The organism is Metabacillus lacus, from assembly GCF_009674805.1.
Lineage (GTDB): Bacteria > Bacillota > Bacilli > Bacillales > Bacillaceae > Metabacillus_C > Metabacillus_C lacus.
This window is the reverse complement of record NZ_WKKI01000033.1, coordinates 1-44573: the sequence shown is the minus strand read 5'-3', so window position 1 is coordinate 44573 and position 44573 is coordinate 1. Positions and strand designations below refer to the sequence as shown.

At 39.2% G+C, this 44573-nt stretch carries 34 protein-coding genes and 1 pseudogene; 22 read left to right on the top strand and 13 right to left on the bottom strand.

The features are described 5' to 3' along the window. Together GJU40_RS20850 and GJU40_RS14830 are read right to left on the bottom strand one after the other, a co-directional pair. The coding region (locus tag GJU40_RS20850) for a hypothetical protein (protein ID WP_212029859.1) at positions 1-215 on the bottom strand (215 nt) is incomplete at its 3' end. A 139-nt stretch (positions 216-354) separates the two neighbouring features. Then, the gene (locus tag GJU40_RS14830; RefSeq protein WP_154308853.1) at positions 355-2187 is read right to left on the bottom strand and encodes a solute:sodium symporter family transporter; all 1833 of its coding nucleotides are present in this window, start codon (positions 2185-2187) and stop codon (positions 355-357) included. Positions 2188-2563: 376 nt separating this feature from the next. Between GJU40_RS14830 and GJU40_RS14825 the strand changes: the two genes are divergently transcribed. The 10 genes and pseudogenes from GJU40_RS14825 to GJU40_RS21560 all read left to right on the top strand — a co-directional run. Beyond that, entirely contained in the window at positions 2564-3661 is a 1098-nt protein-coding gene (locus tag GJU40_RS14825; protein WP_154308852.1) for a DUF5105 domain-containing protein, read from the top strand. A gap of 16 nt (positions 3662-3677) precedes the next feature. After that, positions 3678-4805 (top strand): TcaA second domain-containing protein, encoded by a 1128-nt coding sequence (locus GJU40_RS14820; protein WP_154308851.1) that lies wholly within the window; start codon positions 3678-3680, stop codon positions 4803-4805. A gap of 341 nt (positions 4806-5146) precedes the next feature. Next, on the top strand, positions 5147-5485 hold the full coding sequence (locus tag GJU40_RS14815; protein ID WP_154308850.1) for a hypothetical protein: 339 nt from the start codon (positions 5147-5149) through the stop codon (positions 5483-5485). 27 nt (positions 5486-5512) lie between these two features. Beyond that, positions 5513-5878 carry a DnaJ family domain-containing protein gene (locus GJU40_RS14810; RefSeq protein WP_154308856.1) on the top strand — a complete coding sequence of 122 codons (366 nt, stop codon included), beginning with the start codon at positions 5513-5515 and terminating at the stop codon, positions 5876-5878. Between the two features lie 108 nt (positions 5879-5986). After that, positions 5987-7378: an FAD-binding domain-containing protein gene (locus GJU40_RS14805; RefSeq protein ID WP_154308849.1), complete on the top strand. Its 1392-nt coding sequence runs from the start codon at positions 5987-5989 to the stop codon at positions 7376-7378. Positions 7379-7465: 87 nt separating this feature from the next. Next, positions 7466-8845: an alanine/glycine:cation symporter family protein gene (locus tag GJU40_RS14800; RefSeq protein WP_154308855.1), complete on the top strand. Its 1380-nt coding sequence runs from the start codon at positions 7466-7468 to the stop codon at positions 8843-8845. Positions 8846-9100: 255 nt separating this feature from the next. Next, positions 9101-12250: a DEAD/DEAH box helicase gene (locus GJU40_RS14795; protein WP_154308848.1), complete on the top strand. Its 3150-nt coding sequence runs from the start codon at positions 9101-9103 to the stop codon at positions 12248-12250. 76 nt (positions 12251-12326) lie between these two features. Further along, complete coding sequence (locus tag GJU40_RS14790; RefSeq protein ID WP_170289423.1) at positions 12327-13631, top strand: reverse transcriptase domain-containing protein; 1305 nt, start codon at positions 12327-12329, stop codon at positions 13629-13631. Between the two features lie 245 nt (positions 13632-13876). Then, complete coding sequence (locus GJU40_RS14785; RefSeq protein ID WP_154308846.1) at positions 13877-15832, top strand: RNA-directed DNA polymerase; 1956 nt, start codon at positions 13877-13879, stop codon at positions 15830-15832. A gap of 417 nt (positions 15833-16249) precedes the next feature. Then, positions 16250-16598, top strand: a pseudogene (locus tag GJU40_RS21560) (GIY-YIG nuclease family protein); the annotation flags it as partial. 298 nt (positions 16599-16896) lie between these two features. Here the strand turns inward: GJU40_RS21560 and GJU40_RS14780 are convergent. Next, positions 16897-20025, bottom strand: a complete 3129-nt coding sequence (locus tag GJU40_RS14780) for a Helicase associated domain protein (protein ID WP_154308845.1) — start codon at positions 20023-20025, stop codon at positions 16897-16899. A gap of 531 nt (positions 20026-20556) precedes the next feature. Here GJU40_RS14780 and GJU40_RS14775 point away from each other — a divergent pair. Then, positions 20557-24318: an AAA domain-containing protein gene (locus tag GJU40_RS14775; RefSeq protein WP_154308844.1), complete on the top strand. Its 3762-nt coding sequence runs from the start codon at positions 20557-20559 to the stop codon at positions 24316-24318. A 78-nt stretch (positions 24319-24396) separates the two neighbouring features. Here GJU40_RS14775 and GJU40_RS14770 read toward each other — a convergent pair whose 3' ends face one another. The 4 genes from GJU40_RS14770 to GJU40_RS14755 form a co-directional block, all read right to left on the bottom strand. Beyond that, entirely contained in the window at positions 24397-24645 is a 249-nt protein-coding gene (locus GJU40_RS14770) for a hypothetical protein (RefSeq protein ID WP_154308843.1), read from the bottom strand. Between the two features lie 143 nt (positions 24646-24788). Beyond that, entirely contained in the window at positions 24789-25070 is a 282-nt protein-coding gene (locus GJU40_RS14765; protein WP_154308842.1) for a YkgJ family cysteine cluster protein, read from the bottom strand. Further along, positions 25067-26425 carry a hypothetical protein gene (locus tag GJU40_RS14760; protein WP_154308841.1) on the bottom strand — a complete coding sequence of 453 codons (1359 nt, stop codon included), beginning with the start codon at positions 26423-26425 and terminating at the stop codon, positions 25067-25069. Before GJU40_RS14760 ends, GJU40_RS14765 begins: the two co-directional genes overlap by 4 nt. 1 nt (position 26426) lies before the next feature. Further along, positions 26427-27446, bottom strand: coding sequence for a hypothetical protein (locus GJU40_RS14755; RefSeq protein ID WP_154308840.1), 1020 nt, complete (start codon positions 27444-27446; stop codon positions 26427-26429). 227 nt (positions 27447-27673) lie between these two features. Between GJU40_RS14755 and GJU40_RS14750 the strand changes: the two genes are divergently transcribed. The 3 genes from GJU40_RS14750 to GJU40_RS14740 all read left to right on the top strand — a co-directional run bounded on the left by GJU40_RS14750 (position 27674) and on the right by GJU40_RS14740 (position 29287). After that, positions 27674-27880: a hypothetical protein gene (locus GJU40_RS14750; RefSeq protein WP_154308839.1), complete on the top strand. Its 207-nt coding sequence runs from the start codon at positions 27674-27676 to the stop codon at positions 27878-27880. Between the two features lie 164 nt (positions 27881-28044). Continuing rightward, the gene (locus GJU40_RS14745) at positions 28045-28350 is read left to right on the top strand and encodes a hypothetical protein (protein WP_212029854.1); all 306 of its coding nucleotides are present in this window, start codon (positions 28045-28047) and stop codon (positions 28348-28350) included. A 175-nt stretch (positions 28351-28525) separates the two neighbouring features. Next, positions 28526-29287, top strand: a complete 762-nt coding sequence (locus GJU40_RS14740; RefSeq protein WP_170289422.1) for a CPBP family intramembrane glutamic endopeptidase — start codon at positions 28526-28528, stop codon at positions 29285-29287. 388 nt (positions 29288-29675) lie between these two features. Here the strand turns inward: GJU40_RS14740 and GJU40_RS14735 are convergent, their stop codons facing one another. Beyond that, positions 29676-30620: an exonuclease domain-containing protein gene (locus GJU40_RS14735; RefSeq protein ID WP_154308836.1), complete on the bottom strand. Its 945-nt coding sequence runs from the start codon at positions 30618-30620 to the stop codon at positions 29676-29678. 311 nt (positions 30621-30931) lie between these two features. Beyond that, a complete protein-coding gene (locus tag GJU40_RS14730; RefSeq protein ID WP_154308835.1) occupies positions 30932-32884 on the bottom strand; it encodes a DUF4910 domain-containing protein in 1953 nt (650 codons plus the stop codon). A 324-nt stretch (positions 32885-33208) separates the two neighbouring features. Between GJU40_RS14730 and treP the strand changes: the two genes are divergently transcribed. The 3 genes from treP to treR all read left to right on the top strand — a co-directional run bounded on the left by treP (position 33209) and on the right by treR (position 37139). Further along, entirely contained in the window at positions 33209-34621 is a 1413-nt protein-coding gene (treP, locus tag GJU40_RS14725; protein WP_343031569.1) for a PTS system trehalose-specific EIIBC component, read from the top strand. Positions 34622-34710: 89 nt separating this feature from the next. After that, entirely contained in the window at positions 34711-36396 is a 1686-nt protein-coding gene (treC, locus tag GJU40_RS14720; protein ID WP_343031568.1) for an alpha,alpha-phosphotrehalase, read from the top strand. Positions 36397-36422: 26 nt separating this feature from the next. Then, positions 36423-37139, top strand: coding sequence for a trehalose operon repressor (treR, locus tag GJU40_RS14715; RefSeq protein ID WP_154308833.1), 717 nt, complete (start codon positions 36423-36425; stop codon positions 37137-37139). A 100-nt stretch (positions 37140-37239) separates the two neighbouring features. Here the strand turns inward: treR and GJU40_RS14710 are convergent, their stop codons facing one another. Then, entirely contained in the window at positions 37240-38715 is a 1476-nt protein-coding gene (locus GJU40_RS14710; protein ID WP_154308832.1) for an FAD-dependent oxidoreductase, read from the bottom strand. A gap of 133 nt (positions 38716-38848) precedes the next feature. On the opposite strand from GJU40_RS14710, the gene GJU40_RS14705 reads away from it, so the two are divergent. Both GJU40_RS14705 and GJU40_RS14700 read left to right on the top strand, forming a co-directional pair. Continuing rightward, a complete protein-coding gene (locus GJU40_RS14705) occupies positions 38849-39787 on the top strand; it encodes an alpha/beta hydrolase (RefSeq protein ID WP_170289421.1) in 939 nt (312 codons plus the stop codon). Between the two features lie 88 nt (positions 39788-39875). Next, complete coding sequence (locus GJU40_RS14700; protein ID WP_154308830.1) at positions 39876-40391, top strand: type 1 glutamine amidotransferase domain-containing protein; 516 nt, start codon at positions 39876-39878, stop codon at positions 40389-40391. Between the two features lie 24 nt (positions 40392-40415). On the opposite strand, the gene GJU40_RS14695 is transcribed toward GJU40_RS14700, so the two are convergent. The 3 genes from GJU40_RS14695 to GJU40_RS14685 all read right to left on the bottom strand — a co-directional run bounded on the left by GJU40_RS14695 (position 40416) and on the right by GJU40_RS14685 (position 42340). After that, positions 40416-40574 carry a hypothetical protein gene (locus tag GJU40_RS14695; RefSeq protein ID WP_154308829.1) on the bottom strand — a complete coding sequence of 53 codons (159 nt, stop codon included), beginning with the start codon at positions 40572-40574 and terminating at the stop codon, positions 40416-40418. A 74-nt stretch (positions 40575-40648) separates the two neighbouring features. Beyond that, a complete protein-coding gene (locus GJU40_RS14690; protein ID WP_425481227.1) occupies positions 40649-40879 on the bottom strand; it encodes a DUF1128 domain-containing protein in 231 nt (76 codons plus the stop codon). 108 nt (positions 40880-40987) lie between these two features. Beyond that, complete coding sequence (locus tag GJU40_RS14685; protein WP_154308828.1) at positions 40988-42340, bottom strand: alanine/glycine:cation symporter family protein; 1353 nt, start codon at positions 42338-42340, stop codon at positions 40988-40990. A 175-nt stretch (positions 42341-42515) separates the two neighbouring features. Between GJU40_RS14685 and GJU40_RS14680 the strand changes: the two genes are divergently transcribed. The 3 genes from GJU40_RS14680 to GJU40_RS14670 are packed head-to-tail and all read left to right on the top strand — an operon-like array spanning position 42516 to position 44172. After that, complete coding sequence (locus GJU40_RS14680) at positions 42516-42986, top strand: low molecular weight protein-tyrosine-phosphatase (protein ID WP_154308827.1); 471 nt, start codon at positions 42516-42518, stop codon at positions 42984-42986. 18 nt (positions 42987-43004) lie between these two features. Beyond that, positions 43005-43328, top strand: a complete 324-nt coding sequence (locus GJU40_RS14675) for a YtxH domain-containing protein (protein WP_154308826.1) — start codon at positions 43005-43007, stop codon at positions 43326-43328. A gap of 16 nt (positions 43329-43344) precedes the next feature. After that, positions 43345-44172, top strand: coding sequence for a YihY/virulence factor BrkB family protein (locus GJU40_RS14670; RefSeq protein ID WP_154308825.1), 828 nt, complete (start codon positions 43345-43347; stop codon positions 44170-44172). The last annotated feature ends 401 nt before the right edge of the window (positions 44173-44573 follow it).

The window sequence follows — 44573 nt, the reverse complement described above, 5'->3', positions numbered from 1 at the left end:
AAGTCTTCAATAAAAACAAATTCCGCTTCATTTTGTGATTCTCTTTTTGGTTTAAACATCCCATTCACCATCCTAGAATTATTACCTATATTATACCAAATTAACGCGGTGAATCGGGAAAGTGATAGAAAAAAATAAAAGACTGCCGAGAGTTTCTCGACAGCCTGAGCTTGGGATATCCCAAGCTTTTTTGTTGCGTTAATTTTATTGTTCATTCACTTGCTATATACGTTGTGGGAACTTATGTTTTTTGGGCTGTGATTTTAAGTTTTCTCCACGTTATCTGAACTACTTACCTGAAATGGGCGATGCTTTCTTTACGTTGGCGTGAGCATGATTGCTGTCTGCCGTTTATTATTGTTCCGCTTCTACCCTCTGATACTTAGTAAATGAAGGACTCAGCCTCTTGCCAAGCTTTCTTTTGCGAGTCGTCTTAACAACCATGGATCTCTCAAGATAGCCTGCATATTTTTTATTCCAAAATTTAATTGACATAAAGATCAGAAGTGCTGTTAAGACAGCAAGTCCGATGTTGGCAGGCCAGAAATAGTCTGAGACGATGCCGTTTGTATACGCAAGCCCGATCGGCGAGAACGCGATATAAGTGGCAACAACTAGTGAAAGGAGGAAAATGCTTGTAGCCAAAGCATATTTCCAAGGAACCATATCCACTTCCGGGTTAGCTTTGTATTGATAAGGAACTTCCCTTGGTTTAATCATTCCAATTACAATCATCATAAATACTTCGATAAAGAACAGGATGGCATAGATATGGATAAAGTGAATATCAACTGTAAATCCGAACAGATGGTCTGTTCCCCATACCAGCATGTAGTACGTAATGACGTGGAATATAATGACCACTTTTGCAGCGATGGCAGGAATATACTTTGATAGTACACCTACTAGTACAATCGCGATGATTGGAATATTAAAGAAACCAGTGAATCTTCTGATCAAATCCCACAATCCATCAGGTGCATACATGAGCAATGGTGATACAAACAGTGCGATGATTGCCAGGAACGTACCGAAAATCTGGCTCATTTTAATCAATTTGCGGTCATCCGCATGTTTGTTGATTCTTGTTTTGTAAATATCCAGTGCAAACATAGTGGAAGCACTGTTCAAAAGTGAGTTGAATGAGCTGAATACCGCACCCAGAAGCACCGCAAGGAAAAAGCCGGACATATAAGTCGGCAGAACGCTTGTGATTAAAGTAGGGTACGCAAGGTCAACTGACTGAAGAGAGTCGCCATGCTGATGATACACAACAATTCCGGGAATCATCATGAAGAAAGGAATCAGCAGCTTATAAAAACCTGAGAAAATAACCCCTTTTTGTCCCTCTGCAAGGTTTTTAGCCCCAAGTGTACGCTGAATCACGTATTGATTGGAAGCCCAGTAAAATAAATTTGCAAATATCATTCCAGTAAAAATTGTTCCGAATGGAACGGAATCTTCAGAGGAACCAATGGCATTTAATTTTTCTGAATCTGTAGTGGCAATTTCTTTCATTCCATCGATCATGCTGCCGCCGCCCAATGCGATCAGCCCTAATACAGGCACCAGGATTCCTATAAACATAAGTCCGATCCCATTTAATGTGTCAGATACAGCAACAGCCTTTAACCCGCCGAAGATTGCGTAAATGGCACCGATAATGCCAATAATCCAAATGACCACCCACAGCGATTCAACATATCCCAATCCCAGCAAAGCCGGAATATCAAAAAGCTGAAGCACTGCAATTCCGCCTGAGTAAAGCATGGAAGGAATCGTCACCAGAATATAACCTAGCATAAATAAGATAACAGTATACTGACGAACTCCTTCATCAAATCGCTTGCTCAAAAATTCAGGCAGTGTTGTAAAGCTTCCGCCCAGATATTTGGGAAGCAGGTAGATAGCCATAATAATGATGGCAAAAGCAGATGTAACCTCCCACGCCATATTCGACATATTCGTTCTGTAAGCCTGACCGTTTAATCCGATCAGCTGCTCAGCTGAAAGGTTGGTTAACAGGAGAGAACCGGCAATAAAAGTTCCCGTTAATCCTCTTCCTGCCAGGAAATAGCCGCGGGAGTCATTATTTCCGCCTTTCGTTTTTTTATAAGAAACCCAAGCTACAAGCCCCATGAAGAAAGCACAAGTAACCAGAGTAAACCATACACTTCCTGTATTCATTGTTTTCTCCCCTTATGAAAAATTATCTTAATATGTACAGATATATATCCACATTCCAAGTTAGTAAAACCTAAACACTTAGTAAGGAGAAGAAGTTAGGAAAAAAGAACTATGTAGTGAAGTAAAAAATTTAGTATTTTAGGAAAGTTATTCCACTTCTTTTCTAAGCTGGACTGTTATAAAAAATAGGAGATGATCACACTCTCACAAGAGACCGGCGGATAGTGTTAGTTGAATAAAAACATAGAGTTGAATCTTATCACCTAAAGAATAAAAAGTATATTTTCCTAAATAATGGTTTTAATTTACAAATAGCAGGGAAAATGGAACCGGGAAATGTTTTGGAAGACATTGGTTGAAAAAGGAGGAGCGGAAAGTGAAAAAAGGAAGTTTACTAGTAGTATGGGTAATGTTCATTCTTATGGCAGCAGGCTGCAGCGGAAGTGATGGTGCAGACAAGGCATCCGCAGACAGCAGCAAAAATGATTCAGGAGGCAAAGCAGCCACCAGCGGCGAGAGCGATTTCTTAGAAGTAACGGTGAAAGACGGCTCTTATGTAATGGTCAACAATAAAGACGGAATCTCCGAGAACGAAAATGCAGGATTGCTGCTGGTCAATTTATCATTGAAAAACAAAACAGATTCTTCTCTTACGGTTTCTCCTTTAGATGGGATCAAATTATATAAAGGTGAAGAGGAGAAGAAGGTCAGGCGTGATGTTTTTAGTTCGGAATTGGGACTGGAGACAGACTACAGCGGCAGTATTGGTCCTGAAAAAGTGAAAACAATGTCTGTATTGTTTGATGTGGAAAAGGACCAGACATATGAAATAGCTATTATCCCCATAACAAATGGTTATGAAGAGCAGGAGGAAGTTACCCTGGAACTTCATACAAAAGATTTTTCGGAAAGCTTTGAAACATTGCAGGACCCGGCAAAAGCTCTTGCAGCCTATATTGAAACAGTCTATTTTGATAAGGAAAACCCTGATTATGAAAGATATGTAACAGCGGATAAACAAGCACTTCAAGCAAATGCGAAAGATGCTTTTATAAATGGTTTAAAACGCGTAGCATATGAAGCCATCCCTGACACAGATATTGACAAGCATTATTCCAGCTATAAATCTGTTTTAAGTGAAAAAGCAGAAATCACTGCGGAGACCATTGCTAACGCAAATGGCAGAGCTGTGGTGAAAGTACAATATGCCACGATTCCCCTGGGAGATTCTAATGAGAAAATATCCGAACTGAAAAGCGAGTATAAGGACAGGACAGAAGACTATGATTCGAAAAAGGCCCAGGATTATGCGATGAGTAAATTTGATGCTGTTCTTCATTCTCTGGATCTGCAAACAGGGCGATATCCTATGGAAATTATCATGCTGAATAAGGACGGCAAGTGGACAGTTGACACTTCTGATTATGCTTCTGATAGTCTGGTGGAAGTCTTTGCGTCCGGATCACGCTATTAAAGGAGGTAGTGGAAAGGTGAACCGAAAGTGGATCTTCCTAATTGCTGCTGCTGCAGCCGTCATCGGCGTATTCTTAGTTTACTCTCTTCAGCAGGCGGACACCCCTAAGAAAACACTAGATCAATTCATAACAGCTGTCGATAAAAAGCAAATGAAAGAACTTAAGGAGCTGATCATCCCTGATGACCAGCAAGCTGAGGTAAACAATATTTCTTTAACGGCGTTTATTCAATATCTTCAGAAGAATAACAGCAGTTATCAAGTGATAAAGGAAAGCCTGAACGAACAAGTGAAAAATGAAGATTTTACAGAAACAGGACAGCAAGTCAGCCTGATAGAGGACGGCAAGAAATGGGGTATATTTCAGCAATATAAAATAAAAGTTAAAACTGCTTTTATAAAGGTAACGGGGCAGGAGGAAGGAGACGAACTGAATCTTTCCATAAAGGGAATCAACACAACGTCAAATGAAAAGGATGAAGATGTGTATGGTCCCGTTCTTCCTGGCGATTATCCAGTGCTGACAACAATTAATAATAAGCTGGGCACGTTTATTGATGAAAGTCATGTAGAAGCATGGGGCAATAAACAGGTCACTTTGGTAGTGGACAGCAATAAGCTGGCACGTGAAGATGAGAACATTAAAAAAAATATCCTTGAAGCGCTTGATGTGTTTAACCGGGATTTCTCTGTTTACCAAACGTCCGAATTTGATTTCACTAAAATGACCAATGTATCCAAAAAACTCGAGAGTGACATCTTATATGCAAACAGCGAATTCGAAATGATTAAAGAGTATATTGATGAACTGCATTCGCAATATCTGGGTGCTGTCGTGAACCTCGATGATTTAATTGTCGATCAATTTGACCAGGAATGGACCGCACAAGTATCTGCATTAGTAGCCTATGACAGCAAAGTCAAATACAGGGAAGATGACTCTTTTCATGATGCTTCCTACAAGGTTGTCACTAAGTACAAGCTCACATATGATGCTGAAGCGAAGTCTTGGCTGATTGATGAAATAAAAGGAACCGTTGCTGAAGGAACCGAAGATAAAGACTGGAAAAACAAACAGGAAATGATGCTGGAAGATCCGCCAGTAATGATATGGAGCAGGACAACCAATGAGATTAGTATTTAAAGCTTTTCTGAAGAAATAGAGAACAAGGGGTTGAATTGATGACCTCCTTAAAGAATCTGAGCCCTAACAGTATTGTAGGGCTGTTTTTTGTGGCATAAACGTTAATATAAAAAGAGGGGTTTGTTACTTTGCGTAACTGACCCTTTTTTCTAGTTAAGTAACTGGCTTTCGGTAAGTATGAATACTGTAGAATACTGGAAGCCTGCATACCTTCCTCCTCAACATATGAATGAAAGCCGCATCTGCCATCAGATTGTCAAGAAACACAGGGTCTTTTTGTCAACAATTGCAGCAATCAGTGATACAATTTAGATAAGAAAGACATGAAAGGAAGTAATGATTTGATTAAGAAACTGTTTATTATAATGCTAGTAACCACAGCTCTATGGGGTTGTTCTCAAAAAGAAGAATTTCATTTAACTATAGAAGGCGATTATAACGAGGTAACTGTTTTTATGCATGGAGAGCAGGTTCACCATTCAACCGACAAAGATGACATTTCAGAAATGATTAAAAATATTGAAAACAATAAAACAATGAAAACAGAAGGAAAGCTGAGAGAACCTGAAGGAAAAGTGATCTTTAGCGGGGAAGAGGAAACAATGGAAATGGGGCTGTACCGAAACGGGGACTTGCTTTATGACGGATATCTGATTGCGGTCAGCTGGATATACGGTTAAAAATCTGCTTCAGGGGGAATGAGTAAAATGGACTTCTTCACAATTCTTTCCGAGGACAAAATCAAGAGGGCAATAGGTGACGGAGAATTTCAACAGATTCCTGGCATGGGTAAGCCTTTGCAGCTCGAGGACTTGTCGCACATACCCGAAAACTTGCGAATGGCCTATAAAATGATGAAAAACGGCGGAATGATAGAAGAAGGAGAACTGAAGAAACAGATAAAAACCCTTGAAGATCTCCTTGTGGTCTGCGGCGAAGAAGATAAAGCGGGCATTGAGAGCCAGCTGTCAGAGAGAAAATACAAGCTGGATCACTTGTTTAAGAAACGAAACGCACTCACTTCACCTGCTTCAGCCTACTATAAGGAGAAAGTGTATTCAAAGCTAACCTGAAAAATGACAACTGGACGGTCTTCATCATGAAGGCGGTCTTTTTTACACCCTAAGCGTAAACTTCCTAAACAGAAAGCATCACAACAGCCTTAACAAAGAGGTGAGTATATGATTGTCGTCTGGTTTAAAAGAGACCTTCGCATTAAAGATCACCAACCGCTCTTTGAAGCGGCAAACTCCGGAGAAATTCTGCCGGTTTACCTGCTGAGCCCAGAATATTGGGAAAGCTGTGTTTATCAAAGGAGACATTTGGAGTTTACAAAGGAAAGTCTGGATCAGCTGAATGATAACCTTGAAAAGCTTGGTGGAAGGTTATTTACGTTTGCTGGAAGTGCTGCTGACATGTTTCAAGAGCTGCACGCTCTTTATGGGGATTTTAAAATATTTACTTATAATGATTTTGGAGAAGAGTCTCCATACAGTAAAGAAGCTGGAAGATGGGCAGAAGAGCAAGGGATATCCATAAAAGAATTTCATCGCGTCGATGAGACGCTTTCCATAAAGCCCGCTAAGTGGAAGAAGCAAATGCTGGAGCAGCAGTTCCTGCCTGACATACAATCTATTCAGCTGCCGGCCAGTCTTCCTGATTTTCCTCATAGAAGAAACAGCAGAAAATATAATATAGAAATAAAAGGTGACAAAATACATTTTGGACAGCAGGGCGGGGAGACAAGAGCGTTGGAAACACTATCAGTCTTTCTTCAGGAGAGGCTGGCAACCTTTGCTGAAGGTCTTGGAGACCCCATTTCAGCCGCAAATATGTCGAGCAGGCTGTCACCTTATCTTTCTCACGGAGATCTATCAATTTCGACAATTTTCCGGGAAATAAAGAATAGCGAATATTGTCACAATTTGTTCCACGGGAAACATTTTGATTTTTTTGTAAAAAAGCTTCATAAATACTATCTGTCACAAAGAGAAACGGAGGCATGGTCGCCGCAAATGGAAGCCGATACATACTCCTCTCTTGCAAAACCGGAAAGTGAGCATCTGCTTTCTTCTTTTTTACAGGGAATGACTGGACTCCCTCTGCTTGATGCCTCTATACGCTGTCTTCATAAAACCGGCTGGGTGGATGAGAGACTCAGAGGTTTGCAGGTTTCTTTTCTGGTTCATGTTTTGGGGGAAAGCTGGGAGGTGGCAGTACGTAAATTAGGGCCGCTTTTTCTCGATTTTGATCCTGTCATTTTTCAAAGAGAGGCAATGTTGGCAGCAGGAGGAAAGAAACTCACTGCTTCACATATTGTCCATCCAGTTGCTTTCAGTAAAAAGATTGATCCGCAGGGAAGGTTCATCAAACGATATCTTCCTGAGCTGAAAAATCTTCCGGAAAATTACATCCACGAACCATGGAAATATCCGGGGTTTTATACACTGGGATATCAACCGCCGATTGTAGAGATTGATAAAATTATCCGGCAGATGAAACTGTATTTGAAGGAAACTGCTGAAAAAGAGAAGGCAAAGGAAGGGCCTGAACAGCTTCAATTTGACATATAATTACCAAAAAAGCGTTTATGATCATATCGCAGAGGGAATACCCCATTTAGTCTAGTATAAATGGAGGTAATGCGATTGGATGCTTTTATGAATTGGGTAGAAAACATCAGCACATGGCTGTGGGGTCCGCCATTAATTATTCTGCTGCTGGTAACAGGAATTTATTTAACGTTTTTATTAGGATTTTTTCAATTTAGATATCCGCTATATATTTTTCAGCAAACATTTGGCAGCGTGTTTAAAAAACCAAAAGGTAAAGGAACCGTTACCCCGCTTCAGGCTTTAACATCAGCTTTGTCAGCAACTGTCGGTGCTGCAAACATTGTCGGAGTACCTGCTGCGATTATGTTTGGAGGACCGGGAGCAATCTTTTGGATGTGGGTCATCGCACTCATCGGGATGTCGATCAAATTCTCAGAATGTGTGCTGGCCGTTAGATACAGGGAGAAAAACGCAGAAGGCGAATATGTCGGAGGCCCGATGTATTATATGACAAAAGGGCTGAACATGAAATGGCTCGGTGTCTGGTTTGCCTTCGCATTAATGATTGAGCTGATTCCGAGCATCATGGTGCAGGGAAATGCTGTCTCCTCAGCTGTCTATGAAACATTTAATATCAATCCCTTGTATACGGGTATCGCAACTGCCATTCTGGTAGGTTTGGTTGTATTAGGCGGGATTAAAAGAATCGGAAGGGTTACAGAGGTTGTCGTACCATTCATGGCACTCATTTATGTAGGTGCAGCTCTAATTATTTTATTTATGAACTTAAACCTCGTACCTGACGTATTAAGCTTAATCTTTTCCTATGCTTTCCAACCTATGGCTGCACTAGGCGGCTTTGCAGGTGCCGCAGTTGCCGAAACGATCCGCTGGGGCTTTGCACGCGGACTGTACTCAAATGAAGCAGGCCTTGGTACAGCGCCGATTGCCCATGCTGCAGCAACTACAGATCACCCTGTCCGTCAGGGATTATGGGCAATTATCGGGATTGTTGTAGATACACTCGTTATCTGTTCAGCATCCGCTTTTGTCATCCTGTCCTCAGGTGTCTGGACCGGAGAAAATGCAATGAATAATCCTTCAGGGCTGACATCAGCTGCTTTTGCACAATACTTTGGACAAGCAGGAAGCATCCTTGTAACAGTTTCGCTGATTTTCTTCGTAGTCTCAACAATTGTCGTTATCATTTTCTTCGGCAGCAAGCAGGCTGAATTTTTATTCGGCCTTAAAGCAGGAGAACTGATTAAATATGTCTACCTCATTGCAATCGTCTTTGGTGCAACAGGAGGAGCGAGGGCGCTCTGGCAGTTCCTTGATATTGCCTTGGCCGCTATCCTTATCCCGAATGTCATTGCGATCCTGTTACTAAGCAAAGAAGTAAAAAGGCTGAAAACAGAATTCTTTACCTCTGACTTATATTACCGTAAAGATATTAGGGAAAAGCGGGATAAAAAAGCTTCTTAAGACGAAGAGGGCACATTGCTTTGGCAATGTGCTTTTTTTTAGGTTGGAGGAACTAACTCTATCAGAAAACAACTTGTAGCAATTCTTTTTGGGTGCATTACAATAAATGGTGATAAAACCAGGAAGAGAGTGACTTTTCCCTAGTTGTCATGTGATGATTTATTTAGTTCTACCATACACTATTTTATCTAGTAAAATCTTTCTATGATATAATTATACCAAAAAAACCCTATTCTGCATTGGAAGGATCCAATCATGTTGAAACAAGGAATTTATGAAGAAATCATTACTGAAAAGCTTCAGGAAGAGCTCGCGAGCTCCGACCTGGATTTTGATATCGGCAAAGCACCTCTAGATGTGGAGGAAGCACGGAAGGTACTGTCTTCCTACATTAGTTCGGTTACGAGGAATGCTCTGAAGTCTGTCCGTGAGGAGGAGCGAAATGATCAGCAGGCTCTCCTCAAGCAAATTGAGACCTGCAATGAAATTATCGACATTCTCAGCCAGCGATTGGACCGGCAGGAATTTGAGAGACTGCGAATCTCTGAAGAAGGCGAAGTCCTTACCCATATCTACTTCAAGATGAATTCCGTCCGCAGCATTGAAAAACAGGAAGTCATCCGTCCTGTGACTCCTATCTCCGAGAGTTCGTTATTCACCGGTTCCAGCTATGAGCCGAACATGCTGAGTGAGTTAAAAAAGGAAATACTCTCCTCTGATTCTATCGATATGCTCGTGTCCTTTATCAAGTGGAGCGGCCTGCGCATCATTTTGGAAGACCTGAAGACATTCACGGAGGGTGGAGGCAGGCTTCGTGTCATCACAACTTCTTATATGGAAGCGACGGATTATAAGGCGATTCAGGAGCTGAGCAAGCTTCCCAACACAGAGATCCGTATTTCCTATGATGTAGAGCGGACAAGACTTCACGCCAAGGCCTATCTTTTTAAAAGAGAAACCGGCTTCAGTACGGCGTACATCGGCTCCTCCAACCTATCCAATCCTGCGCTGACATCGGGACTCGAGTGGAATGTGAAGGTAACGGAGAAGGATTCCTTTGATGTTCTCAAAAAATGTGAGGCCACCTTTGAAAGCTACTGGAATGACAGGGAGTTCAAACTGTTTAATGGAGAGAATGCGGAAGACAACCAGACTCTCAAGCTCGCTTTGGAAAGTAGCAAAGTGGCGGAGGAATCTGTTCAGTATCTCTTTGACATCCAGCCTTACTTTTACCAAAAAGAGATCCTTGAAAAGCTTCAGGCAGAACGGGAAGTTCATCACCGCTATAAAAACCTATTGGTCGCCGCAACAGGTGTGGGAAAAACGGTCATTTCTGCCTTTGACTACAAACGCTTCAGGAAGGCAAACGGCGGAGGGGCAAAGCTGCTCTTCGTTGCTCACCGGGAGGAAATTCTGAAACAAAGCCTGAACACCTTCCGCGCGATTTTACGTGAACCGAACTTCGGGGATATGCTTGTTGGAACACAGCAGCCATCCTCTCTCGATCACTTATTTGTCAGCATCCAAAGCTTTAACAGCAAGGAGCTTCATCAACATACCGAAAGCGGCTACTACGATTTTATCATCGTCGATGAGTTTCACCATGCGGCCGCTGACTCTTATCAAAAGCTGCTGAACCATTATCAGCCAGGGATTCTCCTGGGACTGACCGCAACCCCGGAGAGGATGGACGGAAAAAGCATTCTGTCTTACTTCGATGATCACATCGCAGCCGAAATGCGGTTAACCGAAGCGATCAACCAAAAGCTCTTAAGTCCGTTTCAATATTTCTGCGTCACAGATACCGTCGATCTTTCCAACTTGAAATGGACCCGAGGCGGCTATGACACCAAGCAACTGGAAAATGTCTATACGTCCAACGACCTTCGAAGCACGCAAATCGTTCAAAGCGTGCAGAAATATGTCACGGATATCACCGATGTAAAAGCACTGGGCTTCTGCGTATCGATTGCCCATGCTCAGTATATGACCGACTTTTTTAACAAATCCGGCATCCCATCCATCACATTGCATGGAGGAACGGACCGGAAATCCCGCCAGGAAGCACAACAGCTGCTCGTTTCAGGAGAAATCAAGTTCATCTTCGTCGTCGACCTATACAACGAAGGAATCGACATCCCGGAAATCAATACCGTCTTGTTCCTGCGCCCGACAGAAAGTATGACCGTCTTCCTGCAGCAGCTGGGACGTGGCCTCCGCCTGTCAGAAGACAAAGAATGCCTGACCGTCCTGGATTTCGTCGGACAAGCTCACCGCAATTATTCATACGAAGAAAAACTGCGAGCCCTGATCGGTAAATCAAAGCACTCCGTCCAGTACTATGTCGAGAACGAATTCTTCAACCTGCCAAAGGGCTGCTTCGTCCAGCTGGAAAAACAAGCGAAGGAATACATCCTGCGTAACATCAAAGCTGGCGCCAATAACAAAGCAAACCTTGTAGCCAAACTAAAAACCTTTGAGCAAGATACCGGGAAATCCGTTACACTGAAAAACTTCCTGGAGCACTATCACCTAGATCTCTATGATTTCTATGGAGGAAACAGGGACCGAAGCTTTTCGCGGCTACTAGTAGAGACGGGTCTTGCTGAGGATTTCACGTATGAGGACGAGACCTGGCTGACCAAACGATTACCAAGCCTCCTTCACCTCAATTCAAGAAAACTGTTGGAGTTTATAAAAAACTATATGGAAACAGGAGAAGCCAACGGAAAAGAAGAAGAACTGATGCTGAACATGTTCTATTACTCTTTCTATCAAGCCCATCCTGAAAAAGAAGGACTCTCTTCCGTAAAGGAAGGCGTGGAAAAAGTGTTGAAGCATCCTGCGTTCAAAGAGGAGATCAACCAAATTATCGGGGTATTATACGACTCATTAGAAACTGTAGAACTGCAGCCTAACTTTACCTTCCTTTGCCCGCTTCAAGTCCACAGCCGTTACTCAACAGCACAAGTGCTGGCCGGATTTGACTACAACAACGAAGAGCAAAGCCCTGCTTTCCGGGAAGGAGTCAAGTACTTCAAAGACAAAAAGCTCGACATCTTCTTTATTACACTAAACAAATCAGAAAAAGACTTCTCGCCATCAACGCTATACGAGGACTATGCCATAAACGAAAAGCTGTTTCATTGGGAAACCCAAAGTCGTGTGACTGAAGAAAGCCCGACCGGCCAGCGATATATCCATCACCGCCAGACCGGAAACAAAATCGCCCTGTTTGTCAGAGAATACAAAAAAGAGAAAGGCAGCATTCCTTCACCTTTCGTCTTTCTTGGTACTGCGAATTATATTAAGCACTCTGGGAATAAGCCGATGAGTTTTGTTTGGGAGCTTGAGGAAGAGATGCCTTCTTATTTGGTGCCGAGGGCTAATAAGAATATACTGTAGTGTAGGAATAACTTGTGGAGTAAGGTGTTTGCTACTATTTTATAATACGAAAATGTTATCAGGGAGCGTAATTTTTATGAATGATACATTTATTGAGTTAATCAAAGAATATGATTTAAAGCAATTTAAAAGTGAAAAAGATATTTTTGATAGAATTAAACAGAATCAGATAGATTACTCATTAAATATAAAACAATTTATTTTCAAACAAAGAAATTCAAAATATAGAAAAGTACTTGTAATGAAAAATGATTCACTTGAGCAAATATCTTTAAAATATCTTAAGAAGAGATTAGATTCCTCATTTAGAATTTCTTATCCTAATAGACAGAGAATTATGAGAGAGTGTTTTACAATCACAGAAATAATAAATAGTATGAGCGAGTTCACTATCTATAAATTTGATTTTAAAGATTTTTTTAACTCCGTTAAAAGCGCTGATGTCTTTAACAGATATATTAAGTATTCTAGCCTTTATAGATTTGAAAAAGACCTATTAGAAAACATTACTGAAAATTTTAAATATTGCTCTCCAGGACTCCCAACATCAAATGCTTTAGTAGAGTTGATTTCTAGAGATTTTGATATAAAGTTAAAATCCCTTCTCCATGATTATGGGTTAATCTTTTACTCAAGATATGTAGATGACAGTTTAATAATCTTTAATCAATCAGTAGAGGAAAGAAAAATCCTAGATTGTATTGAAGATGCGCTTAATACCGTCTTCAAGAGTAGTAATATAAAATTAAATAAATCAAAAAGAAGCCTTATATATAGCGGTTCTCCTTCAGGAACTACTTATAATTATTTGGGGTACTTATTTGAATACCAAAAAGAAAAAGAATATAAATTTTTTAAATATGGAATTGCAGAGGATAAAATATCTAAATACAGAAAAAAATTAATTAGAATAATCTCTGAATACAAAAATGATGGTAATATGGAACTTTTTAGACAGAGAATACTTTTTTGGGGTTCAAGAATCGTTTTCTATAATACCTCTAGAAATAAATATTCAACTAGTTTCATATGGGATGTTCTAGGTATAGTGCACTCATACGGAGAGCTAAGGAATTTTCTGTATGTAAATGATAAAATTGAAAAAATTGAAAAAGAGACGAAAGACTTTCTAAGAAATGAAATTATACAACAGGTCAATAATATAATAGGTTATTGTCCATATTTCTTAAAAACTAAAACCTTAGGTTATGTATTAGAAGATAGACTCTCTAGAAACAAATCAATAGTCTTTCATTCAAACATTGGTTGGTCGAAGAACTATCTAATTAAAATGATTAAAAAGATTGAACCTTCTTTTGATCCTAGCAAGAGATCTTATAGAAACTTAGTAACCTACTACTGTAAAAAGTTAAAGCTATAGAAAAGAACCTCAGATTTCTCCGAGGCTCCCTCCTTAAATAGCGTTTTTAGTTTGTAGTTTGAAGAAGGTATAAGAACATCAATTCAAATGAGAATTTTTGTATCTTAACCACCAGTTACTACAGAAAGCTTGTAAGCTTTCACCGATAATGTGTGTGACCGGATTATTTATGTAGTCTAAGATGAAATCCAATCACTTAGAGATTTTCTCTAACAAAATTTTATCAAAAGGTTGTTATTAAATCAATGAAGAGAAATGAATTAGATTTTTTACTTACCGAACTATTACCAGTAGAAACAAGCCACATGTTTACCTATACTTACTTTTACCAATTTTTATTAAATAAGAAAGAAGTAATGAAGGAAATTGAGCAAAAGCTATTAAAATCAAAGTATTCTAAAACACCTATATTTAATAAAGGCTGGCATGCATCCCCTCTGAAATATTTTGTGAATAAAGGTAATAATGATTTGCGAGAAATTTCAATATTAAATCCTTTTTCTGCAGTGGAAGTTTTTCTATTTGTAAGATTGTATAGCAATGAGATCTTAGATACTTTAAACAAGGAATCTGGCTCTTTCTCATTAAGATCGCATAAGAAAAATAACGATTTATTTTATAAATCAAGTAAGGGCGGAATTGTAGAATATGAAGATACTAAAGAAAAAAAGGATAAATTCACTAAAGCTCTAGAATCCTCCGGGATTTACTTTAAGTTAGAACCATATAGTACTTTGGGTCATTTTTATAACTCAGAGTACTGGTTTAAACTTAATAGTCAATTTAAATATTTTGCTAAAATCGATTACAAGGATTGTTTCGGAAGCATATACACCCATACTTTTAAATGGATTATCTCACATAACACAATTGATTCACGTGGGTTTACGAATAATAACTTATATAGTGTCTTGGATCGATTATTACAACACCTAAACAACTCTATTTCAAATGGAGTAATAGTAGGACCTGAGTTCTCCAGGATGGTTGCTGAGATATTATTACAGCATGTAGATTATGAAGTATATAACAATTTAATAGAATTAAATCTAAAACAAGAAGTTGATTTTAATATTTGCAGGTATGTCGATGATATATATATCTTTTCAAATGAAGAAAGTATTATCGAAGATATTATTACATCTTACAAGGACAATGCATCAAAATATCAATTGAAATTAAATGAGTTAAAAAGTGTAACTGGAAAACTTCCTTTTGTGTGGAATGATTGGAAAGGAAGTACCAAATCTTTTCTAACTATCTTAATGACCAGGTCTTTTTATTCTGATGAAGATATTGAAGTTTCATATTTAATTAAAGGAAGAAACTTCGTCAACTATAGAAATCTTGCCTCATTAAAGGAGGAGCTTCAAAATCTACTTTCTTTATTCCCAGAAAATAGAGAAAAAATCATTTCATATATATATAGTGCATTATTTAATAAACTTAGAAAAAACAAAAAAGAGAAGTTATTTAGAAAAAATGCCACTACTCTAGAAGTAGAAAAAGTTTTGGAATTTATTTTTTACTTATATTCATTTGCTCCTACTTTTAGAAACACTCGAAAGTTAATCTGTATCGAATATTTGTTTAGAGAAGAATTAGATCAAGATTTATTAAAACCTCTCCTTCAAAAAACAGTCAAAAAATATGAACACATCTTTTTATATGCAAACATAGCTGATATTATTGATTTATTGCCAGTATTTAGCAATAATGATATTGAATTATCTATTCTAGCTGAAGAGCATATTTGGTCTACTATTTACAAACATGAAAATCCCTTATTAGTTGCAAGTTTTTTAGTTTACTCTAAATATAATAAAAAATATTTTAGAAAGATTAAGAATGATTTAGACCAACTAATAAAAAAGAATTTGAAGATTATTACAGGGCAAAAGGATATTCTCTTATATAAGGAATTATGGTGGCTTTTTATTTATATAGACTGTCCCTATTTGGAACCTGGAGCTAAAACCCTGTTACAAGAAAAAATGAATTACCTTAAAAATAGTAATAACCACTTAAATCATAAAATTTTAAATATCCTTTTTGATTTTCTTTCTGAAAATAATGGCAGTAATAAATTCATGGAATGGGATATTGAATCATATGACATTGTGGAAGATATTACGTACTTCACATATGAAAGAACTCTATTTAGAAACAATGAAAAAGACCTATATTCTTTTGAATATTAAATGAGAAAATCACTATTCATGCTTTACAGTCATAGCAAATTCTAGGTGTAATACTTTTAAATGTATGACACCCTTGCTTTCCTAACAAACGTGCTAACTGATTCCTCTCAAAAAAACCAGCAAAATCTAACAGTCTTTTTTAACTGTTAATCAATTAGATATTAAAGACTATCAAGACTAACTAGTCACCTTGAATAATCTACTACTTTTACGCACCACCTATAGTCACAGTGACACTCCTTTTATGGCGAGTGAAACTAATAATGGAGTATTTTAGTTTGGTTTCAGACTTTGGGCAGCAGAATTTTCATGATAAGTTAAAGTCTTCGCAAAACAGGTATTATTTGTTCTCTGGAACAACACAACAAAAGTGATATGCAATTTTTAATAGAATCTTAAAAACAATGAGGTCAGAAAATGAGCGAACTTATTTTAGAAAAGAAAGATTTAACTCATGATCATCTCAATCACTGAAAACAGTCCACTTAAACAACTATCCATAAATGACAATAAAAAACCCTCTGCCTATATAGGACAGACGGTTCAAGCTGCACGGCGGTTGAAGAATCATTCAGAAGATAAAAGGCGGAAGAATTAAATCGTTCGATATTAATTGGACATGAGAAATTCAATCAGTCCGACCTATAATATCAAGTCTAATCTCATAAACTTCTTTATTGCCGATAATCTCTACCAGCTGCAGAATGTGAGCCAGATGAACTCCAGGGAAATGCACAACTATTATGAGAAGTTTTTCTATAATGAAGAAACTAAGGGAAGGGAAGATTGTTTTCGACACAGTTGAAATAAACTGTTCTTTGACTCTTCCCTAAAAAACAAAATTGTGCTCACTTATGATTTGGCTAACCATATTATAAACAGCAAAAAGTTAGGTGCTTTGGGTACGGAGTTTTCTTGGCCCACAGGAGGTTTGTCATCCCTGCTTAAATTACAGGTAATCAATTGCTACTACTTCCTTTCTTTAAGTTTTCACCACCCTAAAACACCCAGCATTGTCTTTAGTTATCTCTTAGTAAGGGATAAATCACCTGTCCCTCTATTAGTTAAACCTTTTTGAACAATAATAGTTTTTTTAATATTAAACTAAACTTTTTAATTATTGATCCTTTTTCAGTTGATTGTTGTTTTTTATCTCCTACGGGTATACTTTTTTCAGATTTCAGAAAGTCAGGATAAATTCCCCTTATTACATTATTAGATGCTGCTTTTTCCTGTTTACTCAAAGATATTATGTGATCAAAAATATTATATTTTCTTAAGATATTTTGCTGCCATTCTTGTAAAGTATTGTTTGTGAATAGAGTATAGACCTCAACTGCCCAAGTCTTCTGTTTACTAGGATATTGTTTAAACTCTTTTGCTGCATTTTCAAAGGTGACCTTTACCGGGTCCATTCCCACATCGATATTTCTTTGTTCATTTTGACTGTCTTCACTTTCTTGTAGGTACAATAGGTTGTCAAGAATGTTGTATTCTTGTAAGATACTGAGTTTCCATTTTGGAAGATTCCCCAACTTAAATTGCCTATAAACCTCTGTCGCCCATTTTTTTTGCTTATTTGGAGAAGTTTTAAATTCTTTTGCTGATACCTCAAATTCAAGTTTTACATAATTAAGTTCAAAATTTATACTTTTAAGTTTATTTATTTTTTCGTCGCTAAGTTTCAGGTTTCTATAATCTTCTCTTTGTTTTATTAACCATTCAATATCTTCTTGGTTAAAGGTAGCATCTATTTTTAGATTCCCAGCTTGAATTTCTTCTTTATATATATCTTTAATTACTTGGAAGTTTCTCTCCCAATCTGATTCTATTATAAAGTTAACAAGTGCGGCTTGCTCTTCTTCATTATTAAACAAATAACCTAAAGTGGTTAGATAATCGATTTTTTCTTGGCTTAATTCCTGGTTGTTATAATATTTTCTTTGCGATGATAACCATATTTTTAATTTCTCGTCCATTAATTGGTCAGGGTGATCAGTATATAAATGATGGTAATCTTCTTTAAATTTCTTAGCCAATGAAAGATACGAATACCATTTTTCCTCTTCACCTGTAAAGTCATATTCTAAAGTAGTTAAAAGTCTATATTGCTCTTCATCTAATTCACTATTTTTATATAATTCTAATTGTTCTTTTAACCATTCAGATAATACTAGTGACATCTGCGAGTCAGGATAATTCGTGATGATCGTTCCTTTATTCTTCTTGTGTTCTTCAGCTAAAGTATAAAAAGAATGCCACTTATCCTGATGTGGCAAAAATAGAAAACCTATTTTTTCTAATAATAAAAACTTTTTTTTAGAAAGTATCTTTTTATCCAAGTAGTTGTATCGTTGTATTTCACACCATCTCTTAAGATTTGAATGCTCTCCACTCATAAGAAATGAGAGAACATTCCCGTTATCTTCTTTGTAAAGAAGCAGGGTCTCATACATTTCATACCACTGATCTTTTATTCGATCCTCTATCTCTATCATATAGTCCAAAATTTTCTTTGTTTCATCCACAAATTTAAATTGTGCCTTTTTAGGGTGGAGGTTTCTTTCCCCTCTATAATTATTTAATCTATCCATGGCTATTTCTAGGTCTTTAATAAAATTAATTTCTTTTAACATTTCAAAGTTGTTTACCAAATCAAATATTAAAGGCATTCTGTCTTCACCAGCATTAAAAGCCCGCCCAATTTGTTGAAAGTATATTCGATGAGAATCTGTATTACGTAGTAATATTACTCCATCGACAGAAGGTATATGTATTCCTTCATTTAAACGATCAATCGTAAACAACAACTTTATAGTATTTTTTGAGTTATCTTTCCTAAACTCTTCTAAATTTTTATTCCCCTGAATCGAATCCTCACTTGTTGATTGGTATATCTTTATATCTTTGTTAAGATCAGATTCAGAAAACCAACCGTGTACAATCGCTTTCATTCTTTTAAGGTGGGGGCCCCCCTTACAAAAGACAATGAACTTACTTTCGTTTCGGATATGCTTATTAAAGACTTGTGACATTCCACTTGCACTAGCCCAACTTATCCTAAATGACTCTATTTCCTTTTTATACTTTGCCTTTATTCTATTATTACCATCAAAGATTTCAATTTGTTCATCCATACGCTTAATAACTTCATCGATTTCATATAAGGCAACTATATAATTGGGGACTGGTAAGATATCACGAACAATGGCCTCTGGTAGTGATATATTAACTGCTTTTTTATTATCAAAAAGGACTTCAGCCATATCAGTCCCATCTCTTCTTACAGGTGTTGCAGAAGTGCCTAAAACTCTAGCTTGTTGATTATGCGTTAAGAGAGTTCTTATACTTTTCCCCCACTCCTCAGACCCAACACGATGAAATTCATCTAACACAATTAAATCAAAAGACATGTTCTGTATAAATTCATCTGACCTTCTAATTAGCCAGGCATAAGTGTAATATTCCACGTTAGGGTCCAGGCGGGCTCCTTTTTCCTTTATATGTTCAAGTATTTTTTCAGATGGAGCAAAGAAAACTTTCTTTCCTTCATTAGATAAAATAGCTTGCACTATGATAAAACTTTTCCCCGTTCCCGTAGCTTGAACACAACAGACTTTATTATGAGTTTCCCACATTTTTGTTAAATTTTTAAATGTTTCAAGGTTATGGGGGTACATGTTTGTAATCAAACGATTTGATGTTGGGGAATCGTAATAATCTATAAGAAATTTTATATCTTCCCAACCAAAAAGATTAACGTTATATTTATCGTAACCAGTACAATTATCTCGGTATCCATTTACCGAGTAGAAAGAATAGACTTTACAATTACCATACTCCTTTTTTCCTTTTTTTTCATATTTGTTTATTTCTAAAGCGAGTTCGTCCTGACTTAACGGCACCCTTTGATTTTTTGCCTGAATAACTTGTATAATTCTTTCAGAGTTATCCCCATCAACTAATATAATATCTACACCCTTATCATTTACCTTCCCAATTTTCACTGCATTGAAGTTATTACCTTTTAGTAATCGGGTTAAATAGATTTCAAATAGGTTACCTTTTCGTCTTATATCAAAATAATTTAGTATTCTTTTAATTTCATCATAATTCTTTTCTCTTGTTAATATCATTAATCGGTCAATCGTCTTATTAATACTATCGGTCTCCAGGTCCAATGTATTATCCATATAATAAGTTCCTTCCCACACGATAGACTACCTAGTATTGGTTATTCAATTTTGCATCTTTTATGAGAATTATGTTTACTTAATTTTACTCAATGGTTATATTCTTCATCTTAATTCAATTCCCCTTGGGGAAACTTGGGAAATAAATCCTCTTCTTTTGACTTTAAGAAGGTTTTCTTGTCGAAAAAGATAAAAGTACTAATTATAATTTGCGGGATAGAGATAGAGGGACAGGTGAATTGTCAAATGAAAAATAATTAGAGACAATGAAGTCCGACCGCATCCATACTGAATGGGGTCCAATATTCCTGAGCTAGACAGTAAATATGGCTTTCTTCTAATGGGGTTTTTCCAGTTGTACCTTACAAAGATTAATCTAATTGGCAATAATCCACTTCGCACCAAATAGTTATATATTCACAGCTCTTTTGTTATAATGATGATGAGTATTTATTACATTTTTTTCTATATTTCGACAGAAAGTTCACATAAATACGCAAATAGCCAAAATGATTAAAATGAGGTTTTAAAATGAAAGAACAATTAATACACATGCGGGACAAATTGAATAACATCAGCAGAAGTAACCGTTCAATTCGTCTTTTGAAACTCTATAATAAATGGAGTTTTGATTTAACTGAGCTGGATAAAATAAGTGATGAAAAAGTCAGCACAAAAATTGTTGAAAAGATTGTTAACCAATCTAAGAGTGACATTACACTCTTTAAACCTTCGATGGATAATGAAGACACCATGATTCTATCCAAGAAACTCACAGACCTTTCTCGAAATATGAGAGGAATAGAAGAGGAAACAGGAGTCCATGATTTCTACCTTGGGTTTCCTTTCATTTCAGGTACTCTTCAAGATGGGACATTTTTTCAAGCTCCCCTATTTCTGTATCCCATTCGTTTGGAAAAGAACAATGTTGTTACACAAAAATGGTTAGTTCGTTTAGACGAGGGAGAACCTCAATTAAATCGGACTTTATTTTTAGCTTTTAAAAAGCTAAATAATTTGTCGTTTACCGAGGATTTCTTTGAAAAAGCAGCGGGTCTTGCAACCACACTCAACTACGATAGTTGGATAAACCTTTTTAAAGAGTATGACTTGCACGTTCGGTATACAGAGACAGGAATTAAAAAACTTACTCAATATAAAAAAGATGATATTCCTGAAATAGCAAATCTTAGTCTGCTGGAAAATGCTATCATAGGTAATTTCCCTCAAGGCGGCTCATCATTAGTAAAAGATTATGAACTGCTTATCGAAAAAGTTGAAGAAGGAGGCGGGCTTTCTCTTGCTGGTGAGCTTATAAATCCAGAAGCAAATTCTGGAGGAAATGAGGAGTTAGCTGAAACTGAAGAAGTAGATAGTAGTCATTCTCAGAACGAACCTGACATCTTAAACCTTTTGCAAGCAGACGGATCTCAAGAGGAAATCTTAAGAGAAGCCCGTTATCAGAAAGGGTTAGTTGTACACGGACCACCCGGCACCGGAAAATCACAGGTGATTGTTAATTTAATCACTGATGCTTTACAGATGCAGAAAAAAATCCTGGTTGTTTGTCAAAAACGGGCAGCATTGGATGTCGTTTATCAGCGCCTGGACAGTTTGGGATTAAGCAAGCACATAGCCCTTGTACATGATGAAAAGCAGGATAGAAAAAAGTTATATACGAAATTATCTTCTGTCTTAGATCAAAATGAGATTACACATGAAGAGGCAGTGAATATGCTGGCTTCTGCTTCTAACAAATTGAAAAATCAAGAAGATCTGTTAAACAGCATTGCAAAAGCGTTATATGAGCAACAGGCTTATGGCTTTAGATTATACGACCTATATGGTCTTGCAAATGCTGTAGGTGAAACAAAGCAAATCATCGAGCTTTCAAATATCTTAGATTCCTTAAATCGTGAGGAATTGGATAACATTTCTGAGAGTGTTTATACCTATGCAGAATGGTACGGCCAGTTTGGATCTGAGGACTATATCCTTAAGCATCGTAAAAGTTTCGCCTCAATGGATATGAAAGAAAAGCTGCAGGCTATAGAACTGCTGAACGGTGCACTTGAAAAAGCGAGAAATTCTGTAAGCTATTTAGAGTCGCTTGATCATGAAAAAATCACTCCTGCCTATACTTGGATGATAGAAAACAAGTTAGATAAGGTTTATCCGGATTTAGATGATAGCAATCAGCGTACGCTGCAAGGCCTGAGGTTATGGTGGTGGACATCTTTTTCAGGCAAGTCAATCTTAGAGGAACTTTCAAATGGGGATAAGTTCAAAGGAACTAACTCTACTGAATGGTTAGAGATTAGAAAATCACTAATTACCATGCATCAACTTGCTAAAGAAACAAAACAAATGTCTGATGAAATAGACAAGCTCAATAAGTATATAAATGATGAAAAAATTCAAGAATTCAAGACCAGAATTTCTGAAGGAGATATCCCTCTTAAAGAACTTGACCAAATCACTGAGTACTTCCATCGAGATTTTGAGGAATTACAGCAAATGGACAGCTATTGGTCACGATGCACGGAAAACGTTAAAGATGTGATTTTAAAGTTGCAGAATAAAGCCAATCAATCAGAGATGTCTCTTCCAGACTACTGGGTTGACTTATTTAGAAATTCAGCTTATGTCCACTGGATTGATCAAGCAGAAAAGAAGTATCCACAGGTGCAAAAAGTATCCACCAGTGAGTTTCAAAGAATCAGGGAATCGTTTGCTCAATTAATTGAAGAAAAGAGAAAAGTTGCCACACAGTATTTAATTCACTCACTAACCAAAAGTGTAGACTTTGTACAGTCGACAAATATTAAAAAGGTCAAAGAGCTTAAACACCAAGTTGGCAAGAAGAGAATGATTTGGTCCTTGAGAAAACTTGTTAACCAGTTCGCAGGCCAAGGACTGGTTGATATTATGCCTGTTTGGCTTGCTTCTCCCGAAATTGTGTCAGCCATATTCCCTCTTGAAGAAGGCTTATTCAATTTAGTTATTTTTGATGAGGCTTCCCAATGCACAGTCGAAAATGGAATTCCTGCTGTATACAGAGCAAAGCAGCTTGTCGTTGCAGGAGATGAAAAGCAGCTCCCACCCTTCAATATGTTCCAATCTTCAGCAAGCAGCGACGATGAGGATGAAGAACCTGAATTCGAGACTGACGAATCAATCAGCTTGCTGAATCTTTCGAAAAGGAGATTTCCAGAGAAAATATTGCAGTGGCATTATAGATCTAAATACGAAGAGTTAATAAACTTTTCAAATCATGCCTTTTATAACGGACATGTTCAAATCGCTCCAAACGTCATACCCTTTAAAAATCCACCTGCTATTCAATGGAAAAAGGTAAACGGCCGATGGATTAATCAGTCAAATGAAATTGAAGCTATTGAGGTAGTGAAAGTACTAAAAGACTCGCTGATTAATCAGCCTGGTAAAACGGTAGGAATCATCACCTTTAACTCTAAACAGCAATCTAAAATTTTAGACATTATTGATAAAACTGCTGGTGAAGATGAGGAATTCAATGTTCTCTATCAGCAAGTTATGTCAAGAGATTTAGATGAAAGGATTTTTGTGAAAAACATCGAAAATGTCCAAGGTGATGAAAGGGACATTATCCTCTTCTCAATAGGATATGCGAAAAATGAAGAAGGAAAAATTTACAACCGCTTCGGAATGCTGAACCAAAAAGGCGGAGAAAACCGATTAAATGTTGCTGTTACACGAGCAAAAGAAGGAACTATTGTTGTTTCAAGTATTGATCCTGAGGAACTAAATGTGACGAATACCGCTGAGCTTGGTCCAAAGCTTTTCAAATCCTATCTAAAGTATTCGAAAGCAGTAGCCAGTTCACAGGACGAGCACATAAATGCAGTAATCCAAGAAATTAATGAGAATGTAAATACTCACGTAAAGCAGCAAGATTTACACTTTGATTCACCTTTTGAAGAACAAGTGTATAAACAACTGAGAAACCTTGGGTATGAGGTCACCACTCAAGTTGGAATGTCAGGCTACCGAATAGATATGGCCATTGTACATCCTAACGATTCTTCCAAATTCATTCTAGGAGTAGAATGCGATGGCGCAATGTACCATAGTTCCCAAAACGCTAAGGAAAGGGACGTTTACCGTCAAGCTTTCCTCGAAAGCAGAGGCTGGACAATCGAAAGGGTTTGGAGCAGAAACTGGTGGAGAAATCCTTTTGCTGAAATAGAACGTATCGATCAGCGTGTTAAGGAATTGGTTAAAAGCGAGAAAATCGCAGAAAAGATAACATAATAAAAGTGCCGTATGAGTTGATATTCATACGGCACTTTTATTTATATCAATATTTAACAGGCAAAGGTGTATTTCTAACTAGTCTATTTTCAACTCTATCATTGAAATATCACTTCTAACAGATGATAAGTCCATTTCAATAGAATTAATGTTTGAATCAATAGAACTTATATTGGAATCAATTGTACCAACATCTAGTTTAATAGAATAGACATATGTATTTAATTCGCTCACATCTGTTTCAATACTATTCACTCTGGTATTCAGCTCTCTAACCTCTTCTAAGATATCTTTTAACACGTCATGAATATCTTCTAAATCCACCATTCCTATCTCCCCTTTTCATTTTCTACTATATTTATCACAAAACAATAATCTTCTTGAGAATACCTTAAACACATAATATTGATTTTCTTCTCCTACTAATTTCCCGTATCTCTTCTCTTAGGGCATATATTAAAGCGTAGTTTCTAAATATAAACTCTATATTCAAGAGAAATATTCAACTTCTCCTGCAATTCATTACAAGCTTTTGCATTTTGACGGTAGAAATCTTTCCGAGTCATATAAGCAGAAAATATTTGATCGTATGCCTCATCGATTCTGCACAACAATGGCCTTTCCTCATAAATGGTACATTCATTATCCTTCAGCTTATTGCAGCTGCCATTTTGGTTGTATTTTTCCAGAAACGCAATACCTTCTATTGATGAACAACATGCTCCGCAGGATGTACAAGGAAATTGAGTCATAGCTCCAGCACATCATCACTTAACATGAATGCTTCAAACTCTTCCAAGGTTTCATATTGGAACTTCACACCCAAGCCCTCTGCTAAAGATACAATTGTTTTTTCAGTTAAGCTGTCATCAACGATAGCCATATCGACCATTTTTTTCAACTCAACAAAAGTCGTCTCATACTCTTGATAATAAGAGATCAGCAGGCTTTCTTCCTCTTTAATTTGTTTAATGAGTGCTGCTGACACTGCTTCTGCCTGAAGGCGTGCTTCCTTTGCAAGCTTCAGGTCTGCCCGAGCACTGGTGAAAACTTTATGTAGCTGTTTCATTCCTATTAAGGCCACTGTTCCTGCAACAGCAGCTCCGATTGGACCAAACAAAGCTGCTCCTGCTGCAGTCATGATAATACCAGAGAAACAACTTACCGCATTTGCCCCTAAACCTTCCGCATATTCTTCTGTCGTAATTTTTTTTGTTAAGAACTTGTACGTCAGCTCAGTTATAGTAACAGCTGAACTAGCAATGGCCGTTACCACATTACCCGACATAACAGGATTGTTCTTCCCTAAATACTTTAAACCATATGAGATCCCACTTATTACAGCTCCGCGGGCAGCACTGTTGGCAGCTGCTTTTCCTGTCTCTTTTACACAAAATTCGCCTTTATATGCACCTTGAGCTGCATTAATGGTTCCACCTACAAAGGCCCCTGCCAATGCTCCACCGAGTATGGCAGTTTTAGCACCTGAAAGGAACTCCGCTCGTTTCATTTCAGCCGCAAAGGTTTCTGGGTTTTCTGCAGCACGAGTTGACTCTTCATAAGTTGTCCCGCCGCTTTTGATATTCCCATACTCCGTTTGTCCTTTAATTGAACCATGTGCATCCTTATAATCTGAGGCATAGATCCCGTTAGAATCCATACGCTTCTTAATTAACTCATTTACTTTTTCCTCATTCTCCTTGTTCACTAACCGATCCATGCCATTATATTTAGCATCTGCAACAGCTCGTGCAGCTGCAGCCGCTTTTTTATAAGATTTAGCTTGTATTTCCTTTAAAATATCTCCGTTCGGATTACGGATCAACATGTCTGCTGCAGCATGCGGTTCTCCTAGTTGATCTGTTGTCACTGCCCGTAGTACACTTCCAGCTTTTGCGGCGGCAGCATTAAATTTTGTGGATTCTATAATTTCAAACATCCGGCCTTGTGTTTTATCGCTGGCACAATTGATATATTGTTTAGCAACTTTTTTTAGATATTCTGAACCTGCAACCGTTTCAATTATTGCATTTCCTTGTCTTTCAACCGTTTCAGCAACAACTTGTCCCGCAATAAAGTCAACTTCTGATTGTCGTAAGGCGACCATACTATGCCTCTTTTATACTTGAAATTTTTTGTTTTTCTTCTGTAATAACGGACTGGAGGTTAGGTAGTAATTTTCCTTTTTCATCTAAGATTGTCGTATTTAAAATATCCCGCATTGTAACAGCTAATTTGTAATTATTATGGATAATAATTTGTTCCTCTGTTGTGTAAGTTCTGAAGTCAATGCCTTTTTGATTAATAATGTCAGCCATTTTGTTGACGTTAGTTATTAATAATTGTTGTGTGCTTTGAGCTAACTCCTGCATGCTCTTAGTTGTAGCAGTGATTTGTGCCATGACCTCTGCAGCAGACTTTAATTTCTGAACTTCTGTATTTACTTCAGCTTTTTTCGCATACATTTCCTGCAGTTTCTTTTCTGTTGATGAAGCAAAAATCAAACTTCCAATAGCTAAAGCAGGAGCTAATGCAATCCCTCCTAGAACGAGCGTCCCTCCAGCAACACCCAAGCCTCCAGCTGCCAATGATCCGCCACCCAAGAATGCTAATGTTGCATTTTGAGCTGCAATCCCGCTAAGCGTCGTGATTAACGTTCCAGTAGAGGCAGCCGCAAATGTTGTAGTAGCTCCTACAGCGCCCATTGCAGCTAAACCACCGCCTGCTATAGAAGCGATTCCCGCAGTCATTACTTGTCCTGCCTTCACTACTTGTTTCTCAACATGCAAAATGAACTGCTCAATTTCGCTATTGGCTACAAACTTGTCTGTAACTGTTTCACTATTAAAATTCACATGTTTAATTTGTTTGAAGTGATCTACAAATTCTTTCATTGCTCCGTCCAGTATCTCTAACTTTAATCGACCGTACTCTTCAAAAGTAGTATTTGTTTCGTCTCTTTTTGTTTCAAAGTTTTTATAGGCTCTTTTATACTTGGACTCAAGGCTTTCTGCAAGCTCTTTTGTCTCTTTCATATTTTGGTATGAATCATACCCTTTTTTACCCGCTACAGCTGCAGATGCAGCAGCTGCCCCAGCAACGATTAATGGAATAAGTGGCAATGGCATAGCTAGTTCCTTCTCTCTATTAATATTTATAGTTCTAGTTCTTTTGTAATTAACATTTTACCTATCTAGCCATGAATAATTTGTAGTTTTTTGTCGATATAGTAATATTTTTATGATTAGTTTTTTTCTAACCAATAAAAAAGGTTATATGATAAGGTTACCCACGAAACAATAAGGCCTTACCAAAATTAGTCCGCTTATTGCAGGATCGTAACTGGCCAGGTGCCATGGAAGCAATAGAAACCTTTAGGGATTTGGGTATGAATATCAGCACTCCCTATATTGAGAAAGAATGCGAAGAAGCTGTGGAATGCGGGGATGATGACTGGTTGGAACATCTCTATTATGCGTGTGAGAGTTTAAAGATAGATAAAGAGGATTTTAGTAATACGATTACTTTTGAAAAAATGAAAATAGCGGCGGAAGAAATATAAAGCGGTTCATACCCTATGGAAGATATTTGCTGATAAATAGATAAATAAGATCTTATTTTTAAACCAACAACTACAAATTCTTTGTGACAGGAGAGACCTAATGCATTTAAATAAAAGAGTGCCCGTAAAATCCAGTAGGCGTCATGCCTACCGGATTTTTTTGTATGATCCATCCAGCCGGCTCTCTTCAAATTAAGGATGTGTTGTTAGGCGTTGAAAACTTGGATGATAAAACATCCAACTGGTCTTCTCTTTTCGATTTACAAATGGGAGAGGCGTATATAATTAAGGAATGGGGTGCAAAATGCCAGCGTCCTTACCTGCCGCACGGAAATCTCTTGTTTTGTACTCCTTCGGGGATGGTGTCGTTAAAGATTTCCTCAATGAATTTGGTGAAAGACCCTTTGGCCTGCAGAACCAACCCATACTTTTACAGGGAGGAATATATGAGATCTCCGAAGAATGACTAGAGAGGTTATCCCTTTCGAAGGTTACTTGTGAAGTCTCATCAATTTCGTATATTGGGAGGCGTATAGGAGTTATCACCATAATGGAAATATGGGACAGTTCACCTCTGTCCCACTAGTAAGGGAACTTTCCACTATTATTGAAATCATTAAAATAGCAAGGAAATGGGGAAGTTGTTTGTTATTAGTTAGTATTGCGGCTTTATTTTTTGGGGGTATTGCTTCTATTTCTTACCACCAGGAAGTTTTTACTATAATTCTATTTATGGGATTTGTTATTTTGTTTTTTACATCTAAAGAAAAAAGATTCGTTATATTACTTATGTTTTCCTTTCTAATCAGTTATTTGTTATTTATAAGTATAAATGATTTCGTTAAACTGATGGATCTTTCTAAGGGTACAGAAATTATTCTTAACCGTCTATTTCTTGTTTTAATCATCCTGGGGATCAGTGGAAGTCATCTTTACTTTAATAATAAGGTTTCTTGGTTTAATGAGAGACCTAATTGGAAGAATTCTATCGTATTACCGTTTCACGAACTTAATATATTTTGGTTTTGGATGATTGGTATAATTATTAATGTAGTTATATATATATTCATTATTGTTCAAAAGGACATAGAATATATTCAATCGCTTATCTTGTTTGGTTTAATTTTTTCAATTATGAATGCAGTCTTTGAGGAAGTAATTTGGAGAGGGATATTGCTTACGGCTCTCACTCACCAAACATCGACACGTTATGCTGTTTTATTAACAAGTATTGGTTTTGGGCTTTCTCATCTATCTATTGGCTTTTCTATGTCTCTCAGTTTATTAATTTCAGTTGCAGGGGTCATTTACGCATTAATCACACTTAAAACAAACAGTATCTATCCTAGTATTGTTTTTCATTTTATTGTTAATATCGGAATGGTATTTAGTGGCTTTATAATCTAACGCAAGGATTGCAAGCACAAATAAAAGCGCCTGCCCCCCAATACGTTAAGTGTTAGTGTGCTGGGGGGGGGAGGCTGCGAAAATAAAAGATTTCTGGAGATTGAAAAGAGACTGCTCCCGCAAAATCCAGTAGACGTCATGCCTACCGGATTTTTTGTATGTTCCAACCGCTAAATTTCGCAGCCGAACATTGTATCTAAAAAACTTTATCGTTTACGGTTTTTTCTCTTCACTAAAAAGATGATGAAGGTAACTAACGCAGCTACCAATTTACATTAGTTTCATTCATGTTGTACCTCCCTAGAAGTTACCAGGTTAGGTATCTTACTCAGTTTAGCCAGTCCCAAAACTTGAGAACTATAAATACATTAATTGCTGTCGCTTAGGCTTATAACCGAACAGGAGAAATCAACTCCATCAATTCTTCCTCTCCAATAATCTTAATCTCTATTCCTTGCTCGATCAGTTCATAAGCTTTTTTCTCTTTCGTGCTTATTCCCGCAACTCCCACCACATTCTTGTCCTGTTTGCCGACAACCAGGAAGTCCGTTTTCCTGCTGACTCCACTTTTTACTATGCCGCCATAGTCAACGACTTTCTGCATGGCTTCTTTTCGGTCCAGCGATTGTAAATCACCAGTAAATACTACACTCTTCCCATACAGCTTATGGTTTTCGTCAAATGTACTTTCGGTTGTAACGATATCTTTTATAGAGACTTTCTCAAATTTCTTTCTTTTCTTTTTGAAGGTGGTTTGAAGTTTTAGTTGAGAGAACTTTTTCACCGGAATTCTTCCATAGGTTTGACAGTAACTTTGGAGAGATTTTCTTTTCTTTGATTGCACACTTTTTATGACAAGTTCTGCGCAGGCACGGGCATCTGAGAGAGCATCGTGATGGTTCTCTAATACGATTCCAAATCGTTCTGTTCTTTCTTTTAATGAGTTGCCTATCCGTTCTCCCTGAAGGGCACTGCTGCTGACAGGTATACTGCAGACATACTGGAACTCAGGTAGTTCAATCGAGTATTCTAACAAAGTATTCTTCAAAACATTCATATCAAATTGGGCATTATGAGCGACGAACAAGGTTTCCATTGAAAAATAATGCTGTATTTCATTCCATATCTCAGGAAAGAGAGGAGCGTCCTTAAGCATTTCAGCAGTTATTCCATGTATGTTTGTATATTCAGGATCTACTTTAAGGGCTGGAGGCCTAATCAGAAAATTTTTCTTGTCTACAATTGCGTTATCTTCCACAAATACCATTCCTAATGAGCACGCGCTGGATAATTTATGGTTGGCAATTTCAAAATCAAGGGCGATAAAATCCATCAAATACCTCCTCATTGGTCTATGCTTTTATACTATTATTATATCAAGTATTGATTAGGATTGAAAAAACTGAGAGAGTGGGACAAGGGGTCAGGTTCCTTGTCCCTAAATTCTAATCCTTTTAATATATGAAACGTCACAGCTGTATGTTTATACTTTGGTTGATTATATGTTCGTATTGTTCATCTGTGACAACCTTTTGCAGCATTTCAATCTCCTCAAGTAATTTTCACGTTGTCCATATACTCAAGGTGATTATATAATTCGGTTTTAAGCATCAACGCCGAATTACCGTGGGTGTTTCCAAGGAGTTATGCTTCTCCGACACTTTGAATAACCTCCAGCTTTATGTAGAGTTCTATGAGGCTGGATACATAGTCAGGAAAAAGCTGGCCAGTTTCAAAATACGTTAGATCTAGTACTTCCTGGATTGTCCGTTTTCCGTCCATCCAGTAGAGTATGAAGTCTTCATAGCCCATCGGTATGTTATATTGTGTTTCTTTTAACCAGCGGTACCGTTCCTCTACAGGCAGGGAAGCTATTTCATCAATCGTGCGGATTGGCCCTTGAAAGTTTCTTTTATAGATATTATTTGTCCAGTGCAGTTTTTCCTTGATAACTGTTTTCTCTGATAGTCCATCATCACCTATAGCAGCAATTATTTCCGCTTGCTTTTCAATCAAATTTTTCAGGCTTTGTATTTTTTCTGACATGCTGTTGAAACCTCGAGTTTTTGCATACTGTTCCAGCTGGGCAAGGGAGTCCTTTTCATATTGAACATAGAAGGAGAATGCAGGATGAAATTCCTTTTTAGCAGGGTTATCTTTTACCAGCCACTCTCTGGCATTATTCAAATGAAATCCTGTGGTGCCTATGTGCTGCAAAGTATAAGCAATCCATTCCTCTTCTTGTCCGTTTGCCAGACTGTAGCTATATAGGGCAGTGACAGTCCCAACCAGCTTCATCATGTTTTCATCAAGATGGTTCGTAGAATCTGAGGTGGTGTGGTAATGCTTATCCGGCCATTGAATCAGCATAGGACAAGGAATGCCGATGGTCGGGTCTGAAATGATATAGTGATCGCTTCCGCCGGAGAAGCGTGTTTGCACATAGTGAACGGTACTGTATTCTGAAGTGCCGGTGAAGTTGGTTGTGTTGTTGGCTGTACTCTCAAACAGCTTGCTGGCGAACCTGTCCAAAAATGTGGGGACAGCCATTGGCGGCTGTTCAATACAGAGCGGTCCGCCGCCTTTCGTTTGGTCACCTCCGACCATATCAAGATTTAATGCTGCGATGGTTTTGCTAATTCTATCTTGATGCTGATGAAAGTAGGCAGCCGTTCCTGTCATTTCCGGCATCATTAAAAAGCGGATTCCAAGTTCCGGCTGCGGCAGTTTTCCGTCCTTTATTAAATGTGTGATTGTCCGCATCACTTCCATTAAGGTGCCGGGACCTGATGCATTGTCCTGCCCTCCTGGAAAGGGATGGCATAGATGGCTGACGAGCAGAATTTCCTGATCTTTTTTGCCGGGAATGAAGTATTCAATGTTTTGGAAGTGGCCATCCTGCAGATCTGTTTTTACGGTTGCCTTTAAATGGACTGTTCCCTTTCTCGCCAGATTTCTCAGCTCTTCACCAATCCGTGGGGAGACGACAAACCCGAAGGATTTTACTTCTTCATCATGATGCCACCAATAGGATGTATACTGGCGGGTGTCGGGTAAATCTAATCGTGTCCTGATGGGCTTGAATTCAGCGAGGTTGTCAAAGATGAGCCCGGCGCATTTATATTTTTCAACAGCTAATGCATGAATAATAAACTGATCTCCTCTAACTAGTGCCATCTTGCCTTCAAGGTTACATCCCATATAACTGGTTTCATCCTCGGCATTTTCAATGACGACGAGTTCAGCCTTCAGACCTTCTTCCGGTGTGGAGATGCTTCTTTGGACCAGTGAAATTTCTTCCTCTTGAAATCTGGCAATTCGTTTGCGTTCCGGTGTTTCTATCCATAATTCGGCACTATGGCACGACCATTCTTTGAAGGAATGATGTGAAAGGAAACGCTCGCCAAATTGAGCAGGATAGGAAACGAGTTCAGCATCCACACCGTCTCTTTTTAATAACTTCATGACTTCATGGGCTGCCTCCCGATACCCTGGTGATGCCTGAATGCGGTGATACTGGGCGATACGGTCGGCATACCGAAAAGCCTGTCTGCCTGATAACTCTTCTTCAATAATTTTTTTCAACTCTTTGAACATTGCAATCCCCTCCAGTGCGGTTACTATTACAATTCGAGTGAGGGAGGCAGAATTCCTTTTCCGGGACAAGGGACGTGGGACAAGGGACCTGTCCCCTTGTCCCTGAAAGCGATTTATATTTTTGGTTGACAACTTGTATATACAGGTATATGATTAGTTCATAAGTTGTATATACAGCTTAAAATGTTAATTGAAAGCGGTTATAAATGTTTTGGATCCCTTAGGTTAGGTCAAAAGGATAAAGGATCCGAAAGTTACTTATACTATCAGTGTTTAACTGCTATCATTCTATAATTTGAAAACGATTACGAGGAGGTTATCTTAGTGAGTACAAACAGAGAAGCAGCACGCCAGATAGTGGAAGCTGTTGGCGGTAAGGATAATATTGCTGCAGCGACACATTGTGTTACACGCCTTCGTTTTGCACTGAAGGATGAAGGGAAAGTGGACAGTGAGAAATTGGAAAATATTGATCTTGTAAAGGGATCTTTCTCCACTAACGGACAGTTTCAGGTTGTGATCGGGCAAGGTACAGTGGACAAGGTGTATAAAGAGCTTGTTGAGGAAACTGGTGTTGGGGAAGCTTCCAAGGAAGATGTAAAAAAGGCATCTGAAGGAAACTTGAATCCTTTGCAGCGTGCTATTAAAACGCTTGCGGATATTTTCATTCCGATACTGCCGGCTATCGTGACAGCAGGTTTGCTGATGGGGATTAACAACGTCCTTACAGGACCTGGAATTTTCTTTGAGCAGTCAGTTGTAGAGGCATACCCTCAATGGGCTGATCTTGCAAATATCATTAACTTGATTGCGAATACAGCATTCGTGTTCCTGCCAGGTTTGATAGGCTGGTCTGCGGCCACCCGCTTTGGCGGAAGTCCCCTGCTTGGTATTGTATTAGGGTTAATGCTTGTTCATCCTGATTTATTGAATGCATGGGGCTGGGGTGCGGCACAGCAGGAAGGCGAAATTCCGACTTGGAATTTATTCGGTCTTGATGTACAGAAAGTTGGCTATCAAGGTCAGGTGCTTCCGGTATTGGCGGCAGCCTGGGTACTATCTAAAATTGAAATCGGCTTGCGCAAAAAGATTCCTGATGCGTTTCAGCTTTTGCTTGTAGCTCCTATTGCTTTGCTTGTAACAGGCTTTCTTGCTTTCATCGCAATAGGGCCAATCACGTTTACAATTGGTAATGCTGTTACTGGTGTTTTCGTAGGACTATTTGATGCGCTTCCTGCAATCGGAGGATTGCTGTACGGAGCTTTATATGCACCGCTTGTGGTGACAGGAATGCACCATACATTCCTTCCGGTTGATCTTCAGTTGATTTCGAATACAGGCGGTACGTTCTTGTGGCCGATTTTGGTAATGTCTAACCTTGCACAGGGATCTGCTGCACTTGCGATGATGTTTATCCTGAAAGATGAAAAACTGAAGGGCTTATCCTTCACATCTGCTGTGTCTGCTTCCCTTGGTATTACAGAACCGGCAATGTTCGGGGTGAACCTGCGTTACCGATTCCCATTCTTCGCAGCAATGATCGGTGCTTCAATTGCAGGTATGTTCATTACAATCAACAGAGTTATTGCACCTTCCATTGGGGTAGGAGGGCTTCCTGGATTCCTGTCTATCGTACCTGACAAATGGGCGCCTTTCTTCATCGGTATGGCTATTGCGATTGTCATCCCGTTCATCATTACATTTGTGTTTGGCAAGCTTAGAAAAGTAGAAAAGTAAGAGAGAACAAAAACAAAATATGCCATTGGTGCAATTTGCACCAGTGGTATTCGTATTTTATCAAATCTTTTTTTAGGTGGTGCTTGTTCGTGGAACAACCTTGGTGGAAAAAATCAGTCGTTTATCAAATTTATCCGAAAAGCTTTAATGATACATCGGGAAATGGTGTAGGTGATTTGCAGGGAATTATTGATAAGCTCGACTATCTGAAAGAGCTGGGCGTTGATGTTGTCTGGCTTACTCCAATATATAAATCCCCGCAATATGATAATGGTTATGACATTAGTGACTACTTCTCCATTCATGAAGAATACGGGACGATGGAGGATTTTGACCGTCTCCTGGAAGAAGCACATCAGCGCGGATTAAAAATCATTATGGACATTGTTGTAAACCATACCTCTACTTATCATGAATGGTTTCAAGAGGCGAAAAAATCAAAAGACAATCCTTACCGGGACTATTATATATGGAAAGACGCTAAGAAAGATGGCTCTGAGCCAACCAACTGGATATCAAAATTCGGCGGCTCCGCCTGGCAGCACGATGAGCAAACAGATCAATACTATCTCCACCTGTTTGACGTCACACAGGCTGACTTAAACTGGGAAAATGAAGAGCTTCGCGAAAAATTGTACGATATGATGCGCTTTTGGTTTGAAAAAGGCGTGGACGGCTTCCGTCTGGATGTGGTGAACCTTATTTCCAAGGATCAGGACTTTCCAGATGACGATGGCAGTGTGGCGCCTGGGGACGGACGCAAGTTTTATACAGACGGACCTCGCGTGCATGAATTCATGAAGGAAATGAACAAAGAAGTATTTTCTAAATATGACAGCATGACGGTCGGTGAAATGTCGTCAACGACGATTGATCATTGTATACAGTACACCAATCCCGAATCTAAAGAACTGAGCATGACTTTTAATTTTCATCACCTAAAAGTAGATTATCCAAATGGAGAGAAATGGGCGCTAGCTGACTTCGACTTTCAGGCATTAAAGAATATTCTGTCCACCTGGCAGGTTGAGATGCATAGGGGCGGAGGCTGGAATGCACTGTTCTGGTGCAATCACGATCAGCCGCGTGTTGTGTCGCGCTATGGAGACGACGGAAAATATCATTCTGAATCTGCAAAGATGCTGGCAACAACGGTTCATCTTATGCAGGGTACACCTTACATTTATCAGGGTGAAGAATTTGGAATGACCAACCCTAAATTTGAAAGCATTGACGAATATCGTGATGTTGAATCGATTAATATCTTCAATATGATGAGAGCAGAAGGCATGAAGGAAGAAGACATTCTTGAGATTCTGAAAAGCAAGTCGAGGGACAATTCACGCACGCCTGTTCAATGGGATTCTTCTGAAAACGCAGGCTTTACGGAAGGAACCCCGTGGATTCCTGTAGCTAAAAACTACCGGGAGCATAATGCAGCCAATGCAGTGGAGAACACTCAGTCAGTTCTTTATCATTATAAGAAACTGATAAAACTGCGTAAAAAATACGATATTATTACAGATGGCGATTATCAGCTGATTCTTGATGATCATCAGGATATCTTTGCATATGTCCGCAGCACAGAAACGGAAAAGCTTCTGGTCATCAACAATTTTTATGCAAAGAATACAGTGTTCGAACTGCCATCTTCAGTGGAAACAGAAGGATTTGAAAGCTCTATCCTGCTCTCCAATTATGATGATTCTTCTGAAGATTACCGGAGAATTACCTTACGTCCTTACGAATCAGTTGTTTATCACTTAGTCAAGTAGTGGTAAGATAAATAGTGGTGAGAAGGATGAAAACAAATAAGTTTATGGCAATTTATCAGGATTTGAGCGGGAAAATAAAGAGCGGAGAATTGCAGCGGAACAGCACCATACCTTCTGAGCATGAACTGGCAGAGATTTATGGCACTTCCAGAGAAACCATCCGCAAAGCTCTGACACTTCTGGCGCAAAACGGTTTTATCCAAAAGATAAAGGGAAAAGGATCGATTGTGCTGGATGTAGAAAAGCTTAATTTTCCGGTTTCAGGTCTTGTCAGTTTTAAAGAGCTTGCGCAAAATCTGGGCAAGCCGTCAAGGACAACGGTGCATAAGTTCGGCCTGCTGCAGCCTGACAGGTTTTTGATGAGCCAATTGCAGGCGGGCAGCAAGGATGAAATATGGGAAGTCATCCGCTCCAGGGAAATAGATGGAGAGAAAATTATCCTTGATAAAGATTATTTTTTGAAAAAAAGTGTGCCGCTCCTCACGAAGGAGATTGCAGAGAATTCTATTTATGAATATCTGGAAAAAACACTGCATTTAAAAATCAGTTTTGCAAAAAAAGAAATTGTGGTGGAAGATTGCACAGAAGAAGACAAGCTGTATCTGGATTTAGAAAACTTTCAGCATATTGTTGTTGTCAGAAACTATGTGTATCTTGATGATGCCACACTGTTTGAATACACAGAATCGCGTCACAGGCTTGATAAGTTTCGCTTTGTCGATTTTGCAAGACGCGGCCATTAAAGGAACTACATTGCATAACCGGGTTCTCCGCTCTTTCAGGCAGCTGAAGGAAAAACGGAGACTCCGGTTTTTTCTTATTGTGTGCAAAACTTGTCCGCTTTTACTGGTTTGAGATTGACCGATACACATGGTAGCCGCTGACAGAAACCCCAATTGTACCTGCTCCGGGAAAAACGCTGTCTCCGCACAGCCAGATTCCAGGTATGCCTGTCCGGTGCGAGAGGCTTTTGAAGAGTGCATGCTGATGATTTTGAGGGTATCCTCCAACCATACCACCCTTTCTTCCTGTAAACCTTTCCCACGCTCTTGGCGCCCCTGTTATTTTCATAATCAAATTCTTTTCAACGCCGGGTAGTGCAGTTTCCAGCAGCGCCATCATTTTTGCAGTGACTGCTTCCTTGTTTTTGTCATATTCCTCTTTTGTACTCCATCTCTTGAGATCAGTATGGGTGCTGACTGTTAAGGTCCGATAGCCTGCCGGAGCTCTTTTATTGTCTCCAGCCTCAGAAGTGGAAACAAAAATATGGCTCCCTTCAGCCATTGAATCACTTACTTCCCCGAGAAGTATCTGAAACAAAGGAAAGTGATCGGGAATGAGAGCTTCCTCTACAGCCAGATAAAGCGTCACAGCACCCCACTGGCTTTCCGCCTGTTTTTTTCTATATGCTGATGACAGTTTCTTCTTTAAATGTGGAGACAGGAGTGCCACAAAGTTTGCTAGTGGCATGTTGCAGACAATGTGGTCTGCACCCCAGCTGTTTCCTTTCGCATCAGTTGCCTTGTAGCTCCTTCCTTCTTTTACGATGGAGGTAATACGGGTGTTTCGCCGGGTGTGGCCTCCGTGATCAGCAATGGATGCATGAAGGGCATGTGCAGCCTCATACAAACCGCCTCTAAGGTAAAAGGCTCCCTCATGATAAATGGAAAGAGCATAAGCCCCCATCACAGCACTGCATTCGCGCGTTGTTGTCTGCATGGAATCAATGACAACCGCATTCAGAAGCTGCACAAAGGAAGAGTGCTGATGCAGGTTATGCTTTCTAAGCAGATCAAATAGTGTCATCGGTAAATACGGCAGCAACCTGACCGTTCCGGGCTTTAGTGAACGAAATAGTCTATTCCAGTCACTAAGTGAAGCGGGAGGAAGAGCGGGAAGCGGTGCAATCAGTTTTTTTACTTCATTTCCAATCCGCCATACTTCCTGAAAGAAACTCCTAATCTGTAGGGCTTCATCCTCAAAGTGAGAAGAGAGCTCCTGCAGAAAGGCCTCCTTATCTTTCACATATTTGATGGTTCTCTCGGGCGTAACAATATCCATAATGTGATGAAGCAGCTTTGCTTCCTGAAAATTAATATCGAGCTCCTGAAAGATGCGGCGGTGAATGCCGCCTTCTTCAAAGCCCATTCCCAGCGTCGCGCCGGCAGGAAAAAGAAATTCCTTTCTTGAAAACTTGCCTGCGCAGCCGCCCCATTCATTTGAGGCTTCCAGGACTGTCACTTCATATCCCTGCTTTTGAAGCAGGGCACCGGCTGTGAGTCCGCCAATTCCTCCTCCAACAATCAGAACTTTTTTCATGAGCAGCTCCCATTTCTACGAGTTTTCTTAATTTTACCTGCTTTTCCAGTGAGAAAATATTTTAAATGTGCCTTTTGCTCACCACCCGGGCTTGTATGTAATATGATATTTCAACAAAAGATATGTGCAGGTGATGATGATGTGGATATCTCTTTTATGGACGTTAGTAGCAGTTCTGGTCTGTTGTATTGTACTGTGTACACTTCTGGCAAACGCGATTATTTTCCCGCGGAAATTTTCTTATGAGGACACGTTCCGCAAGGGAGTGATGAGCGGCGAAATCAATGAAAACACCTTTCATCAGTACAGAAAAGAGGAGGTTTTTATTGATTCTTATCATGGATATGAAATTCACGGAATGCTTTTCTCTGTGGCAGAAAGCAAAAAAGCAATTCTGATCGCACATGGCATTACTTGGTCACTGTTCGGCAGCCTGAAATATGTGCCGATGTTTCAAAGAATGGGCTATTCGGTCCTGCTCTGTGATCACCGTTATCACGGGTTAAGCGGGGGCGATCATACCTCTTTCGGCTATTTTGAAAAAGATGATTTTAAAGCATGGATTGATTTTCTTGAAGAAAAATTCGGGAAGGGTGCGGTCATTGGTGTGCTGGGGGAATCTCTCGGTGCTGCCAGTGCATTGCAGTGCATAAAAGAGGAAACCCGGATTGCCTATTGCATAGCTGACTGTGCCTTTCATGATTTCACCTCGCTTCTTCGGCTGAGGCTGGTTCAGGACTTCAGAGTCAGGTTTTACCCCTTGATTACCATAACCAGTTTGATCATTAAATTCAGGTGCGGATGGAGTTTTTCACAAATCTCTCCTATCAAGGGACTCGAGAACATTTCAACTCCGATCCTGTTTATTCACGGCAGTGATGACTCGTTTATTCCTGTTGAGATGAGCAGGAAAATGTATAAGCTGGCAGCGGGGTTAAAAAGGCTCTATCTCGTCCCTAAAGCTGAGCATGCCAAAGCATTTTTGACAGATCCAAAACGCTATGAAAAGATGGTTGGCGACTTTATTAAAGAAGTTGAAAACAAACAGCTGAGCTTAAAGGAGCTGTCATGAAGGGCGGCGCCTTTCTATGTTTCATCAGCTGTAAACCGGGTACATTTTAACTATCAACAAATAAATGTGCTTGGGAGGCATGCTGACAATGAGTAAAAAAATTGCTGTTGTAATGACAGATTACTTTGAAGATGTGGAATATACGGATCCTGCGAAGTCATTCAAGGAAGCAGGCCATGAACTAACTGTAATTGAAAACGAAAAAGGGAAAACGGTAAAAGGAAAGCAGGGAGATGCTGAAATTCAGGTGGACGCAGGAATTGATGATGTGAATCCATCGGAATTTGATGCGCTGTTTATTCCGGGAGGTTTTTCACCGGATATGCTGAGAGCGGATGACAAATTTGTCGACTTTGCAAAATCATTCATGGATGACAACAAGCCGGTTATGGCAATCTGCCATGGACCGCAGCTGCTGATCAATGCTGATGCTCTTAAAGGAAGAGATATTACAGGCTTTGTATCCATTCACAAAGACTTGGAAAATGCGGGAGCAAACGTACATGACAAGGAAGTAGTCGTCTGCGGCAACCAGCTGGTCACAAGCAGAACGCCTGATGATATCCCGGCGTTTATCGAAGAATCTCTAAATGTATTATCATAATAGAAGAAACGAGTAGCCCCGCGGCTACTCGTTTCTTTTTGTCCCATCAGAAGGACCCGGAAGAGGATCAATTGTAACAGCATCCTCTGTGTTCACTGCAGATTTTAAAGCAGCAATAATAAAGAAGATTGCAATAAACAAAAAGAATACAAGAACGAGTGTAGCCAGCCACCATCCCGCCATCGTCATTCCCCCTTACTGACATATATGCAGCAAGCGGGAAAGGCAGTCTATGTATTCACAAATCTTTTTTGTGCTTAAGATTCTTTGCGGAGATTGCCGAGTTCTTCAACAATTGCCTGCATTTCTCTCGGGCTGAATGTGTCTTTTTTCATCACATGCTCATAAATATCTCTGAGTTCTTCATACATTTCCCCGTCAAAATGAGAAGGTTTAATCGCTCCAATATTAATCACTTTCAGCTTTTCTTTAATCTGTTCGATCATGTATTCAACGTTTTCAGAAGACTTCTCTGTTAAATTCAACATAACCATCCTTTCACAACACGTTTTATATGTATTGTATCACGAAAGAGGACAACTCATGAAAAAAGAAAAAGCCGGCTGCCCGGCTTTAAAGGATGGTTCATAGAGTCATCAGAGAGAGACGTCCCCTTTTTTGCTTTGTTCTTTTTCTTCCTGAATGACTTTGAGGAATCTCTTCGTTTCAGCAATAACCACCCCTGAGAGTCCCAAAAGACCGATTAAGTTAGGGAAGGCCATTAAGCCGTTCATAATATCAGCAATGCCCCACACCGCTTCCAGCGTAGAAATGGCGCCGACAAATACTGCGAGCACAAACACAATTCTGTAGTATTTTACAACCTTTTGGCTGAATAAATATGAGAAGCATTTTTCCCCATAATACGACCAGCCGATAATGGTTGAAAAAGCAAAGAACAAAAGACCGATTGCGACAATCGTTGACCCTGGTGTCCCAAGGAACTTTGCAAATGTAGCGGACGTTAATTCTGCACCTTTTTGATCACCGGTATAAAGGCCGCCCATAACCAGTGTAATTCCCGTGATGGAACAGATGATAATTGTATCAATAAATACCTGCGTCATAGACACGAGTGCCTGACGCCCTGGATAGTCGGTCTTGGCAGCCGCTGCAGCAATTGGAGCAGAACCCAGACCTGCTTCATTTGAAAACACACCGCGCGCCACACCCCAGCGGATTACTGTCCCGATCGCTCCCCCTGCAACCGCCTCACCTGTGAAGGCATCAGAGAAAATTAATGCCACAGCACCCGGTACAAGATCTGCATTCAGGATCATGACAATCAGTCCGGCAATTGTATAGAAAAGTGCCATAACCGGAACAAAATAAGAGGTAACCTTTCCGATACTCTTAATGCCTCCAAGAATTACTAATGCTACACAAATAGTAATAATAAGACCAGTCACCCAATTAGGAATTGAAAAAGCAGAACTCATAACATCTGCCACGGAGTTGGATTGTACCAGGTTTCCAATTCCAAAAGCAGCAATGGCACCAAAAAAGGCAAATAAAACACCGAGCCATTTTTGTCCCAGTCCTCTTTCCAGATAATACATAGGACCTCCGGACATTTCTCCATTCTTATCAACAACACGGTATTTGACTGCAAGGACAGCCTCGGCATACTTTGTAGCCATACCGAACAAGGCGGAAATCCACATCCAGAAAACAGCACCTGGCCCGCCGGTAAATACGGCAGTCGCGACACCCGCAATGTTACCAGTTCCTACAGTTGCTGCAAGAGCGGTCATCAAAGCCTGAAAGTGAGAGATATCTCCCTCAGATTTCTTATCCTGCTTCCTGCTGAAAGCAATTTTTAAAGAATAAGGCAAAAGTCTGAGCTGCAAAAATCCTAACCTGATTGTCAAATAAATACCTGTACCAACAAGCAAGATCAATAATGGAGGACCCCAAATAAGATCACTCACTGTTCCAATCCAAGCCATACATTCCCCTCCCGTTTATTAAGAATGGACAAATGTCTATCTACCCATATAAGAATATTCTGAAAATATCACGCAAATGTCAAGTCTTTTTACATAATTGGATTGAAAGTTGCATTTTTGGTAAAACAGAAATACGATTTAGGTATAAAATATGAATAGAAAGGAGGTCAGCTACTTGATTTCTATACTCTTTGTCTGTCTGGGCAACATATGCCGATCACCCATGGCTGAAGCAATCATGAAACATTATGCGGCCGAAGAAGGACTGAAACATAAAATTGCCGTGGACTCTGCAGGAACGGGAGACTGGCATATTGGAAAGCCGCCTCATGAAGGAACGCGGAGGATACTGGACAGCAATACGATCTCCTATGAAGGATTACTGGCAAGAAAAGTGGAAGAGAAGGATTTAACAAGTCATCATTATATTATTGCGATGGATGCTGAAAACCTTGGAAATCTTCGCCGCATGGCTGGGTATACTAAAACAGGGTATATTGGAAGGCTGCTTGACTTTGTGGACGAAGCGAACCTGTCAGATGTCCCGGATCCTTATTTTACGAACAATTTTGAAGAAACGTATGAATTGATCAGCAGCGGCTGCAAACATCTGCTGCAATACATAAAAAAAGAGCACAATCTCTGAGAAAAGGAGCAAAATACTATGGGTTTAAATAAACTTTTTAAAAGCATTCTTGTTGGAGCTGCTGCGGGGGCGGTGCTTTCACTTCTCGACAAACCAACGCGCACGAAAGTAATAGAAAGCGGGCAAAGAGCGAAAAATAAGGCGATTGACATCTATCAAAACCCGGAATCGCTGGCCGAGCAGGTTAGAACAAAAATTGATGAAACACGCTCAACTGTCGATTCTCTGCAAGATGACTGGGCATTCTACAATGAAAAATTTCAGGAACTGAAGAAAACAACACCTCAGGTACTGGAGTTTATTCAAGAAACAAAGGAAATCTTCCAGAAAAAATCTTCCTGAATCGAGGTATCCTTATATGAGGGACAACAGAAAAGAATCTTTTTTGGCAGAGCTAATGAAGCGCTTTTTCAACGATGATGTAACAGGTATGTCAGCAGAGCTAGCCTACTTTTTTCTGTTATCTCTCTTTCCGTTTCTCATTTTTCTAATTACCTTATTCGGCTTTCTTCCTCTCTCCGAAGAAGATGTACTAAGCTTTCTTGCTCAATACGCGCCGGAAGGTACAATGCTGATGATTGAAAATATCCTCTCGCAGGTCCTCAACACACAAAACGGCGGCTTGCTGTCTTTTGGAATTCTGGCAACAATCTGGTCAGCATCCAACGGTATCCACTCCATCGTGAGAGCGCTGAACAAAGCCTTTGAAGTAAGCGAAAGCCGCTCTTTTTTTGCTGCCAGAGGCATTTCCATTTTGTTAACCTTTGCCATGGTTTTTGTCATCATAGTAGCCCTGCTGCTGCCAGTGTTCGGACATGAAATCGGCCTTTTTATCTTTTCGTTATTTGGATTCTCAGAACTGTTCTTTCACCTGTGGAACGCCATTCGCTGGGTGCTTAGTGCTTTAATACTCTTCGTTGTTTTTGCAGCACTATATTTATTTGCCCCCAATAAACACCTTTTGCTGAAACATGTCCTTCCGGGCGCCGCCTTCTCCACGATCGGCTGGATTGCCGCCTCGGCCATTTTCTCCTACTTTGTCACAAGCTTTGCGAATTTCAGTGCAATGTATGGAAGCATCGGAGGCATCATCATACTTATGATTTGGTTTTACATCACCGGAATGATGATTATCCTGGGCGGAGAACTGAACGCCGCTTTTTATAAACGGCACAGCGCAAAGTAGCAGGGGAGTGCGGGGGGAGGTGTGATCATCATTGAAAAATACAATGAGTCCTGGATTCATTCAAAAATAAACGGAACTTTTCCGGTTAAATGAAAAAATCGGCTGATTTTAGAGGAAATAAGGGAAGGAATTCCGCTTAAGCTGCTGAAAATACTCCATTTTAAGGCTTTTTGGACGCATAGCCGGAATGTCTCCGTTTATTTAAGTCCACTTTCATTGTTTTTTCTGAATAGGCGGAGTTCCTCCACTAGCATTGTAAAAATATCCACAAGGGTATACCGATTTTACTCTATATGTAATTTAAGTATAATTTTACCATCCAAGCTTCTTCGTTCAGAGCCAAAAAGTCTAGGGGGTTGTAATTGAACCCAGTTATCCAAAAATTGGATATTATTTTCTTT

Bases quoted from the DNA above. Each gene is read 5' to 3' on its own strand.
- GJU40_RS14810 (WP_154308856.1), top strand. From the start codon at position 5,513: ATGGACTTCTTCACAATTCTTTCCGAGGACAAAATCAAGAGGGCAATA.
- GJU40_RS14790 (WP_170289423.1), top strand. From the start codon at position 12,327: ATGAATGATACATTTATTGAGTTAATCAAAGAATATGATTTAAAGCAA.
- GJU40_RS14685 (WP_154308828.1), bottom strand. From the start codon at position 42,340: ATGGCTTGGATTGGAACAGTGAGTGATCTTATTTGGGGTCCTCCATTA.
- GJU40_RS14760 (WP_154308841.1), bottom strand. From the start codon at position 26,425: ATGGTCGCCTTACGACAATCAGAAGTTGACTTTATTGCGGGACAAGTT.
- GJU40_RS14745 (WP_212029854.1), top strand. From the start codon at position 28,045: ATGATCCATCCAGCCGGCTCTCTTCAAATTAAGGATGTGTTGTTAGGC.
- GJU40_RS14755 (WP_154308840.1), bottom strand. From the start codon at position 27,446: ATGCCATTGCCACTTATTCCATTAATCGTTGCTGGGGCAGCTGCTGCA.
- GJU40_RS14830 (WP_154308853.1), bottom strand. From the start codon at position 2,187: ATGAATACAGGAAGTGTATGGTTTACTCTGGTTACTTGTGCTTTCTTC.
- treR (WP_154308833.1), top strand. From the start codon at position 36,423: ATGAAAACAAATAAGTTTATGGCAATTTATCAGGATTTGAGCGGGAAA.
- GJU40_RS14700 (WP_154308830.1), top strand. From the start codon at position 39,876: ATGAGTAAAAAAATTGCTGTTGTAATGACAGATTACTTTGAAGATGTG.
- GJU40_RS14770 (WP_154308843.1), bottom strand. From the start codon at position 24,645: ATGGTGGATTTAGAAGATATTCATGACGTGTTAAAAGATATCTTAGAA.
- GJU40_RS14710 (WP_154308832.1), bottom strand. From the start codon at position 38,715: ATGAAAAAAGTTCTGATTGTTGGAGGAGGAATTGGCGGACTCACAGCC.
- GJU40_RS14780 (WP_154308845.1), bottom strand. From the start codon at position 20,025: ATGGATAATACATTGGACCTGGAGACCGATAGTATTAATAAGACGATT.
- GJU40_RS14765 (WP_154308842.1), bottom strand. From the start codon at position 25,070: ATGACTCAATTTCCTTGTACATCCTGCGGAGCATGTTGTTCATCAATA.
- GJU40_RS14785 (WP_154308846.1), top strand. From the start codon at position 13,877: ATGAAGAGAAATGAATTAGATTTTTTACTTACCGAACTATTACCAGTA.
- GJU40_RS14730 (WP_154308835.1), bottom strand. From the start codon at position 32,884: ATGTTCAAAGAGTTGAAAAAAATTATTGAAGAAGAGTTATCAGGCAGA.
- GJU40_RS14695 (WP_154308829.1), bottom strand. From the start codon at position 40,574: ATGGCGGGATGGTGGCTGGCTACACTCGTTCTTGTATTCTTTTTGTTT.
- GJU40_RS14735 (WP_154308836.1), bottom strand. From the start codon at position 30,620: ATGGATTTTATCGCCCTTGATTTTGAAATTGCCAACCATAAATTATCC.
- GJU40_RS14795 (WP_154308848.1), top strand. From the start codon at position 9,101: ATGTTGAAACAAGGAATTTATGAAGAAATCATTACTGAAAAGCTTCAG.
- GJU40_RS14705 (WP_170289421.1), top strand. From the start codon at position 38,849: ATGATGATGTGGATATCTCTTTTATGGACGTTAGTAGCAGTTCTGGTC.
- GJU40_RS14675 (WP_154308826.1), top strand. From the start codon at position 43,005: ATGGGTTTAAATAAACTTTTTAAAAGCATTCTTGTTGGAGCTGCTGCG.
- GJU40_RS14775 (WP_154308844.1), top strand. From the start codon at position 20,557: ATGAAAGAACAATTAATACACATGCGGGACAAATTGAATAACATCAGC.
- GJU40_RS14690 (WP_425481227.1), bottom strand. From the start codon at position 40,879: ATGTTGAATTTAACAGAGAAGTCTTCTGAAAACGTTGAATACATGATC.
- GJU40_RS14670 (WP_154308825.1), top strand. From the start codon at position 43,345: ATGAGGGACAACAGAAAAGAATCTTTTTTGGCAGAGCTAATGAAGCGC.
- GJU40_RS14805 (WP_154308849.1), top strand. From the start codon at position 5,987: ATGATTGTCGTCTGGTTTAAAAGAGACCTTCGCATTAAAGATCACCAA.
- GJU40_RS14800 (WP_154308855.1), top strand. From the start codon at position 7,466: ATGAATTGGGTAGAAAACATCAGCACATGGCTGTGGGGTCCGCCATTA.
- GJU40_RS14750 (WP_154308839.1), top strand. From the start codon at position 27,674: ATGGAAGCAATAGAAACCTTTAGGGATTTGGGTATGAATATCAGCACT.